Origin of the sequence: Marinobacter adhaerens HP15, assembly GCF_000166295.1 — a bacterium.
Lineage (GTDB): Bacteria > Pseudomonadota > Gammaproteobacteria > Pseudomonadales > Oleiphilaceae > Marinobacter > Marinobacter adhaerens.
On sequence record NC_017506.1, the window covers coordinates 1 to 57,671 of the forward strand.

A 57,671-nucleotide genomic window follows, 5' to 3' on the forward strand; every position below is an offset into this window, starting at 1 on the left:
GATATGGGCAAAGCCGGTGACCAGGGTCTGCCGTAATAGCGTTTGAATTCGTCAAACTCGGAACCGTCGACTGTGCGGGCGATGACGTCACGTACGTCGAACTGCTTGCGCAGGTCGGTGCCAACGATGCCGTAGATCTCCTCGGCGTCGTACAGCGGTGCCTTGGGCTTGCGGATTTCCACATCCGTTGGCTTGCGACGGTTCAGGTTGGAGACGCTGCGCCGGGCGATTTCCAGGGCGTGTGCGTCGTTCTCGGCGTAGTGGTCGGCAACACCGGAGATTTTACAGTGCACGTCGGCGCCACCCAGGTCTTCGGCAGTCACTACTTCACCGGTGGCGGCTTTCACCAGCGGCGGGCCAGCCAGGAAGATGGTGCCCTGGTTACGGACGATGATGGATTCATCGGCCATGGCGGGCACGTAGGCGCCACCGGCGGTGCACAGACCCATTACGACGGCGATCTGAGGGATGTCGTCGGCAGACATGCGGGCTTGGTTGTAGAAGATGCGGCCGAAGTGGTCACGATCCGGGAAGACTTCGTCCTGGCGGGGCAGGTTGGCGCCGCCGGAATCGACCAGGTAGATGCACGGCAGGCGGTTCTGCAGGGCGATTTCCTGGGCGCGCAGGTGTTTTTTGACGGTCAGCGGGTAGTAGCTGCCGCCTTTTACGGTGGCGTCGTTGGCGATGATCATGCATTCGGTGCCGGAGACGCGGCCCACGCCGGCGATGACGCCTGCAGCGGGGACTTCTTCATCGTAAACGTTGTAGGCGGCGAACTGGCCGATTTCCAGGAACGGGGAGCCGTCGTCCAGGAGGCGGTTGATGCGCTCTCTGGGGAGCAGCTTGCCACGGGCGATGTGGCGCTCCTGGTAGGAGGGGCCGCCGCCTTGCTGGATGGTGGACACTTTGTCGCGCAGGTCGGCTACGGCCTGGGCCATGGATTCCTGGTTGGCCTGGAACTCTTCGGACCTGGGATTAATCTTGCTTTGAAGTATTGTCATTTTTTCGGGCCTCGAGGTTCGGGGCGGCGGGACTGGCAGGGAATCTTTCCGGGAACCGCTACGAGCACATCCATGTGCGCTTGACGTCGGCCATCCATGGCCGCCGACATTCCCGGAAAGACACCCTGCCAGTCCCTCGTCGTACTTTGGGTGCAAGCCGTCCCCGGCTTAACCGGCTGAGGACGGCTACTGGCTTGAAGCTGCGCGTTATTTGTTCAGGTACAGCTCACGGCCGATCAGCATCCGACGAATCTCGGACGTTCCGGCACCGATCTCATACAGCTTGGCGTCCCGCAGCAGGCGGCCTGTCGGGTATTCGTTGATGTAACCGTTACCGCCGAGCAGCTGGATGGCATCCAGGGCGATTTTGGTGGCCATTTCGGCGGAGTAGAGGATCGCGCCGGCAGCGTCTTTACGGGTGGTTTCCGCGCCACGGTCGGCAGACATGGCAACCATGTAGACGTAGGACTTGGCGGTGTTCATCCAGGTGTACATGTCGGCAACTTTGCCCTGCACCAGTTCGAATTCACCGATGGCTTGGCCGAACTGCTTGCGCTCGCGGATGTAGGGTACGACCACGTCCATAGCGGCTTGCATGATGCCCAGCGGGCCGCCAGAGAGAACCAGGCGTTCGTAGTCGAGGCCGCTCATGAGGACTTTTGCGCCGTTACCAACACCGCCCAGCACATTTTCCTTGGGTACTTTGCAGTCCTGGAAGACCAGTTCACAGGTGTTGGAGCCGCGCATGCCGAGCTTGTCGAGTTTCTGGTGACGGCTGAAGCCCGGGGCGTCGCGCTCTACGATGAAGGCGGTCACACCCCTGGAGCCGGCGGAGGTGTCGGTCTTGGCGTAGATGACGTAGGTGTTCGCATCCGGACCGTTGGTGATCCACATTTTGTTGCCGTTGAGGAGGTAGTGGTCACCTTCATCTTTGGCGGTCAGTTTCATGGAGATGACGTCGGAGCCGGCGTTGGGCTCGGACATGGCCAGGGCGCCAATGTGCTCACCGCTGACGAGCTTCGGCAGGTATTTCTGTTTCTGTTCTTCGGTGCCGTTGCGGTGAATCTGGTTCACACACAGGTTGGAGTGGGCACCGTAGGAGAGGCCAACGGAGGCGGAAGCACGGCTGATTTCTTCCATGGCGATGACGTGCGCCAGGTAGCCCATGTCGGAGCCGCCGTATTCTTCGCTCACGGTGATACCCAGCAGGCCCATGTCGCCCATTTTCCGCCACAGGTCCATGGGGAACTCGTTGTTGCGGTCAATTTCCTCGGCGCGCGGTGCGATTTCGGAAGCAGCAAAGCCGTTGATCTGCTCGCGGAGCATATCGAGGGTTTCGCCGAGACCGAAGTTGAGCTCTGAGTATTGTGATTTCATCGTTGGCTACCTTTGATTTCTGTCATTCATTAGTTTTCAGCGGTCTGCCTGGCTTCTTCTTTCGCCGGCGCCTGCTGTTTCTTTTTCTTCTGCAGCTCGGCCAGGGCTTCTCGGCACCGGGCTTCGGCTGTATCCATTTCCATTTCTGCCTGGGCAATGTCGTTTTTCTGCTGTTCCAGCTGAGCCCGTTTGTTTTCCAGGATGGTCAGCATCTTCAGCAGCTGTTTTTCATTGCCGCTGAGGGTTTCGTCCCACAGGTCGAACAATTCTTTGGTTTCCGCCAGAGAGAAGCCCATGCGTTTATTTCGAATAATATGTTCTAGGCGGGCCCTGCATTTTGAATCGAAAATACGTGTCCTCCCGTGCCGACACGGGTTAAGCAAACCTTGATCCTCGTAGAAACGAACGCTTCTGGTGGTTATTTCAAATTCGTTCGCTAACTCGCCGATACTGAAAGTTTCTTGTTGCGACATGGGCTGATCCTTATGGGCTGTATAGGAAAACGCTAAGTTTTCTTTCCCATAAATGTTCACTCCAAAACGCTAGTGAACCGGTAGTATTGGTAACCAGGGGTGGTACAAAGTTAAAACTTGGTTAACTGGTTTAGATTCCCGTTGTTTCAACGAGTTTTCTTGCATCCTTGCTAGATTATTAACTCTGGGCGGTCGAGTGCTTGGAGAGAGCCTATAAAGCTCTCTCCGGTGTCGTGATTTGTGGGGACTACTTTATGGCCGAGTAGATTTTGGCGTGAGGCCCGGAGACTTGGGTTTCCCAGGCTTCAGATGCCTTGTCAAAATCGTATTCCAAGTAATCAACAGAGATATCTTGTTCCTCTGCGATCTTGAGCAAACGCTCCCAGATTCTTCGTCGGTCATCCGGTGCGCGCTGCCCAGTTCCGATGACTGATAGCGATCTGAAAAGCAGGAGCGCCATATCCAGATTGATTTGCCGGCCAGCGCCTGTGCCTATGGTCATGATGCGCGCGCCCCAACGTGTGGCTTTCAAGGCATTTAGCATTGGTTGGCCGCATACAAGATCGAGCACTACATCAAACCCTTCTCCAGCTGCGTCTCTAAGCGCCGCTTCGTCTTTTTCGTCGCCGTTTAAGCAGACAATGTCATCAGCAATTCCCCGTTCCTTTAGCCGAAAAAGGGATTCTTCATGTCTTGCAGCCGCAACGACCTTTCCGGCGCCAAGATATTTGGCAAGTTGAAGTGCAATCTGTCCCAAGGTGCCGGTAGCTCCAAGGATAAGTACTGTTTCACCTGGCTGTATTTTTGCTTCCTCGAGAGGAATAAGGGCACCTGTTGCGGCAATGCCCATCGTAATTGCTGTTCGGTCATCAATGTGGTCAGGCACCTCCCATACCTCCTCTTGAGGTACAAGTGTTCGCTCAGCCCATGCGCCGAAAGGCAGGACTGAACGTTCTCCGAAATAGACTCTTGTTCCATCAAGGGTTCGCCCGACTCCTTCACCCCGGATGACACAGGGGTACTCCACACCTAACCGGTATGCGCCTAAAACATCCCATCCGCCCAGTCCTGCAGTATCGACGTCAATGAGGACTGCTCCCTCTTTCTCCTGAGGCTCCGGAAAATCCTGGATGACGGGAATTGCTCCACGCTCTTTAATCACTGCTGCTTTCACGTCGATCTCCTTTTGTTGTTGGCGCTGTTATTGGCAGGGGTTGGAGGAGTGGTGGAATATTTTAATCGTACGCTGCACTAGTCTCGCTCTAATGCCATGGCAACGCCTTGTCCACCACCGATACAAAGTGTTGCTAGGCCTTTCTTGGAGTCTCGTCGAGTCATTTCATAAAGTAGCGTGACGAGGATGCGGCATCCGGACGCCCCAATCGGATGCCCGAGGGCAATTGCGCCTCCATTTACATTTACCTTCTCAGATTCCCAGCCCAGCTCTTTGCCTACGGAAAGGCACTGGGCGGCAAAAGCCTCATTAGCTTCGATGAGATCAAGGTCCCCAACAGACCAATTCACTTTGGCAAGACATTTCCGTGTGGCTGGAACGGGGCCAATACCCATTATGGAGGGATCGACGGCGGCGCTCGCGTAACTCTTAATTCGAGCGAGAACAGTAAGGCCTAGCTCCGTTGCTTTTTCGGCTGACATCAAAAGTACCGCGGCAGCTCCGTCATTTAATGAGGAAGCATTGCCTGCTGTCACGCTGCCACCTTTTGCGAAAGCTGGCCTCAGTTTTGAGAGTCCGGCGGAAGAGACGTCACCCCGAGGTTGCTCGTCAGTATCAAACTTCAGCGGCGAACCTTTGCGCTGAGGAATTTCCACTGGGGTTATCTCATCTTTAAATCGACCAGAGGCCACGGCCTCACTGCCCTTTAACTGAGAGATGACAGCAAAAGCATCCTGCTGCTCACGGGTAATTTGATATTTCTCCGCAAGGTTCTCTGCGGTGACCCCCATGTGATAATGGTTGAAGGCGTCAATCAATCCGTCTGTAAGCATGCTGTCTTCAATTTGTGAGTGCCCCATACGAAGTCCGCTTCGAGCTTTACCCAGAAGGTAAGGGGATTGACTCATGCTCTCCATACCCCCCGCTACAACAACATCTGCTTCTTTGCATTGAATCGCCTGGGCTGCCAGATTGACTGATTCGAGGCCAGATCCACAAAGCTTGTTCAATGTCATTGCTGGGGTAGTAAAGGGAAGCCCTGCCTTGATAGCGGACTGGCGCGCAGGATTCTGGCCGCAGCCGGCAGACAACACCTGGCCCATGACAACATTGTCAACTAGTTCCGGGTTGAGAGAGGTGGAGCTCAGTAAAGAGCGTATAACCGTCGCCCCGAGATCAACAGCAGAGGTATCTGACAAAGCGCCTTGAAAGCTTCCTATTGCAGTTCGCGTTGCGGCAACAATTACTACGCCTTGCATTTCCTTCTCCAAATAAAAAGGCGTGACTACCGGGGGGAGGTAGTCACGCAAATGCCCCGATAGGAGCACCTCCGCCCAAGGGGTGAAGCAACAGGTACTTCGCTCGCGAAGTTGGGTCCGTACAAGGGCAGAAAAACATTGCCAACCTAAGATAGGTCCAATAGTGACGATAATTCTACATACAGACGAATATTTTGTACAGAGAATTTTTAAGCTGCGTGCAGATTGTTCTGTAGGAGGCGAGGCGCTAGGCGTCGATGCGTTGAGACTGGATTGCCTGTATCTGCGTTCGTTGGAGTAAATCTGAAAGCGCTTCTCATCTCAGAATCATATAGGTTAGATGAGAAGCATCGCCTGCTTATCGGAAATTCACGAATCTTTCCGTTTCGCCTTGATTGATTCTGCAAAATCACTTTTGAGGGTAGGGAAGTACGCAATTTGGCCTCCCATCCCGCCGGCAATGTCGATAGATGCACCGCTGATGAAGCTTGCATAGTCGCTTGCAAGAAACAGTGCCATGCCGGCAACATCTTCGGGTTTTCCAAACCGCCCAAGTGGGACAACTTTTAATACCATTTCGTTGAACTCTTCACGGGTAACTCCGGGGCCCATTTCTTGGAAGTGTCTCTCCCATTGCCCGGTATCGATCCATCCCATATTCAACGAGTTGACGAGAATGTTGTCTTTTGGGAGTGACATGCCGAGTGATTTGGACAAGGCGACGCAAGAAGCTCGGTTGATAACCGATGGGATACCAGAGGGTGTAGGGATTGTGCCCGCCAGGGCATTTATCTCGATAATTCGCCCCCAGCGCTGTTTCCTCATGTGAGGAACGACAGCCTTAACAAACCTAAAATGCCCCATCTGGAGGACATTCGCGTGATCAAGAATGTCTTCCGGGGTCAGTGAATCCAGTGATCCCCCTTTGCCTTGTCCTGCATTATTGACCAGGACGTCTACGCCTCCCCAAGCTTCAGTGATGTCATCGACAAAGGCATTAACAGCCTCAGTGTTTGTTACATCCACTGAGCGAGCGATGATACTAGCTGCCGAGGATTGCATCTTGTCAGCTGCTGCTTCTATAGCTTTCGCATCGCGAGCACAAATGGCTACACGTGCGCCGTTCTCTGCGAATGCTGAGGCTATCGCGTAGCCGATACCCCGAGATGCGCCAGTGACGATTACTCTCCTTTTACTGAGGTCAATGTTCATAAGGTTTGTCTCCGCTTTTGTTCTTCGGTTCGTGGCTTTCGCTGGCCAAGGCGATCAGCGGCAGCGCTTGATTTGGCGGCCTGCTTGTCGGCTCTGGCTTGGCGTCATTCTCGAAGTAAAACATAAGTTGGACACAGAGGGCTAATATGTTTAATTTTGTCGAATGACAAGTTGGCTAGCGTGGCAGGCTGTTGAAAAAACGTAATTTTAAACATTTTCTTTCAAAATGTTTGATTTTTATAAAATCTCAATAGAGAATGAAGATCTAGATTTGGAATTACGGAGAGTTCGACTAGGATGGTGAGAGGATAGAAATTTTCTGTCCTAGATTTTTGGGTCGGCTGTGGGTCAGTAGTCTAAGGCAGTGAGCGCCAGTCAGCCGTAAGCTCTGAAAATAAAAACAAGGGAACAATATGAACACTATAAAAAAGCGTGATCACATTGACATGATTCAACGAAGTGCCCTGGCTGTTGCGATCATGGTCGCGACCGGCAGTGCTTCCGCAATGGAGATTGATGTAGGGAATCCTGATATTCGTCTGCGCTGGGACAATACGGCTCGCTATAACCTTGGCGTGCGCGTAGAGGATCAGGACAGCGCCATCATGAACAACCCGAACTATGATGAGTCTGATGGCAAGTTCGAGCAAGGCGACATTGTAACCAATCGTCTGGACTGGTTGACCGAGGTCGATTTGTCTTACAAGTGGCATTTCGGTGCCCGAGTCAGTGCTGCAGGTTGGTACGACGATGCCTACAAGGATCGTACTGTGGAGTCCAATCTGCCTGGCTACTCGACAAGCTACTATGGAGACAGATATAGCTCTGAGGTGGCTCGCTATGTGAACGGACCGTCCGGAGAAATTCTAGATGCGTTTGTTTGGACGAACTTCGATATTGCAGGTACACCCATCAACCTGAAAGTGGGTCAGCACACTCAGTACTGGGGTGAGGGCCTTCTTTTTGGTGCTCATGCCGTGTCGTACTCGCAGGCGCCACTTGACGCTGTTAAAGCTGTAACCAGCCCGGGAATTGAAACAAAAGAAGTGTTCTTGCCGGTAGGGCAAGTGACTGCGCAGGCTCAGTTGACCGACAGTCTCACGGTTGCCGCTCAATATTACTATGAATGGGAATACACTCGCTTTCCATTTGGCGGTACCTATTTTGGAGCGGCAGATCCATTCTTCGAGGGGCCAGATCGCTTACCAGCGGCGCCCGGCTTCGATTTGGACCGTGCGCAATCCAAGTTTGGACGTGATGACGCAAACTGGGGTGTAATGGCGATGTACACCTTCCAAAGTTCAGGATCGCGAGTAGGCGCGTTTTATCGCGAGTTTGATGACTATCAGGCTTGGTTGTCTCCCCAGGTCAATATGGCAACGGGCGAATATCGCCTCGTCTATCCCCGCGACGTCAAACTCTTTGGTTTAAGTTGGGGAGGTACAGTCGGTACACACTCTGTCGGCGCTGAAGTTTCGTATCGACAGGATGGCGCTCTCAACGCCACGGGCGTTAGTAACGTTGATGATGAAGGGCCGAGGGGTGATACCTTTCATGCCGTCATCAATACCGTGTATGGCGTGCCTCGGAACTGGTTGGCTGACAACTCGGTCTTGGTTGCCGAATTGGCATACAGTCATTTGAATAAGGTTACTGCTCACGAAGAACTGTACAAAGGTGAAGGTTATAACTGTACAGATCTCCGTACCGGTGGTCAGGGTAGCGAAGATGACGGGTGTTCAACGCGCAACTACTATGCGGTTGCTGTGAACTTTACGCCAGAATATCTTGCCGTTCTTCCCTCTTGGGATCTGAAGGTGCCCCTGACTCTTAATTACGGTCTCAGCGGCAATGCTGCAACTGCAGGTGGTGGCTCAGAAGGCTCGCTGTCCTGGTCTGTAGGAACTGAAATGACATACCAGCAGAGTCATCAGTTTACGCTGCGCTATGCAGATACAGCAGCGCAAGAGAAAAATACCCAAAATGTATTCGGCGACACGATGGTGAACGGAAACGGAGCTGTTGGTGGAACAGACCGTGGCTGGTTGTCCTTTACATACAAAACCTCCTTTTAACAAACATAAAAACGGAGATTCCATATGAAACTCAGAAAGCTCCTATGCAACCTTGCTATCAGTCTTTCAGTATTCGGTTTGGCGTCGAATGTGTCTGCTGCCGTTTCACCAGAGGCTGCCCAAAAACTTGGAAATGAGTTGACTCCTTTTGGAGCCATCAAGGCTGGTAATGATGAAGGAACCATTCCGCCATATGAGGGTGGTTTGAGGACCGCACCAGAGGGATTTGAGCCGGGTAATGGCTACTGGATCAATCCATTCAAAGATGAGGAGCCGCGCCTTAGAATCGACGCGAGCAATTATCAAGAGCATGAGGATAAACTCAGCGCAGGTCAGATTAAGCTGCTGAGCACATATCCGGATACTTATTACATTGACGTCTATCCAACCCATCGAACTGCGGCCTATCCGCAAGACGTGCTTGATGCCACTGTTCGTAATGCGACAACTTGTGAAACTCTCAAGGATGGTTTAGCGCTGGATCCCTCCTGTCGTGGCGGGCTCCCATTCCCGATTCCACAAACGGGTAATGAGATGATGTGGAATCAGCAAGTTCGCTACAACGATGGGAAATATGGAACGACTACTGCTGCTTCCAATAGTTGGATTGTTGATTCAAACGGAAGCGTAACCAAGGCTTCTGAGCAGCGGACTTTCGTAGAGCGCCCGTTCTATCAGACGGACGTAGAGGGCCGTGATCCACAAATGTTTTACCGAGTGTACTCGGTAACACAAGAACCTGCCCGTCGTGCTGGTGAGCTAACTGGGTTTATGGACTTTCTTGATCCTACCGAAAGTCCCCGCCGGGCATGGAGTTATACTCCTGGCCAGCGTCGGATCAAGCGAGCTCCAGAATTCGCCTATGACACTCCGGTTGCAAGTATGGGCGGGCTAGAGCTGTTTGATGAACTGTTCATGTTCTCGGGCATGCAAGACCGTTTCGATTTTAAGCTTGTCGGCCGAAAAGAAATGTACATTCCCTACAACACGTACGAGTTCTACTTCGATTGCGAGCAGGACAACCAGTTCATGAAGCATCACGTGAACCCTGAGTGCGAGCGTTGGGAGTTGCATCGAGTTTGGGTGGTTGAAGCGACCCTTAAAGACCAATATCGCCACGTTTACAGCAAGCGTACATACTACCTCGATGAAGATACGTATGGAGCTGGTATGTATGACGCTTGGGACCAAAGCGGCCAGCTCTATCGCTCAATGATGTTGGGTGGCGTGCAATTTTACGATCATGACATTCCTTACATCGTTAAGCATGCCATTTATGACTTCAATAAGGGCATGTACGGCATTATCAATGATGCACTCAACGGCGGTTATCGCGTGCTCGAAGAGCCTCGTTCAGAGCGAGAGCTGAGTCCACAAGTTATCGTGAACAGAGAAAGTGCTCGTTAAAATTGGCCTGTAGGTATTCCCAGGGATGGGATGCTTATTCGACAAACTGTCGCCCTTCTCCAGGAAGTTCAGAAAGACAAAGCAGTAATCTGAATTACCAAGGACAAAAACAATGAAAACTCGCCGATTCCATTTGCCAACAAATTTTGCCAGATCCGCACTTCTCAACTGCGGTGTTGCGTGGCTTTTCTGTTTGGCGCTAGTTAATCCTCAGCAGCTTTTCGCCGCGTCAACTTCAGGTACGGCTACTGCGAATGCGGCGGGCGATTTATTCAAGGAAGCGCCAGACCAACCTTATCCCTCTACCCAGCCAGTGATCGGGCTTGCGGCGGCAGGGAGTGATTTAATCGGGGTAGGTTTACGCGGTCTGATAATTAAGTCTGAAGATGATGGTACGACCTGGCAGCAAATCTCAAGCCCTGTCGACACTGACCTGGTTGATGTCTACTTCAGTGATTCCAAGAACGGTTGGGCAGTTGGTCACGATTCCGTTCTATTGCAAACGGAAGACGGCGGCAGTTCTTGGTCAGTAAATCTGGACGGAAAGAAACTAAAGACTCTGCTAGAAAATCACTATTCATCTGCGCCGTCGCTCGACGACTTTGAACGCGAGAATATGCTGGCTGAGATCGACTTTGCGACGAGTACTTCCGCAAATCCAGAAGTGATCCCAACTCCGTTTCTGAATGTCCATATCGACGAAAACGGTGAGGGCTATGTTCTGGGTGCCTTCGGGATGTTGCTTTATACCGATGACAATGGCCAGAGCTGGGTGCCATGGATCGAGCGCACAGATAACGAACGCAGAATGCACCTCTACGGTATCGCGTCAGCTGATGATGGTTCGATGTACATCAGTGGAGAGCAGGGTCTATTGATGAGATTGGATAGAGAGCTTAAAAGGTTTGTAGAGGTCAACATTCCTTACCCAGGAACGCTCTTTGGCGTCAGTGTTCATGGCGACGTTATCTTGGCCTACGGGCTCCGCGGGAACCTCTTTGTGAGCAAGGACCACGCAGGCAGTTGGAGCCATATTGAAAATGGTCAAAAGGGCGGCCTCATCGACGCCATACGTCTAGACGAGAATTATTCGTTAATTGTGAGTCAGCGAGGAGAGATGACCAGGCTCAATCACGAAACGTTGGAAGTCGATCCTGTGGATGCAGCATTTAATGGGGCCGTTAATTCTATGGTGTTGGTTAGTTCAAAAAATACCCTTGTTGCCGCTCTGTTCAACGGTACGACAACTTTAGATTCAAAACAGTTTCAGTAACTAAAGCGTTTGATGGGGGCATTAACTTAGGCGTCGGATCATTTCTGGTATCCGTAGGGCCTGCAGCTAGCGCCGACTGTCTGATCTTTTCAGGCTGCCCCAACTCCGCTCCTTGGAGAGAATAATGGTAAATCAGAAAGCACATACTGGTATGCCTGTCGTACCTAACCTTGAGGATTTTGACAAGCGCTCTGGGGGGGCTTTCGAACGCCTGATATTTAGCCATCGAAAGCTGGTTCTCTTCAGTTGTTTGTTTATGACCCTTGTAATGGGATTCTTTGCGGCGAAACTGGATGTGAATGCCAGTTTTGAAAGAATGATTCCCGTTAATAATCCCTACATTCAAAACTACCTCCAGTATAAGAGTGAACTGCCAGGTCTTGGCAATACCATTCGGGTTGTTGTTAGCAATAAGCAGGGCGATATTTACGATCCCGAATATTTGAAAACCCTAGAAGAAGTAAACGACACGCTGTATCTGATTCCTGGCATTGATCGTTCATGGATGCGCTCCCTCTGGATGCCGATAGTTCGCTGGCGTGAGGTCACCGAAAATGGAATTACTGGTGGCGCGGTTATGCCGTCGGATTACGACGGTACAGAATCCTCCATTCAATCGCTTAAGAGGAATGTCGATCGTGCTGGCTTGAGAGGGAGCCTGGTAGCGAGCGATGAGTCCTCCAGCATGATTGTCGCACCACTCTTGGACCGAAACCCCAATACTGGAGAGCCATTGGATTATGGGGAATTTTCTCAGGAGCTTGAGAATAAAATCAGGTCTTATGAAAGTGAAAAGATTGGGATTCACATCGTAGGCTTTAGCAAGCTGGTGGGAGATCTGATAGACGGACTCCAAGCCGTAATGCTGTTTTTTGCTGTGTCTGTAGTGATAGCGGCGTTGTTCGTTTACCTTTATACCCGATGCCTGCGCAGCACTATTCTATTAGTCAGTATCGCCGTGATTGGTGTGGTTTGGCTTTTGGGGTTAATGCAGATCCTGGGCTATTCCCTCGACCCCTACTCTATCCTTGTTCCATTCCTGATATTCGCCATTGGTTTGTCCCACGGCACTCAGAAGATGAACGGCGTGCTTCAGGATATTGGACGTGGCACGCATAAGTACGTTGCTGCACGGTATACCTTTCGCCGACTCTTTTTAACGGGGCTCACTGCCTTGCTTACCAATATCGTCGGTTTTGCAGTTCTGGCGATAATCGACATTCCAGTAATTCGTGATTTGGCGATCACTACGAGTATTGGGGTTTTTCTGCTGATTTTCACGAAGCTAATTCTGATACCAGTATCTCTATCCTATATCGGTGTCAGTAAAAAAGCGGCAAGAATTGCTATTGAAAAGGAGAAATCAGATTCGCAGAGCAGCACTTGGCTGGGTCGTGTATGGGCCGGCCTGGACAAGTTCACCGACCGCAAGTTCGCAATTGGCGCTATTTTCGCGTCGGTACTAATTACCGCCATCAGTTCGGTCATTATGATGGACCTAAAAATTGGTGACCTTGATCCAGGTGCACCTGAGCTACGTCCTGACTCCAGATATAACCTGGATAATGCTTATATCAATGAAAATTATGGCCTGTCCAGCGATCAATTTGCGGTAATAATGAAAACTGACCCTGACGGCTGCCGGTTTTATGAGCCTTTAAAAGCCATGGATAAATTGGCCTGGCAGCTTCGGCAAACCTCTGGCGTGCAAGCGACTGATTCGCTCGCAGAACGCGTTCGCTTGATGACCTCCGGGATGGCTGAGGGTAGCACCAAGTGGTTTACGATCAGTCGAGATCAGGCGATAACGAATGCAGCAGTTGATGCAGCGATGATTTCCTCCCCGGGAGTGACCAATCAAGACTGTTCGGTTACACCACTGATCGCCTATCTGACAGATCATAAAGCCGACACTTTGACCCGTGTTTTGAATGAAGTTCAAGGCTTCGCCGCAGAAAACAACACTAGTCAAGATGCTGAGCGACCTGTCGAATTCTTACTGGCAGCAGGGAATGCTGGCATAGAAGCCGCGACCAACATTGAAGTTCGGAAGGGTATTGTAATCATGTATTTCGCAGTATACGGAGCTACCGCCTTGCTCTGTTTACTGACCTTCCGGAGCTTTGGACGTGCGATACGAGCAACCGTCGTGGCTATGGTTCCCCTCATAATGACGACGATTATTTGTAAGGCTCTGATGGTAGGTCTCGGTATTGGCCTGAAGGTCGCCACTTTGCCTGTGATTGCCGTTGGCGTTGGGGTTGGAGTGGACTATGCGCTTTATCTCTTGGGCGTACAGGTGGCGGTACAAGCAAGAGGCGAATCGCTGACAGTGGCCTATCGAAGATCCTTGGACTTCACCGGCCGAGTGGTGGCTCTGATTGGGCTTACCATGGCCGCGGGCGTTGTGACATGGGCTTGGTCTCCAATCAAATTCCAAGCAGATATGGGAATTCTTCTGACCTTTATGTTCCTGTGGAACATGATTGGGGCTTTGATCCTGATCCCGGCCCTGTCTCACTTCCTGCTTAACGACTCGGAGAACTTGAAACCTGAAAGTGGCTCTGTAGGCGCATCTGATTCGCCGGGAGCGGCAGACACGTCCTCTCAGAGTCACCAGAAAGCTGTGACTCAGACTTCAAGAATGGTCGTTGCTGATTGACTTTTTGTTGCGGCGGGAAGTCTTGATCCAAACGATGGCTTCCCAAATTACGGAGAATTGAAATGTTTGATCTATTAATGAGCGCCGACATGATGGTTCCGGATCCTGATGGTATGACGGAGCTGTTGGTAAGCAAATTGGGAATTCATAAACACGAACGGTGGCGCCAGGCATTCGACGACCATCCTTATATCGCTCACTTCTTGCGCGTCCATAAGTCTTTGGCGGTCTCTCCAACGCGAGTCGAACCCCAGTGGCATCTGGATCGCCCAAATCCCGGGGATCCGATGTTTCATGAGTTTCTGGAAAGTCTCAAAGATTTTCAGGGGCGCCACCGTCCGATGCTAACGCATTCGATCGTGTTGTCGTTGAAAGGAGATAAGTTCAACGAGCTCGTCAGCAAGCTGATGCGTCGTAAATTGCCTTTCCGGATGGCCCAGCGAACTCCTGATATGCCTTTCGACCGATTGTGGTTGGGGGCGACTCCAGAAAAACCCCATTATGATCCAATTGTCGATGGTGGTCTGTGCATTGAAATTATGCCAATGGAACCGTTGCAGATGCCGCCTGAGACATTTGATGTTCCGCCGCAAGAGCCGAGAGATCCTAAGCCGGGTGATATGGTGCGGGTGTCTGCGCGGGGTTATTTGGTGAGGGATCTGGACGAAACCTTGCAGCGGCTGTCATCGAATCTCGACTGGGAGCCAACCAAGGCGGTGGAGGTATTGCCAGGGGAAGGATATCGACGAGCTAGGATGGGGTTCAATCTGGCCAACAGCGCGACACTAGATGTCATTGAGGCAACTCGGTGGGATAGCGATGCCGGCGTGTACCTGAATAGTTGGGGCCCGGGCCCTTACTATATCAGGATTGCTGTGAATGACCTTGCAGCGAAGGCAGAAGATCTCCGTTCTCGGGGAACCAAATTTAGCTGGATTGAGTCCAGCGATGCGGTTGAGGGTAGATCTCTGATCAGGATTGATCCTGAAGAGCTAAATGGCCAACTCTTTGAGTTTGAGGAGTGTTGATATGAGCTTGCCGGAGAAGGTTGTTGAATCGATCAATGACGCTGTCAATGTCTGCAGAGATGGCAACGTCGGCTGGGTGATTCTTAACCGGCCAAAGCAGATCAACGCTATTAATGATGAAATTCGAGTGGGCGTTCCTGAGGCGCTTGAACAATTTGAAAAGGATAAAGAGATCCGAGTAATTGTTATTCGGGGAGAGGGTGAGCGTGGTTTATGTGCCGGTGCTGATATTAAAGAACGCCGCGGTCCGGAAAATTCGCTCCAAGTAAGGAAACGAATGGAATGTGCCCGCTGGATTGAGTCGATTGATCAGACGACCAAGCCTGTCATAGTGGCCATTCACGGCTACTGCATGGGAGGCGGTCTTGAACTGGCCCTCGCCTGCGACATTCGCTACGCATCGCCGAACGCGGTTATGGCGCTTCCAGAAACTGGGCTTGGCCTCATCCCTGGAGGTGGAGGTACTCAGCGTTTGTCTCGCGTGGTCGCTCCGGGCCATGCCCTTGATATGCTGTTGAGTGGTGACCGCCTTGACGCCGCACGGGCCAGGAGTATTGGACTGGTGACTCGTGTCGCTGAAACCCAGGAAAGCCTTTTGCAAGAAGTTTCTGAGTTAGCGCAAAAAATAGCTATGAAGCCGCCATTAGCGACCACATACGTCAAAAGAGCTGCGAGAGCATCTTTGGAGTTAGAGCTGAAACGCGGACTGGATTTAGAGCTAGATCTGTTTGCCTTGCTGGCGCCAACCGAAGATGCGCGCGAAGCTGCTTCAGCTTTCAGTGAACGTCGTTCGCCAAATTTCATTGGCGAATAACCTACTCCGACTTTTTAAGGCTAACAATTCAGAGGGTATGTCATGACAAAAAAAAGCTGGAAAATTTGGTGGCGATTGTAACAGGATCTGGGGGAGGACTGGGGGCGGAATGCGCTCGGGTGTTGGCCTCCCATGGAGCTAAATTGGTTGTCGTCGACATCAACGGGAACGCAGCAAAAAGCGTAGTAGCCGAACTGGAGTCAGCTGGCCATGAGGCCATCGCCGTTCAAACCGATGTTTCCTCGGAAACTGATGTAAAGGCGATGATCGAGAAGACAGAGGCGCATTTTGGTCGTATCGATATCCTGCATAACAATGCTGCGGTTCTAAGTATTGAGCAACGACAGCGTGATCGTGATATCTGTAATTTGGACATGGACGCATGGGATCGGGCGATTGCAGTTAACCTCAGAGGCGCTGTGTTGTGCTCCAAGTATGCCATTCCTGTAATGCTCAAACATGGCAAGGGCTCTGTAATTTATGCAACCTCTGGGTTGGGTGCGCAGGGCGATCTGTCTCTGACGGGATACGCGTGCTCCAAAGCCGCATTGAACATGCTGCCGAAATCAGTTGCCGCACAGTATGGAAAGTCTGGGATTAGGGCAAATGCGGTGCAAATTGGGCTTGCGCCCTCAGAGAATGCCCATGGTTCGATGCCCTCTGAGTTGCTTGATATCCTGCGAGACAACCACCTCACGCCAGAACTTGGAACACCCCGTCAAATCGCTGATGTTGTCGCGTTTCTAGCCTCTGATGAATCTTCATTCGTGACAGGGACGACTATTGTCGCGGATGGAGGATTTGGCAGTCATACTCCCTCCCTGGTAGCTATGCGTGAGTTCTTCGCCAAGTCCGGACGAGAAGGTATGTAGGCTGGGTATTGCGACAGAAAGGCATAGCCCGTTGGCGGCTACTTGCTTGCGATGCTTGCGAGTATGAGGTCAGCCGAATGTTCACGCCAAACGCCCATGCCCTCTTCTGAGCGGGTGTCAAATCCCACTAATACTGACATTGAGTAGTGATTGGTAAAGGCACCGGACATTAAGAGGGACGAACTGGCCAGGAAAAGTCGGGCATCTATGTCCGGTCTGAACATTCCCTCAGAAATGCCACGAGTTAATATAGAAGTGAATTTTTTGACCAATGCAGGTGAACGATGAATGAAGTTGTTTGGCCTGCTATCTTGTGACTCGTGGTATCGAATGCCTTCGAGAGCCAAAGTACCTAGTAACGGATCGTTCATATACTGATCGAAACAGCAGTAAAGCAATTTACGCAGAGCGACATCTGGGCTGAGGTCATCAATTTCCAACTCAATTAGCTCGTCCATGATGCGGGTGGATACATCTTCGAGGACTGTTGTAAAAAGCGAAGCCTTGGAGCCGTAGTAGTGGTAAACAAGCTGTTTGGTAACGCCGGCTTCACGGGCAATATCTTCAATACGTGTTCCAGCAAGTCCTTTTACCGCAAAGTTCTCTCTAGCGGATTTCAAAAGGCGATCTAAAGTTTCGCTTTTACTTGAAGGTGAATGCGTAGTTTCATTTGTCATGCTTTTTGGGGCTTATTTTTTAATTTAATGTGTTCCATCTAAAAAAACAGAATAATCGCTAGTGCAGAAGCACAGTAGCAGTATATATGCAAAAGACAAGACTGATATTGTAGGGAAACGGGAGGCTATTTTGGAAACTGGAATTGCAGGACGCAGGGCCATTGTCTGTGCCTCATCCCGAGGTCTTGGCCGTGCATGCGCGGAAGCTCTTGCACGTGAGGGTTGTGAAGTTTTTATTAATGGCCGTAGCGAAGAATCTCTGATGGAGGCTGAAAACCATATTTTTCAGACAACGGGCAATCGGCCGACCTCGGTTGTGGCAGACTTAAGCACCGCGACTGGGCGAGAAATGTTGCTCAGGGCCTGCCCAGCTCCAGATATTCTGATTACCAACAACGGCGGACCTGAGCCAGGGTCAATCAAGGAATGGACTCTTGAACGTTGGGAAGAGGCTCTAAATGCAAACATGTTGGCCGCAATCATGATGATTCAGTCAGTAGTCAAAGGAATGCAGGATCGTTCATTCGGAAGGATCGTCAACATAACTTCCGCAATGGTGAAAACTCCTCGACTTCCGCTAGGTCTTTCGACAGCCGCCCGAGCTGGCTTGACTGCATTTGCAAAGGCTCTGTCAGTGGATGTAGTGCGCAACAACGTGACTATTAATAATGTGCTTCCAGAGCGAATTGAGACAGATCGGCTTGTCTATATGACTGGGCAATACGCCAAATCAAGGGGCATTGAATATACTCAAGCTCGCAAGGAAATGGTTCGGCCTATACCCGCAAGACGTTTTGGAACGCCAGAAGAGTTTGCTGCGGCGTGTACATTTTTGTGTTCGGTTCAATCAGGCTATATCACAGGACAGAATCTACAGGTCGACGGTGGTGCGTATTCAGGACTTATTTGATTGCGTATTACTTTCGGCTTCGTAGTTTCCAGTCATCGGGCGGAATCTCCGAAGCGTCGAAATCTAGCTCGACATCTACTTGGTTCGGATCTTTGAAGAAGACTTGCCAGGTACGTTCATCGCCTGGCGCGCGGATAATTCGATAGGGCACCTCGAACTGGTCCAGTCTATCCAGCACAGAGGAAAGTCCTTGTGCGGAGAAGGCCATGTGGTCCAATACTCCTCGTCGAGGGTTGGGCATCATGTCTACACCAATCAAATGCAACATCGCCTTTCGCCCCGCCGGTGGATATAGCCACGTGCCATCGACCGGGAAAGGTGGACGGGGGCCCTCTTTAAGCCCAAGTAAGTCGATGTAAAACCTTCGGGTTGTTTCGAGCTGGTTTGTAACGACCGTAAAGTGATCCATTCCAAGTATCATAAATTGATCTCTAACTTAATTTTTTTGGCTCTACAGGGTTCTCTCTTCATTCCTTGAAGTTGCGCCCCCGGCAAACACCCGACCGAAAAAGCTTTAGGCGACTCACTACGACCCCACTGCGATGGCTCTATAAGCCGGGTTCAAGCTTGGCGTAGGGGAGGGTGGCTCCGTAGTTTGTAAGCGCTTTCTCTTGTCGAACCTGTTTGCTAACTCTGCAGTGTTTCTCGTGGTTAGTGTAAACCCTCGATTTCCAGAAATAATTCTAATAAAAATATTATATTCTGTCTGCAGAATTAAGTGGTAGTCTAAGGTGTTGAAATTATTTGAAACTCGAATCCATGGGTTCCCTTTATTGGGCACGCCGTTTTACTCCAAGTAAAACTGATCTTCGATGTTGTTCGCGGAATTACTGATAGGGTCATGCTTAGCGTAAGGAGATCGTTTTGTGTGACGAACCACGAAGGCTTTTCCTCAACAATTAAACACCGAAGAGAAAGTCACCTACGCATACGACGCTCTGATCCGCAAAAATATGGAGTCGGTTTTATGAACAATAACAACTCAGAATACGACGCAATCATTGTTGGTGGTGGCAGTAACGGACTATCTGCCGGCTGTTACTTGGGCATGGCTGGGAAAAAAGTGCTCGTTCTGGAGGCGTTGGACAAAGTAGGAGGAATGGCATCATCAGGCCATTTAATACCGGAAGCTCCTGATCACCTCGTGCACCCATGTGCTCTAGATATGATGTCGATGCGCGTTCATTCGCATGTACCAAAGGAGTTGGGCTTGTCTCGGCATGGTTTCAAAATTCTCGAACTCAGCCCGGGATATGTCTATTTGCACCCGGACGGTTCCTCTCTGGTGTTCTGGCGTGATCGCCGGAAGACAGCTGACGAGATCAGGCGATTCAGCGAACGGGATGCGGAAGCCTTTCTTCGGTTCATGGATCTTATCGATCTATTCATGGATGTTGCGTTACCTATGATGCGAGTTGACCCTGCTCGCACAAATATCAGAACTAAACTGCGCGTTCTGGGGGCCATTCTTAAAAAGAGAAAACTCAAGCCAGAGTTGATGGCTCTGATGACAGGGTCGGCTCATCAGGCAGCTCGGGAGCGCTTTGAGCACCCGGTGACCATCTCGGCGATGTGCGCTCTAACTGGCCTTGCCGGAGACATTACCGCTGACGGCGGCGGAATCTACTACGCGCTTCTTGGGTTTCTTCATCGTTTTGGCGTTGGACGTGTTTCTGGTGGAATGCAGCAGTTGAGCAATGCGATGAAAACTCGCTTGGAAGAGCTTGGCGGCACGGTCATGACTTCCGCTTCTGTAAGCGAAATCCTATCTGAAAAGGGTGTGGTGCAAGGCGTTAAGCTAGCAGATGGTCAGAGTTTTAAAGCGCCCGCCGTTATTGCAGGTTGCCATCCTAAAGTCGCCTTGGAGATGGTTAGTGCCGGTGAAATCCCCTCAAACCTGTTAACGCGTATTGCGATGGCTCCCGCCAACGCGAAAGGAACAGGGCCTTTGAAAGTGGATTTGGCACTCAGTGGCCAGATTTCTGTTCCTAAGTTTGAAGCGGCGAGGGGTGATGGGCTTGATCTTCGTCGAGCATGTTTGCTCATCGGAACGGAAGAGGCTGTGCTAGAGAATTTCTCCTCCTCGTCGCGAGGCGAGGTTCCAAAGCTTCCCTACATCACGATGGCTGCGCCAAGTGCCGTAGATGCTACTCAGGCACCAGAAGGGCAGGATGTAGTCTACATATATCCGCCAGTCATGCCTGTTAATCCGAACAAGGGTTGGGACGTGATTCGGGAGCAAGTCGCAGATCAGGTTGTTGAGCAGGCTTCTCAGTATGTTGCGGGTCTGAAAGATCAGGTTATAGGACGTCGCATCGAAGCCGCGCCAGATTTTACCGCCCGTTTAAACACGGTTAATGGGTGTGTCGTGCATATCGATACGACAACGATGCGTTCCAGCACTATGCGCCCCGCCCAAGGTTTGGGCGGCGATACGCTGCCGGTAGAAGGACTTTATCTGGGTAGCGCAGGTACTCATCCCGGTGGTGGGGTGAATGGCATGGCCGGCCGTTTGGCTGCAAGTCGTGTAGAGCGCTTTCTCGGCAAAACAGGCGAAAAAAAGAGCAGAATCGGCCCCCTGCTCGGTTTGGGTATGGGGACGAGGGTTTCCACGTCCCCCGTTTTTTTAGCAAAACTCCAACAAGAAAATTGCAAAAAAAGGAATAAACATGACGCTAACAGCTAATAATTTGGATATCGAAGCAGCATACCATGCGGTTTCAGATACGTATCTCGGTTCGGAAGTGGACATCCATGAGCTTTGCCGGGAAAAACGTCACAACGAACCGGTCATGGAGGGGGATTTTGTAGATACATATCTAAAGGTGCCCACGAATGCCGGCGCAAAGGGAGGTAAGTGTGCAGTCACCCTCTTCAAATATAAGGACATTCTTTCGGTTTTGCGGGACGGCGAAACCTTTACCAATGGCTTTATCGCTGAGGGTTTGGGAGCCTTCTTTGACGGCCTAATCGTTCTCGCTATGGACGGAGAGCAGCACCGGCGGACACGAGCGTTGCTTCAGCCCATCTTCATGCCCCAAACAGTAAATACATGGAAACCGGAGATTGAACGGGTAATCCGTGATGAGTTTTTGACTCCCTTGGTGGCGACGAAGGGCACGAATCTAATGGATTTCGGGCTGTATTTCCCAATTCGCGTAATGTACGCCCTGATGGGCTTCCCCACAGATGATACGGAAAAATTCAAAAAGTATGCGAGTTGGGCTCTGGCCTTGGTGGCAGCAAATCAGATTGACCCCGAGAAAGCGAAGATCTTTGGGCCGATCGCTGGCCAGGCCGTAAAAAGTCTATACGATTCAATCAATGAGGTTGTAGTTAAGACTCGTGCGGAAGGAGCTGAAGGAAACGGTCTTATAAGCCGTCTGATTAATGCTGAGTACGAAGGAAGAGCACTTGATGACCATGAGGTGACTACTTTTGTTCGCTCACTCCTTCCCGCAGCCGGTGAGACAACGACGAGAACCTTCAGTTCGATCATGACTCTGCTCCTTGAGCGGCCGGATCTCTTGGAGCGGGTGAAAAATGACCGCAGTCTTATCAGCAAACTGATTGACGAATCAGTCCGCTTCGAACCTGTTTCAACCTTCAAGGTACGTCAGGCATCTAAGGATGTAGAAATAGGCGGGGTGAAAGTTCCCAAAGGCGCACTAGTGCAATGTATGGTGATCTCTGCGAACCGAGATGAGGACATATTTCCCGAGCCAGACACTTTTGATATTGACCGTCAGGCTCGCCCCTCTCTGGGTTTCGGTTTCGGGCCACATATGTGTATCGGGCAGTTTGTGGCCAAAGTTGAACTTAATTCGGCAATCAACGCGATTCTGGATTTATTTCCTGGTATTCGGCTGGATCCTTCGAAGCCAGCCCCGAAGATTGCAGGGGCCCAGTTGCGCGGCGCAAAGGCTATCCACGTAATCTGGGACTGAGAGTTTATTGGTTATCGCCGACCCTTGGTCGGCGTAATGAGGCATGAGCATGAGTGATTTAGAAGCTAATAACATTGAGCGCTTTCTTCATGGGCAGATTGAAGCATGGAACACGGGTAACAAAGAGGCCTTTTTCGAGCACTATCGAGAGATCTCTCCCAGTGGGCTAATCATTGAGTACGTGGGACAGCCACCACTAAACGTCGAGGGCTGGGCGGTACTGGAAGGTATGTGGGAGAAGCAGAACAGTAAGTTTTCTGTGGAAGTAGAGCTATCAGTTGTTGCGGGGCAAGAGGCTGCCTGTCATCACCGAAATGTCATGCGAGATGGTACTGGTGTGATTGAAACGATTGAGCATTATCGCTTCGTAGATGGCAAAACCTTCGTGCGATATTTCATTAAATCTTGAGCTGGGTAGTGCCCAATCTTCTATAACGCTTCAAACAGTAATCTGGTTGCTATGGACAATCCGTTCTGGCGCGGCTGGCTTTAAAACCAAATAGTTTTTTCTTACTTAATATTTACACTAATTGGTAAAGTGTTTAATAGTTGTTGCTGTATCAGTTTTCCTATTCTAAAGTGGGATACCGAGCTAATGCCGGATTCGCCCGAATCCGGCATTAGGAAAGATTAGGCGCGCGTTGCGACCCATACCGAGAATGCGTCATTAATGGCGCTTTCGACAGACCAGATCGGTTAGTCACATCTGTCTTCTGATGAAGGCAAAGAAGAGGATGAATAGAATGGAAAATGTGCTGGTTCCTTTCGATGAGTCGAAGTCTGCTAGACGTGCGATTCAGTATGTGATTGATCGGGCGCAGCTCTTTGCGGGCCAAAAGCTGCATATAATAAACGTACAGGATGAAGTGAAGGTTTTTGGAGACTGCTTGACCCAAAGTATGATCGATGAAATGCATGAAAGCGCGATTGCTTATAGCTCAGAATTTACCGCGAGCGCTGCAGCAATGTTGGAAGGCACTGGACTGCGTTTTGAAACCCATGAATTGATCGGTGATGCTCCAAGTGAGATAGCAAAGGCTGTTAAAGAGTATGATTGTCACCTGGTCGTGATGGGTACTCGTGGCATGAGCAAGCTTGGCAATTTACTCATGGGTTCGGTCGCCACCAGGGTTATTCATGAGGTTGATGTTCCCGTGTTGCTGGTCAAGTAGTCTGGCTCTAATTTTAGGGGGCCAGATTTGAGTGCGTCTACGAAATTAGCTTCTATTTGGGACCACCCCTCACACCAGAGCCCCTCCTCCTGCCATTTATGTCATAAGGCATGGTGGCGCAAAAGCTAGTATCGCAGATTCACACGGATCGGAACGCCCACGAAACTGGCTCTAAATCTGAGTATTTCCCTAATCTCCTCTCAACGACGCACTCCTGACTCTCTTTCTTTTAACGTGCCACTGGTGGCAAAACCATTCTGCAATAGTTGATTTAGGTCAGTTTTGCAGCCGTCGCTTGCGCATATACTTGAGCATAATATGAACATAAATGTGAAAAATGTTCATATCTGTCAGAGTGAAAATGGAGAGCAAGTATGACGAACAACAATAATCCGGTACTGAGCGACGGTACTAGAATCACCGACCTCGTCGATTTAGAACACCGTGAAGTCAAAATGCGCACGTTGTCTGATCCAGAACTGTATAACCTCGAAATGAAGAAGATCTTCGCCAGGACATGGGTCTTCCTTGGTCACGAAACCGAAATTCCTAACAAAGGAGATTTTATCGTTCGAGACATGGGGTCTGACTCGGTAATCATCGCCCGTTCCGGTGATGGACAGATCCATGTGTCGTTGAATGTTTGTCCGCACCGCGGCATGAAAATATCCACACTTGAGGGAGGTAATGCATCAATCCATCTATGCATATACCACGGCTGGGCCTTCAAGCCGAATGGCGATTTTGTTGGGGCACCGGTAGAAAAAGAGTGCATGCATGGCAAGACTCGTACGAAAGCTGAGCTTGGGCTGAGAAAAGCTCGAGTAGCCCTATACGGAGGCCTAATCTTCGCGACATGGAATATTGACGGCCCATCATTCGACGAGTTCCTGGGTGATGCTAAATGGTACTTTGACACCCTTTGGTGCCGCACACTGGCTGGTATGGAAGTGCTCGGACCGCCGCAGCGCTTTGTGGTGCGTGCCAATTGGAAAACAGCTGCCGAACAATCAGCTTCCGATGGCTTCCACACTCTTACCTTGCACCGTTGGCTGGGAGAGGTGGGGCCATATGCCAAGAAGCCCGACGGGGAAGGCAAGGGCGGCGACCTGACTCCAGAAATGTACGGTGCAGAGGTATGGACAGAACATGGGCACACCATGCGCTGTATTGAACTGGACCGAAAAATTCGAAGGCTCACCGGCAAAGACCCGTCCACCTTGACTCCGGAAGAGAAGCTTACGCTCCTGCCGCCGCCAGGCATTACTAAAGAGATGGTGCCCGAACTACTCAGTCGCTTTAGCGATGAGCAACTGCAGCTTATGAGTTCGAACCCCCCTCAGGTTGGTAATTTTTTCCCTAACGGTTTGTTCGAATTCATTTACCTTCCGCAGCCGGACGGCACCGTACTCGGTGCCATGGCTTTGCATGCTTATGTACCCAAGGGGCCCGACAAGCTTGAGTTCGTCAACTGGATTCTGGCCGAGAAAGATACCCCGCCTGAGATCAAAGCGAAAATGCTTCGTCAGTCAATTCAATTACTCGGTACCTCAGGCATGGTTGAGCAGGACGATTCTGACACCTGGCCTCACCAAACCATCGTTTCGAAGGGAGCCATGAGCCAGGACATCACCCTCAAATATCAGGCGCTTTATGAGACCGGTAAACCAGAAGGCTGGCCGGGTCCGGGGAATGTTGGTGCGGGTTTTACCAAGGACGATACCCAATGGCAATGGTGGCTCTACTGGCATGACCTGATGACTGCCTAAACCTGATCCGAGCTCATTGATCTAATAGTCGTCGGTCCTTGAACGGACCACATGAAAGATATTAGGGAGAATTACAATGAACGAATTGCAGCGCCTGCTGGAACCTAGTCCACTGCCGCCGACAGACCGTGCTAAGCGAATTTCGAGCGGTGATCCGCTTTATCACGAAATTGTGGATTTCTTTCACGATGAAGCTGAGTTGCTCGATAATTTGCAGCTAAAACAGTGGGGCGAGAGCCTGACCCGCGATCTTGAGTATAACTTGCCAATCCGCCAGACACATCCCGTGCGCCATCAAGATAAGACTGTGGTGCGAACCGTTCAACATATGCACGATACCTATGAATCGATGATGGTTCGGATCATGCGTATCACCGACACCAAGAGCGCCTGGGGCGAGGATCCCCCTTCGCGCACCAAGCGTTTGATCGGGAACGTACGCGTTTTTAGAACCAGCAAGCCTGATGAATATAAAGTGCTGAGTTATCTTTTGGTAACCCGAAGCCGTTTTGATTTCGATGATTTCGACCTGATCCCATGTGAGCGCCACGATATTCTGCGACGCGAGAGCGGACGTCTGAAGCTAGCTCGGCGTGAAGTAATTGTTGATCAGGCCGTGATAGGCACTCCGAATCTCGGGATTTTTTTCTGACTGGAAGTAATCTGTCTTGATTCAGGAGAAGATGAATAAGCTTCCAGACTCCTTCGGGAGCTACAGCTGTCCTCTGGCCGTCTATGAGTTAGCTAAATTGAAAGCCGAAGGGTAAAACGATTTATCGTTTAGCAGGCGGGTCTCGACGGATGTCGCGACCCGCTCAACTCCGAATTACCAGATCAAAGAATTGATTCTTCGGCCACGCCCCCAAACACCTTCAAGTTAAGTCGGGGGTTTTTAACTAAATGAGGTCTGCACCTCTTACATTTCTCTCGGAACCGTTTCTTCGATCTGACTCACCCCATGAAAGCCAGTGGTCAGGTGTGCGTGTGTCGCCTACTTGGCGCCAGCGACCTTCCTGTTGGGCAGTGATTGGAAAACCCCCAACAAAATCAATCATCTCACCCTTGGGGTCTGGCAGAAACTCCCACTCTTCTTCGCCATCAAGAACAATGCGAGCAGACTCCAGAAAGTAACTGCCATCTTTGTGGATTGCCTTGCCTTCAATGTCGTTCGTGACTCGAACCTCTCCTTTCTCATTCATAAGTATGGCGTAGCCAAGATGGTTATGTCCCACCATGAATGAGCCCGCATCCCAGGTGCCATCGGTATAAACAGTGACAAAGGACCACCAGATGACGTGCATTTTGTTGTTGACGACTAGATCCTTTTTGAAATGGATGGCGCCGCCTTCTGCCATATAGAACTGATCTAGTGCCATCGCCCCTTTTACTGGCCGACCTTCACAAACGCCATGGATGTCCCATAACTGGGAGACGTAAAAAGTTCCCCATTCCACACCAGGAAGATACCACTGCATGCCTGAGCCCAAGAGCTTCCCCTCCAGCTCAAATAGTCCTTCCTCCTTCCATGTTAAACGTTCGCTGGATGCTGTGATTTTCCAGGGATTTCCCGACTCACCTGGCTGGTTGCTCCAGGTAACGACGTCGCCATTGAGAGTCTGTAAGGGGATGGGTGTTTCAGCCTGAGCTTTCATTCGCTCATGATCCATGCGCAAGTTTTTGCCATCGATGTGATTGGTCTGATAAATGAATTTTGTCGGGTTTGGGGTTCCACCTGGGGCCAACAGCGAGCGAACAAAAGAATAGATATTGCCGTCCACATCCCGCACTGAGCCAAACGGCGAACTCTTACTGAGCTTTAGTCCAAAAAATCCGCGTTCGCCGGCCATCGCGGGTCCTGTCACCTTGTGAGGACCAACAAGCTGTTGGTAGTCGAAATCGCCGCGTTCGGGAATAGTTTTAAACCTTTTCATCTTGTTCTCCTTATTAGGCCCGGATCCTCAATCTGCTCAGCGTTGACTTTTGGGCTAGACAAAGGAATCAGGCGTCATCTGAGTTTCTTGTAGGGTTTTTGACGAAGATTGCTTGGCCGTGCCTATCAACTAACTTTGAGGATGGAACATAGAAATTATTGATTTATATCGGGGCGATCCAAGCGTTTATGGCTCAGCTGCCTGTTTTATGAAGCTAGCAAAGCCAGAGCTATTTATCCATTATAGGGAATCGGGTTCTACATATAGAAAAAATGGCAATTATGTTGACAGGTGTATGAAATAGGCTAAACGGCACGTTAATAGGGCGCTGGCGCGCTGAATTTCGATTTTTGGGGGAGAAATAAAGTTTTACCCGCAATCAAACGGTTTCTTCAATGGATACTGCAAGGGGGCCTTTCACTGAACAAAAGGAAACGCCTCTAAAGATGAAGATCGGGCGAGATAGTGAATCTCAGGTTGCCGTATAGTTAACTTGCCCAGATTGACAGAGGGCCTGGTTCAGGCGAAGAAGCAATGAGAAGCAGGAAAAGATCGAATCCGAACTCAAAAAACCGTTTGAGGCCATCAAGTTGGGAGGGTTTTTAACTCGAAGAGCACGACTTATGAATGATCGTACCTCAAGCAAATGTGCTTCGCTGCAGCAAACTTTGGACGAAGAATACGGCTTTGGTTTTGGTGGCACTCATCGATGAACCTCAGTGGCAACAAAACCAAAGGGCCGAGTTAACGCGGAAACATGTGATAGTCACTCAAGTGCTCAGGTACGGCACAATATCCTGGATCAAACTGGCACATCTGGCTTTGTTGACGGCTGCCGCTTGGGCTGCTGGCGATAAGGATGACGACAAGCTTAAAAACGATGAAAAAACCTATAACTATAAATCCAGCAGCAATATTGTTTGTTTTCATGATGCCTCCCGGACACTTTGTGTCCTTGGTCCGATCAAACTGGGCTTCCGAGGTGGAAAGCTTATTTGTTTGATCGTCTTTCTTGTTTTATTTGATGGTCATCTAGCTGTACCGCTATTCAAAGATTAGCAAAGCTCCGTTGCGAAATCCACAAATTAGAATTAAATTCTGTAACAAGAACACGAGTGATTAGTAAGCCCGCATTAAGGCAGACATTTAGCTGCCTCGGGCACCATTCGGGAGGTCTACCTATCAGGACTTCAGAAATTTACGGTGGATTAAAGAGGAACACTGATGCCAACCAACAGTTTAGATCATGCCGGGCGTGAAATTCAGGTGGAGAGTTGGCGGATTGAGGAACGGCAGGAAGGTATTGCCCAGCGAGGCCTTGATGGCTGGCCCAAGGATTTGCAAGAAGACCTTGAAGAAATTGAGAGACTTCGACTTTGTTTGCGGGATCTGCCTGAGCCTCCCGTTCTCCTGCATCCGATTCATCCGATTAAACTGCGTGTGGATGCGAACATCAGTCCGACAATGGTCTATTATTTTTTGCTCGGCGATTACGAAGAGTCGGACCTCGAGTTGATTGAAGCATTCATTCTTCCAGGAGACCGTGTGGTTGAATGTGGTGCTGGTGCAGGTATTACCGGTGCGTTCGCAGCCCAATGTTCAGGGGATAGCGTTGTTCTGGTTGAGCCAAGCGAAAGCATGCACAGTACTATTCTCGGAAACTTCGAAGCTAATGGTGAATCCTGTGAGATCATCGGCGCGGCCGTTGTACCAGACGGTTTTGAAGGCGACCATCTTAAAATTTATATCAATGAAGAGTACTGGTGGACAACGACCCGCACGAATGCTGGAGGCCGCCCTAAGCATGTGCCGGTGATCCGGATTTCTGAGCTGTTGAGGCGTGAGCAGCCCACGGTGTTATTAATGGATATTGAGGGTGCGGAGGTAGGGTTGCTACCCAAGTCCCTTCCGGCTGATTTGCGTCTTATTATCGCGGAGCTTCATACGCCTGATATCGGGGACGAAGCGACCGCTGAAATTGTTAATTCGATTGTTTCCCAAGGCTTTAAGCTAAAGCGGATAAAAGCTCAAACGTGGGTATTTGGACGCGATTGAACTCTTTTGGCTATTGCCGATATCTCATGGCTCTGTTCTAGCGTGATCTATGCCCGTGTTTTTTTGCCAAGAAGGAAAAAGAATAAGCTGCCAGCCGTTGAGATGAGCATGACCGTCATGAGTGGAACTGCGCTTGGAAGCGGCCAGAAACTGATCACCGTCGCCCCCAAAGTCCCAATTAGAAACTGAATGGCCCCCATTATCGCTGATGCTGAGCCTGCGCGATGCCCCTGGCTTGCCATAGCTAAGGCCATTGCGTTGGGGCTAAGTAAACCCATTGACGTCATGAACGCGAAAAAGCAGAGCATCAGCAGCGGAAGGGAATCAAACTGCAATACCGCGGAACTGAATCCAAGAAGGGAAGCAACAAAGGGAATCCAAATAACGTGTTTCAGTACTTTTTCTGGGCCGTATCGAGTTGCCAGGTTTGCGTTGATCTGAGACCCAGCAATCATCCCGATGGCATTAATACCAAAAAACCAGCCAAAGTGCTCGGGGGGGACTTCGAAGAGTTCAATGACAATGAAGGGTGACCCTGCGACGTAAGCAAACATCCCGCCAAACAACATGCCAGCGACGAGAACATATTTTTGAAACTGCCATTCCCTCAACAACTCCAGGTAGCGAGTAAGGACACTCCATAAGCTCAAATGAGCATTTGGCTCACGAAAATGAGTCTCACGCATCGAATAGTGCGTGCTGATGAAAAGCACTATACCCGTTACGCCAAGTACAGCGAAAATTCCTCTCCACCCCATGATGTAAAGAAGAAAGCCTCCCAGCAGGGGAGCTAATATTGGCGCAAGGCCAAGTGCCAGCATCAACATTGAGAAGGCCTTGGCACTCTGTGCTGGTTTAGTTCGGTCGCGAATAACCGCGCGGCTGATAACAACGCCTGAACTTCCGCCAAGGGCCTGGACGAAGCGAGCGATAGTCAAGGTTGTAAGATCACTGGCGAACACGCACGCAAAGGAGGCAAGAACATAGAGTGCAAGGCCAAAGTACAACGGGGGTTTTCGGCCAAAATGGTCGCTCAAAGGCCCGTAAAGCAATTGTCCAACGGCCATGCCCAAAAGGTACGCGGCCAATGTTACTTGAATCTGAGCGGAGTTGACGTTAAGGCTCTCTGCGATAGCGGGAAAGGCAGGCAGATAAAGATCGACCGATAGTGGCGACAATGCCGTGAGCATGGCAAGCAGGAATAGCCAACCTGGAAAAAACGACGCCAGTTTTTGCAACTTCATATAGCGAAACTCCAGACAGCATCAGATATTGCCGACCAATTGGTTCTGGCGGTGAGGCGTGAAGAGCAGATGGATTGCTATCTGCGAATACTTGAAAGAATTGAGGAGAGGCTGATTTGGTTCTCTGCCCACAACAACCCCAACACGCTCTTAGGTTCCCAGAGCTTTGGCGCGTCGACCCTATTCAGTTGGCCGGTATCCAATACATATTTTGTGACCATCAAGATCACGGATGTAGGCTGCATACGCGTCCTTAGCAACCGGTCGTGGCCCGGGTGCCCCCTCATCGGTTGCACCTGCTTTCAGTGAAAGCCTATGGACTTCGTCAACCGCCTGAGGGGTTGGCGCTTGGAGTCCGATGGTGACTCCATTGCCCGATGAAGCGTCTTCGCCGTCAATTGGATAGAGTACAACCAAGGCAGGCTGGTCGACTCCCCACGCGGAGGCTTTTCCCGGCACATTGATCAGCCTTTTTAACCCCAGAGGCGGCAAGATTTCGTCATAGAAAGCCGTTGCTCTATTGAGGTCTTTAGTTCCTAATGTGACGTGCGTAAAAACGCTCATAGAAAGGCCTCCTTACAGCCTTGAATCAGTCTCGATGCTGTTTTTCCCACTCTTTGAGATCGAAGCCGTCAGCATTTGCTTCAGCCGGCGTAAGTTCAGGGGGGCGAGAGAGGATTTTCTTGCCGGCCAGATGGTCGCCCGGCCGATTACAGGCTTCAACAGCGACAAAGTGACCTTTCCGAAAGCAAAGAACTGAGAATTGTCGGGAGTCCTTGGAGCCAAGGGTGACGGTTGTGTCAAATCCTGTTGATAAGCCAGCAATTTGTAGTTTCAGGTTGCCTTGGTCTGTCCAGAACCAAGGAACGCTAGAGAAAGGTGAGGGGCTTCCCAATAACCTCGCAGCCACAGCTCTGGCTTGGTCCATAGCATTTGGAACTGACTCGATCCGAGTAAACTGTCCTTCATTGTGAGTACAGGGGAAGCAAGCAACATCCCCAATGGCGGAGATATGTGGGTCGTTCGTAAGTAAGTTCGAATCTACTTTGATTCCATTTTCAATAGTAAGCCCCGCTTCGCTGGCTATCGCTATATTCGGAACAACCCCAATCCCGTAGACAACGAGGTCGGCTTTGAGGATCTCTCCGTCTTCCTTTTCCACACCCGTCACTTTTCCATTGCTTCCGATCAGCCGCTTTACGCCCTGATTGAAGTGAAAAGTGACCCCCCACTCTTGATGAGTTTCCTCAAAAACCTCGGACATTTCTTGAGAAATGGCCCGAGCCATTGCCCGCTGTCCCATGTCAATTACTTGCACATTCGCATTTTGGACGGCGATAGCGGCAAACTCTAAACCAATAAAGCCTGCGCCAATTACAACGACATCTCGTGCGGACTTAACTTCAGGTGAGAGTGCGTCTGCATCCTTCAATGTTTTGATACCAAACACGCCTTGAAGATCTTCACCGGGAAGTGCGAGGGGTCTGTTGTGGGCTCCGGTCGCCAAGACCAAGTGGTCATAATGACAAACAGTTCCACTTTGTAGCACCACTCTTCGGTTTTGGCGATCTATCTCGATGGCGGTGTCATGAATAAGATCGATATCTTGTTCTTGGAAGAAGGTTTCCGGACGAAAAGCGAGGCTTTCACGCTTAATCTTTCCAAGCATGTAGGCCTTCGATAAGGGCGGACGCTGGTATGGAAGGTCTGGTTCGTCTCCAATCAATGAGATTTTACCTTTGAAGCCCCCTTGCCGCAGAGACGCAGCTACCTGAAAACCTGCCTGCCCGGCTCCTACTATCGCGACAGAAGAAAGTGACATTTTTGACTCCAATGGCTCAGTATTGTGATTCGGGCAGACGTAGGACCATTCCGTCCATGCTCTCATCGAGCGTTATCTGGCAGGTTAGTCGACTGTTTTCTTGGCGCTCGCTAGCGAAATCCAGCATGTCCGATTCCGTGTCCTCCATCTTGGGTAGAACGCTTACCCATCGCTCATCCACAAAGGCGTGGCAGGTTGCGCAACTGCAGGCGCCGCCACAATCACCTTGAATGCCTGGAACCATTGCATTAAGGGCGATTTGCATAATTGACTGTCCGGTTTCACCGTTCAGTGTGTGCTCTGTACCATTGGATTCGATCAATGTGATGGAGGGCATGTTGTTCTCCTTTTGTTATTAGGCCTGACTGGTATTTAGGTTTGTGGCCACTGCGTATCGTGGCACTTTGCCCAAGGTCATTAGCAACGCTGGGCCGATAATTGAACAAGCTAAGCTGTATACCAGCATCGCAGAGTAGCTGCCTGTATGGCTTAGCAGGCCGGCGAATAAAAGAGGAGCCAAGGCTGATGCCACAGTCAGCAAGCCTTGGTGGAAGCCGAATAGGCGTCCGTAATCTCTGAGGCCGAAATACCGTGCAATGAGGAACGCTGCGATATCAAACTCAGCACCAGCACCAAAGCCTACGCAGATAGCTGCCAAGAAAAGCGGTAGAAGTTCAGTGCTTCCCTGTAAGTAGATCAGGCAGCCGACCGCAGGCAATGCTAGGCTGAAGGCAGCGATAGCAGGTGGCCAGAAGCGGTCGAGAAGGTAGCCGACCGCGATTCGGCCAAAAATTAAAGATACTCCGAAGAAGCTGAACACCAGGGATGCATCTTCTGCAGAAAGCCCTATATCGCGGAGCATGGGAACTGTGCTGGTTACCATCCCAACTATGGAGGAAATAACTAGTGCGAGAGCGATGTTGCACGTCCAGAATTTCCGTGAAGTTAGTCCTTCCCGGTAGCTGACACCGGGGACCGCTTCGGTATCAACATCACTTCCCGAAGCTTCTGGTAAGAACTCGGGGAGAGTAAGCCATTTAGCAGTGAAAGGAAGCAATATTGCCAGGTTCATCAGGGCCAGAATGACGAAGGCTGCTCGCCAATCCCAGGTTTCTATGCCCCAAGAAAGTATTGGAGGCACGATCGCTGCAGTAATACCTGTTCCACTCAGACCGATAGCTAACGCAAGTCCCCGGTTTTTTTCAAACCAGATATTCAAAAGCTGCGTCCAGGTAACAGCCAAGCACCCCATTCCAAGCAGAGGCAGGATTGCGAATGCCAGATACAGCATCCATATGGAACCTTGGATTTGCGTAGTTGCAAGGTAGCCCAGAGAGATCAGAACCAGAGAAATCATAGTAACGCGCTTCATCCCATAACGTAGGTTCAGCCAACCTACGACTTGAAGCGAGATTACCGCGCTAGCGAACAAGAAAGTGATGGCAGCCTGCAGTGAGCTCCGTTCCCACCCAAAAGCTTCCTCGAGAGGCACTACGAGCGTTCCGAAGCCATACAGCAGAGAGGCGTTGATGCTTATAGCTATGCCGATGACAGAGAGAGTTAGTATTCGCCAGTTCTGGCGGAACTCGGTGATGTCAACCGCTGCGATGCTGTTCTTTGGCGAAGGCATGGTACGACCTTGTTTTTTGTTTTATGCGGGACTGAATGAATGCGTCCCACCTGTCTTGATTTCTGTATTTAGAACGGTAAGCTGACACCAGAATATTTCATGTGGTGCCCAATGTCTACAGCGGGTGTCGTTTCAGAAAAACAAGAAAGGGTCAGAGATAACGTGATGTCCTTGCTCGGTCGGTTCTCTATGGGTGCGAAGCTAATGTTCGCGCCAACGTTAATAGTTGTTCTGCTCATTGGGATCTCTGTGGTTGCTTATCAGGGGTTAAATCGCCAACAAAAAATTTTGGGGCAAATTGAAGCGACTCGTTTCTCTGAGTTGCAGCGAGGGTTGGAGGTTTCCTCCGCCTCTCAGGCTGCCATGGTTAGTTCCTATGCGGCGATCGTTCAGCTGATCAGGGCCCAAGGGAGTATTTCCAAGGAAGCATTGCAGTCCTATGTTGATGAAATGCAGGCGAGCGTAAACGACATGCTTGCTGGTGTGGCCACGACTGTAAATGCTGAAACGAAAATCAGTGAACAGGAACAGGCTCTTTATGAAAAGCTTGCAGAGCAGGCCGATTACTTCGCTCAAGGTATTAACGAATTAGGGCAGGCCATTCTTGAAAATCCGGCTCTGGCCTCCTCGCAGCTTGGGTATGTCCGTGCGGATTATAACCGATTGCAAGGACTTCTAGGCCAATTGATTGAGGAACAGAAAGCGTTGGCTGGCTCTTCATTCGAAGAGGCTAATGCCACGGCTGATAAAGTCGCGCTATCCCTGGAAGTTTCCATTCTTGTGGCAATCGTTTTGTCACTTCTAACGGCGCTGCTGGTTCGGCGCCAGGTTTTACGCGCGATCAAAGCCATAGAGCTTGCTGCGATGAGGTTAAAGGAAGGTGACCTCACTCATCGAGTGGAAATTATGGGGCGTGATGAGCTGGCTCAGACAGCGAGCGCTTTCAATGAATTGATAGATAGCCTCCAATATTCCGTCATGAAGGTCGTCCAGGTGTCCAGGTCGGTGGATGACTCTGCAGAGGCATTGGTTGGTACTTCTGACCTCGTTGCCGAGGGTGCTCAAAAACAAGCAGGTGCTGCTGTCGATGCCGCCAATACAATGGACCTGATGAGCCAGGAAATAGCTTCCATTGCGTCGCATGTCGAAGATCTAAGAGCTACAGCGCAGGAGAGTCTGCAGGGGTCCGAGGCTGGTCGGGATGCCCTTGATCGGCTGCTTCAAGAAATATCCCAGGTGAAAGATGCTTTCGCTTCGATCACTGATTCGGTCGGTGATTTCGTGTCCAGTACTACAGAGATCACTAACAGCATAAATCAGGTCAAGGATTTGTCAGGGCAGACCAACCTTTTGGCGCTTAATGCTGCGATCGAGGCTGCCCGTGCAGGTGAGAACGGTCGCGGGTTCAGTGTTGTTGCCGAGGAAGTTCGCAGTTTGGCGCAAAGGTCGGCGTTGGCGGCAAATTCAATTAACGAGCTTACCGAAAATCTTGAGGCTCAGTCGCACCGAGTGAACGTTGCTCTTGAGGAAGGGTCGTCCGCTCTTGACGGAAGTCAGTCTTTGCTCGAAGAGCTAGAGCGAGTGCTGTCGGAAGCAACTCGGCTAGTGGGAAGCTCTAATGACGGAGTGGATGAGATCGCTCAGGCGGTTCATAAGCAAAATAAAGGAGGGAAGGAAATAGCGGGGAGCATAGAGAGGATTGCTGAGATGGGTAAAGACGGAAATCAGATATCCCATACCGTGCGAACTTCAGTTGCTTCTCTGCGAGAGCTCTCCAAGGAGTTGGCGCAATCAGTGTCTCACTTTGAGACATAGACCGGCCAGAGCCTTCATTCGTGAGGTCGTTAGGGAAGTATAACGCCATGTTTTAAAAAGCAAGAAAAATTAGTTTTACAAAAAACAGAAAATTGTTCATTATTTGGGTGTCGCTGAACCCGATAAGAGGAAACAAATATGAGTTCGGATAAAAAAAGCCTCCGTGCCGTCGCTGATCGTGCAGCCTGCTGCGGTTATGGGCTTTGTGCTGCAATTTGCCCAGAGGTGTTCAAATTAGATGAAGATGGGCTGGTTTACTTTGAGGATGACAAGGTGACGCCAGAGCTCGAAGAGTCGGCACGTGAGGGTGTTGAGGCCTGTCCTGCTGAAGCAATTTGGCTTGAAGAGATCGAGGATTAACGCTCTTCGTCTTCGAATCGCTAATTTTTGGTTTCTTCAGAGGTTGTAGAGCATGGGACGTCTCGAAAATAAAGTGGCACTAATCACAGGCACCGGAGGTGGTCAGGGCCGGGTGGCAGCACTGCGCTTTGCCCAAGAAGGCGCCATTGTCGTTGGTTGCGATACCAATCAGGAAGAGCATGCAGCCACAGCAGCGTTATTGGCGAATGAAGGTTTTGTGCTCTATGGGGAGGCACCAGTTGATCTGGGAGACCCTGAGCAGGCTCGAATCTGGGTTGAAGCTGCAATAGAGAGGCACGGAGGTGTAGATATTCTCTACAACAATGCGTCTGCTGCTCGTTTTGCGCCTGTGAATGAAATGTCGGTGGAAGATTGGAGGTTCACTCTGAGAAACGAAGTGGATCTGCTGTTTTTTACCACCAAGTATGCTTGGACGTCATTGGCTGAGAGGAATGGAATCATCATCAATGTGTCTTCTACCGCAGCCTGGGGTGGATCGAAGGTGGCCGGAATCTCAGCTCATGCTGCGGCTAAGGGAGCTGTCGTCTCGTTCACGCGACAGTTGGCTGTTGAAGGTGCTCCGGTAGGTATTCGGGCTGTCAGTCTGAGCCCCGGGTTCGTCGCAACTCCGGGAACAGCTGAGTTCATGGAGAATCCCGAAATTCGCGCAGCCCTGCTGGATGGCGTGCTACTTGACCGCCCAGGACAGCCGGAAGAGGTTGTCGCAATGGCGTTATTCCTGGCGTCAAGTGAGGCTTCCTTCATTACCGGTTCAGATATCGTTATCGATGGTGGCCTCCTGGCCATCTGACCCGGGCTAGCACGTCGGTTGAAGTTGCGTGATTTTTAAACAATAAAATATTGGAGAAAGAAATGGACATTATCGGTATTGGCTACCTCGGATTTGAATGCACAGACCTTGAGGCATGGCGTAGCTACGGTCCTGAAGTGATGGGGTTCGGCATCGGTAATAATCCCGATAACGACCCGGATTCTCTCTATCTCCGAATGGATGACCGTCGGTTCCGGTTGGCCTTCCATCCCGGAGAAATCGATCGTTTGGCTTACATCGGCTGGGAAGCGAAGGGGCGGCTCGAATACATGGCCGCGTTAAAAAAATTCAGGGATGAAGGTATTGAATTCCAGATCGGAGATGAGGAGCTATGCCAGAAGCGTGGTGTGAAGGAATTGATCCGTTTCTTTGATCCTGTAGGCTTTCGTCATGAGCTTTTCTATGGTCAAAAATGGACACCTCAGTCTTTTGTGCCTGGTCGTCGCCATGGTGGGTACCTGGCTGGTAAGAGGGGGCTAGGCCATATTGTCTTGATGACCCCTGAATACAATCGGGAACTCGAGCACTTTTTGATCAATATTATGGGGTTCCGCTGGTATGGCTCGGGCGCTGGGAAGGGCAAGACCGGCTTCTTCCGCTCGAAATTGAACGATTACACAAGTCACGATATCGCATACGGCCATGCTCCTGGGCGGATGGGGGTTCATCACATTGGGGTGTTTGTTAACAGCATTCGGGACGTTGGTGAAACCTATGACATCGTGAAAGAGAAAGAACTGCAGCTGTTAATGACGCTGGGGCAACACTCTCAGGATCCTCATGTCTCTTTTTATCACTACAATCCGTCAGGATTTGCCTTTGAGTGTATTGGGGAAATCGAACCCTGGCATGACGACGGCTTTGAGCTGAATCCAGAGGTTATGAGTGTCTGGGGGCATGAAATGGTGGGACCAATGTTGGGTTCCTTCATTAAAACTCCCGAGGAAGTTCGCGACCCGGATTTCAAACCATCAAATCAGTAGTCCCATGCGAATTGGTCGCATAGGGGACTTGGAGGGGAATGTAGGCTGGGCTGCTCTGAATCCTGAGACTGGTTGTGCCCGCTGGATATTAGGTGCTTTTTCGGAGTGGGCAGTGTTGGCCTCCAAAGGAAAGCTTTCTGAAAAGAATCTTTCCGCCGAGCAGCTCCAGGCAGCGAGCTTCACTCTACTCGCTCCTATTGAACCGGGTGCGCGGATATTCGGTGTCGGTCTTAATTATCTCGAACACCTAAAGAAACTTGGCTCTGAAGCGCCTCCGCATCCTCTCTCCTATCTAAAGCCTGATTCTGCAATGGTAGGCCATCGCGAGGATGTGCTTTATCCTGCGGTGACGGAACAGTTGGATTACGAAATTGAGCTAGTCGCAGTCGTTGCCCGTGAGCTCGCTAACGTTCAATTTCCTTCGTCATGCCTTTTAGGTTACACCGTTGGAAATGATGTCAGTGCTCGGGATGCCGGTCAGGCGCTAGGGCGTTTGGATCTTTTTACTCAGAAAGCAATGGATCGCACTACGCCCGTTGGTCCATGGATAGAGACTGCTGATGGGGTAGGGGGAGTTGGCCAGCCGGAGCTCCACTTGATGATGACGGTGAACGGTCAAGTGCGTCAGCAGGGAAACACAAGGGATATGATCTTCTCTGTTGACGAGATTCTTAATTATCTGGATGCGCGCTGTGTTTTGAGGCCAGGTGATTTGGTATTCACTGGCTCGACCTCTGGTGTAGGATTGGAAACCGGAACTTTTTTAAAGCCCGGTGATCTTATGGAGGCGCGCATCGAGAGGATTGGCGTATTAAGTAATTCAATCGCAGCGCGCAGACAGTTATCTTGTTACCGAAAGCAGGGAGCGCTTGGAGCGCCAGGAAGGAGCTTTGAGAGCGAAATTTAGTCATTTTTAAAATTATTGTTCACTTTTGTCGATTGCAGGCTTCCATGTTGTTCAGTCTTGGAAAAGTGATGTCAAAATCATATTCTTGATATAGAATGCTTGAGGTGACATATACTTTTCCAAAGGAATGCTTCGCAATGGCTTCAGAGATCACCAGTGAAATCACTGCAAAAACGTCCAAAACCACTCCAGTTACGGTCAAGCCCGTTGTTAATGCTATACGGATCTTAAGATTCTTGAGTGAGTCCTCGGTTCCAGAACGGGCTGTCGATATCGCTCGCAAGCTTGATATCAATCCTAGTACCTGTTTCAACATCCTCCGGACCCTGGTCAATGAGGATATGGTTGAGTTTAGTCCGATGTCGAAACGTTATTCGGCCGGCCTTGGCTTGGCAAGGTTAGTAGAGCAATTCGTAACACAAGGTCAAAAAGTTCAACTGGCGAAGCCGCTACTTGAGGCCTTTGCCTCCAGTTCAAGGGTCACTGTCACACTGTGGCGACGAATGGGGAGTGATCGGATTGTAATAGTGAGCTCTGCCGCGTGCCCTACTGATGTTCGCATTGATATGACCGAAGGGCAGAGGCTTCCTATATTGATGGGCGCTAGTGGCCGCCTTTTCGCCTCTCAGCTGAGTCTTGAGAGTGAAGAGGTCAGAACCATGTTTGAGAAGATCCGATGGGGCATGCCGCTTTCCTTTGACGAATATTGTGCCCAGGTTACAGAGGCATCGAAGCGAGGCTGGGCGGTAGATGATGGTTATTTCTCAATCGGTATTCTCGCAGTCGCTGCACCGGTTTATTCATCCTCTGGCACCATAGATTTTACCGTTTCCGCAGTTATGTTCAGGGGCCAAAAGAATGACAAGGAGATTGCAGAGCTTGGTGAGTCCCTCTGCAATTTGGCCCGTGAACTGGAGAACGTTCTGTTTTAGGCTCAATCTTTTACTAGTAGCAGGCTTCCGCCGAGCGGCCCGCCGCCTGCAGCAGTAACCGCTACGTCATGTTCTGCTGTCTGGCGTTCCCCTGCTTTCCCCCAGAGTTGCAGGCATGCCTCGTGTACATAGCCTAATCCGTGAGTTCTACCGCCGGAAAGCTGGCCGCCATTGGTATTTATGGGAAGAGCGCCGTCCAGGGCAATCCGGTGACCGCCTTCGATGAAGGAACCACTCTCTCCCTTGGGACAAAGGTTGAGTGCTTCTAACCAAATCATCGTGAGTATTGAAAACCCGTCGTATAGTTGTGCCGACCCGACATCGGATGGCTTGAGATCCGTTCGAGACCACATCATTTTGCCAACATCAAAAGCGGCTCCCTCGGTGAGTGAGACCTGGTCCCATGACCACGGTTGGTGAAGCGCTGAGCCTATTGCTTCAATGTGAATCGGCGAATTCGGCAAGTCCCGAGCTATGTCCTTCCGCGATAAAATGATTGCAGTAGAGGCGTCACAATGGACGTCGCAATCATAGAGTCGCAAAGGGCTGGAAATAACCCTGGAGCTCATGTAGTCATCCATCGTCATCGGGGTGCGATAGATTGCTTTAGGGTTGAGCTGGGCATTGCGGCGTGCATTTAATGCAATCTGTGCCATTTGTTCGGGCTTGGTCCCGTAATCGTGGAAATGTCTTTGCGCGTACATTGCCACGAGGTTGCTGGCTGATAACACATTGAATGGTGTGTACCATTGCCACGCGAAACTGTTGTCCCTTCCCTGCGTCTTGTTGCTGAGCGCAGAGGCGCCTTTATTCACGCGTCTCGCGGACGACTCAGTGATTGTTCGAAAAACAAGTACGTGGCGACACAGACCGGTGGCGATTGCCATAGCACCATTAATGATTCCTGCCAAAGGTCCTGGTCCTTCGTAACCTCCGCCGAACCAGTTCACTTTAAGGCCAAGAGCGTTCTGGAGGGCGCTAGGTCCGACGGGGGAGAAGCTGTTCCCATTATTATTGTCTCCGGGCCAGCACGCGATACCGTCAATATCCTCGCGCTGCAAACCTGCATCTGAAATAGCCTCTAGACAAGCGTCTACAGTAAGTTGCATACCAGATAAGTCGGACGGGCGAGCAACCTCTGACTGGCCGATCCCGGTGATGGCGACGTCTTTTTCGTACAGGCGATCAAACATCCTTACTCCTTAGTAAAAAGAGGCAGCCAGACGTCGTCTTCCTGCCGAAACCTTACCCTCACAGGCATGCCGATAAACACCTCATCGACGTCTACATCTTCGATGTTGGTAACAAAGCGGAGCCCTGGCTGCTCTTCCAGCTCAACGATCGCGATCACGAACGGCTCGTTCAGCTCTGGGGTCCATGGCTGCCTATTAATCGTGAAGCTGGCGATCTTGCCTCTACCGGAGACTCGCCGAGGATATACATCCTTGCTTACACAATTTGGACAGACAGAGCCAGGAGGGTGAAAAAATTGAGTGCACGAGTGGCAATAATGAATCAGCAGGGCATTGCTTTTGCCTCCTTGCCAAAACGCGCAATTATCGTCGTTTAACGCCGGAAGTTTTCTTGGCATTGCTGAGTTCCCAAAGTAGACCTCGATAGTCTGCCAAGCTTATCAATTGCACAAAAAATAAAAAAGTGTTCTAATTCAAAAAAGATTGCGATAGCCTAGGCTCAACATCCGATAACAACATCAATCAACGGAGGTTTCTCCAATGAATCGCCAACTTGACGGGAAAACAGTCATTGTTACAGGTGCTTTCGGTGTGCTTGGGCGGGCTCTTTCATCCGTGCTCAAAGATCGTGGGGCCCGCGTGGCCGGGCTGGATTTGAGTGCATGTCCCAGTGATTTGCAGGCTGAAGAAAACTTTTTGCCGATCGGTGGTGTCAATTTAACCGAGGAGTCATCCGCAAAAGATGCATTGGCCTCTGTAGCCGAAAAATTCCAGCGGATTGACTGCATTGTGAATGTCGCCGGCGGCTTCGCGTGGGAGACGTTCGAGCAGGGCTCGCTGGATACCTGGGATGTTCAATATCAAATGAATCTACGAACCGCCGTTGTGGCCACCCATTCCGCACTCCCTTATTTATTGAGCTCTGGCAATGCCCGTGTTGTAAACGTGAGTGCACTTGCTGCCCTCAAAGCGGGTTTGGGCGTGTCTGCTTATGCGGCCGCAAAGGCGGGTGTCGCGCGCTTTACCGAGTCGCTCGCAGAAGAGCTAAAGCATCGGAACGTGACTGTTAATGCGGTTATGCCAAGTATTATCGATACTCCGAATAATCGGGAGGCGATGGCCGATGCTGATTTCTCCACTTGGGTGAATCCTGAGGCCCTTGCGGGGGTTATTTCATTCCTTCTGTCGGACGAAGGAAGTGTTATTACCGGAGCCTGCCTGCCAGTACCCGGGCGTGTCTAAAAGTCTACAGAGTCACGGAGAATACAATGAGGTTGGTCACTTTTGTTGGGGAGAGCGGCATTGAAAAAGCTGGCGCGCTTATCGACGGCGGTCAGGCGGTCCTTGATCTCCAACGGGCCTACACGTTGACCAGGGGCGGAGAACTCCAAGCGCTCTCTAGCGTTCTGGCGCTTGCCGAAGCGGGCAAGCCCGAGCAAGATCTTGCACGCTCTCTCGTCGAGAAGGCTCCGTTTGATGCGGTTACAAGTCGTTCGGTAGTTCGGCTCCGAGCACCAATTCAGCCTCCGCCGCAGATGAGGGATTTTTCGTGTTTTGAATTGCACCTTCGTCAGAGCTTTGCCGCTGCTCGGCGCGCCAGGGCGCTCCGTACTCCAGATCCTGAAGCTACATTGAAAGCCATGAATACGAGCGCGGATGATCGCGTTATCGAAGTATTCAATCGCCAACCGATTTATTACAAATGCAATAGGTTTGCGGTAATCGGCGCCGACGATCATTTTGAGTGGCCCAGCTTTAGTAAAGCTCTGGATTTTGAGCTGGAGTTCGGCTGCTATATCGGTAAGCCGGGGAAAGACATTTCGAGGGACGCAGCCCGTGAACACATCTTCGGGTACACGATCTTCAACGACATTTCCGCCAGGGATATGCAGTCTAAAGAAATGGGCGGTATGTTGGGACCGGCAAAAGGCAAGGATTTTGACACCGCAAACGTTATGGGGCCTTGTCTGGTAACCGCTGATGAACTCGAAGATCCTTACAACCTTGAGATGATAGCTCGGGTAAATGGCGAAGAATGGGGGCGGGGAAATACGAGAGATATGCGGTGGAAGTTTGAAGACGTTATTACTCATGTATCTCAGTCCGAAACACTACACAGTGGCGAGTTTCTTGGATCGGGCACTGTAGGGAATGGCTGTGGATTGGAGCAACTGCGGTATTTGCAGCGCGGAGATGTTGTTGAGCTTGAAGTTGAGAAGCTTGGGATACTAAGGACCCAAGTTGGCACGGCAGACTGATTTGGGGCGAATTTGAGAGAGCTGTTGGCTGGGCTGGACAAAAGGCTGGCCGCGGTTTTGAGGGAAACCTGGCAGTGAGACGTTACTTTAGAGCTACGCAACGGGCGTTAGGTCAATGAGTGGCTCTGAAGACTAGACAAAAATGGAGGCGGATATGCTAACAAGAACTAATCCGGTGCTTTCGGACGGTACACCGGTTTCTGACCTGATCTACCCAGATACACGTGAAGTCCAAATGCGTGTTCTGTCGGACCGAGAAATCTATCAGCTCGAAATGGAGAAGGTATTTGGAAAGACTTGGCTGATGCTTGGACACGAGTCTGAGATTCCAAACCCAGGCGATTTCATGGTTCGCGACATGGGTGAGGACTCAGTGATCGTGACGCGGGACAAAAGCGGCGAAGTTCATGTTCTTCTGAACGTATGTCCTCATCGGGGCATGAGAGTGGCGCTCACTGATTGCGGTAACAGCCAGATCCACAAATGTATTTACCATGGTTGGGCGTTTCGTCCGAATGGTGACTTTATTGGTGCGCCCGTCGAAAAGGAAAAAATGCATGGTTCGATGCTTGAAAAGTCTGAGCTCGGACTGAAGCGTGCACGATGCACTCTATATGGTGGTCTCATCTTCGCTACATGGAATATCGAGGGGCCTTCTTTCGACGAATTCCTCGGCGATGCGAAGTGGTACTACGATATGCTTTTCCTTCGCAGCGATAAAGGCATGGAAGTTTTGGGGCCTCCCCAGCGGTTCATCGTTAATGCCAACTGGAAAACAGCGGGAGAGCAGTCGGCGGCCGATGGTTTTCATACGTTGACGCTCCATCGCTGGCTTGGCGAGATCGGCAACTACTCCAAGAAGGGCGAAGGTGAAGGTGACGGCGCAGATCTGAGCCCTGAGATGTATGGTGTAGAAGTTAGCTCACCCCATGGGCATGCGCTCCGTTGCATTGACCTGGCGCGAAAGATTCGCCGGATTACTGGCCTTGATCCTGAAAAACTCTCTGTCGAGGAGAAGCTCGAAGCCCTCCCGCCTGCGGGCATGACAGTAGAGATGGTCGATCAGCTGAAACGTAATCTCTCGGAGGACCAGCTTAAGGTTCTTACCTCCATGCCGCCGCAAGTTGGAGGCATGTTTCCAAACATTCTGTTTGGGTTCGTCTATATCCCGCAGCCAGACGGCTCTGTCGTGGGTTCGATGACGATGCACACCTATATTCCGCGTGGTCCCGATAAGCTCGAGTTCTGTAACTGGATTTTCGCCGAGAAAGACGCTCCGCCCGAACTTCGACAGAAAATGTTGGAACAGACTGTTCAACTGTTTGGCACCTCTGGAATGGTAGAGCAGGATGACTCTGATACGTGGCCTCATATGACGCTCTCTGCGAAAGGTGCTATGGGCAAACATATCACTATGAAGTATCAAGCGGTCTATGAAACCGGAGCGCCTGAGGGATGGCCGGGCCCCGGGATTGTCAATGAAGGGTTTACCAAAGATGACACCCAGTGGCACTGGTGGCTCTATTGGAATGAACTCATGAACGCTGATTAATACTAATTGTTGATTACAATAAACGAGGCCTGTGATGGATACAGTTCAGCAAAAACAAGCCGATTCAAACGAAAAAGCCTACATTCCGATTGGCTCAGAGGCATACAACGAGATCGTTACGTTCCTATACGAAGAGGCGATGTTGCTCGACAATCTTCGCCTTCAGGAATGGGGCGAAAGGCTCGCGACAGACTTGGTTTACACGGCACCTCTTCGTCATACTCGTTGGGGCGTAGACCACGAGAAAAGCTATATTCGAACGGTTCAACACTTTCATGATAACTACCGCTCTATACTAGGTAGGATCATGCGGTTAACGGGGAAAAGTGCTTGGGCAGAAGATCCCCCCAGCAGGACGCGCCGGCTAATAACGAATGTTCTTGTTCAGCAGGGCGCTTCAGAGAATGAGTATACTGTAACTAGCTATCTAATGATGACCCGGAGTCGTTTTAGCGACGAACACGTTGATGTGATCAGCTGTGAACGTAGGGATGTTATTCGACGTGAAGATAGCGGTGAGCTTAAGCTGGCTCGTCGTGAGGCGCTTCTTGATCAATCCGTTTTAGGAACACCCAACCTGGCGGTTTTCCTCTAATTCACAATCTTGTTTGTACCCTTTTTAGCCTGCCCTCGCGGCGGGCTTTTTTCGTCGACTCTCCTGGGAATGTGAGTCAGAGTACTGAGGGTAGATATCTCAAGTTTCCCAGGAGCCAAATTGTACGATATCGGCTTAGCTCCAATTCTGTGGAGATCAATTACCTTGCAGCCAATCTTGATCCTGAAGACAAAGCTTCTCTGGTGAGTTCGTAAAATCCAGTGTTGACCCTTTGACTCTGATTGCTTGCGCGGCCCTTACCGGTTGTTGGCTGAAGCAGACTCCCGTCGGTCTTGCGTGGTCTTGTAAGTCCAGGTCATGCTCACGGCCACGAGAAATAATCACACTTCGACGAAGTATCAGGGCTGCTTCAGACATTTCCGGATTCAGGTTTTTGATCGCCCAGCTCGCCATGCCATGGGTCAGGTCGACGCCTTCAAAGAGAGAAGGTTTCAGGATTATCGTTCCTTCAACTTCCCATTCCAGATACGGCTTACCGTTCCGCATTAGTGTAGCGGTTGTTCTTCCGGCGTTGCGCATAGGAACGGTGATATCGTAAATGAGCCTTGAGTCTCGTCGACTCGCTGCAGCTATTGCCAGGCCAGCAAGATCCAGCATGTGAGTGCATTGATGGCGAGGGTCAGTATGGCGAGTTACGCTATGAGCAATCTCTGTTAACGACATTCCTTCAAGCGATTTGAGTGGATCGGCAGCAGCAGGACACGCTGAATATGGGTAGCGATCTCCAAAACCCTGCACCCGGGTAACTGTCCCGTTGAGATAGTTCAGTCCTACCCGGAAATGATGGAAATCATCTTCGAGAGAGGCCCTGATCTCATTTCCACTGACTGAGTTAATCTCTATTCTGCGTCTGAAAATCATTGAACATCCCCTGCCTAACGAAATGGGTTTGGGCTGGATGGCAACCCAAATATATAATAACATGAACACTAACAAAAAAAGTGTTCACAAATAGGCGGAAATTATGAATCTTCTTGAGAATAAAGTGGCTCTGATTACTGGAGCAGGTGGTGGTATTGGAGAAGGTGTAGCGCGTTACTTCGTTAAACAAGGTGCTGCCGTCATTATTGCGGAGTTGAGCGAGCAGCTTGGAGAGGCTGTTGCAGCTGATCTGAGGGCCCAAGGAGGCAAAGCACTCTTTTGCCATACCGACGTTTCGAACAAATCGTCTATTGAAAATGCAGTGGCGACGGCAGTTGATCACTTTGGCTCGATCGATGTTTTGGTAAACAATGCGTTTGCTCCGACTCCAAACGTTAAGTTGGAAGAGAAAACCGATGAAATGTTGACTCAAACGCTGAACACAACGGTTTGGGCTGCTTGGTGGGCGATGAAGGCTGCTTTTCCTCACATGTGTGAAAGAGGTGGAGGGTCTATCGTTAATTTTTACTCAATAGATACGGAGATTGGGGCTTGGTTGCATGGCGACTACAATACGGCCAAATCAGCGATCCTAGGTTTAACCCGCAGTGCCGCCGCCGAGTGGGGGCGCTTCAATATCCGGGCAAACGCAATTGCGCCAACCGCAATGGGAGCTACGTTCCATAAGTTGGCTGCCGAGAATCCTGGATTCGAGGAGCGATCTGCAGCTATGCGTCCATTGGGGCGGTGTGGAGAGCCAGAAGCAGATATTGGACCGGTTGTTGCGTTTCTTGCGTCTGAGATGTCCCGCTTTGTAACCGGAGAGTCAATTCACGTAGATGGAGGGTTGCACTTGCCTGGTTACAATTCCCGGCCAGCGGAAGTTCCAGTTAGAGAGTATTGATAGTCGCTTCGTCCAATCGCAGCTTTCAGCCGACAATAATTGAAAGTTTACGAACGCATGCCATCAACTTAAGGCATGCGTTCGTGCAGTTGTTTAGCTTTTGCTTACTTTGATTTCGGTGTCTTCTAAATCCCACGTAGAGGCTGTTTTCCCCTCATCTCTCAGCTGATATTTCAGAATCCGTCCCTGAGGATTCTTCGGAAATTCCTTCCGAAATTCGATGTAGCGTGGCAGTGCATAGTAAGGAACGGCTTCTGTTGCCCAGAAGAAAAGCTCCTCCTCGGTAAGCTCGGTACCCTCGTGAAGGATAGCAGTAACTTTTACGTCATCTTCACCTTTGTCGGAGAGCACCGCGTGGACAGCAACTTCTGCGATCGCAGGATGATTGCTAAACGCAGACTCCACTTCAAAGCTAGAAATATTCTCGCCTCGGCGGCGGAGATAGTCTTTCTTTCGGTCTACAAAGTAGAAAAAGCCATCCTCGTCGAACTTTCCAATATCGCCCGTGTGGAACCACATGTTTTTCATGGCGTTGAGTGTAGCCTCTGGGCGTCTCCAATAGCCCTGAAACATGATATCTGGTCTTAGTGGACGAACTACGATTTCCCCTGCTTGGTTTGCTGGAAGCTCGTTGTCGTTCTCATCAACGATCCGAACGTCGAAATCCGGAATGCGTTTTCCGGAAGACCCTGGTTTCGCGTATTCTCCAGCAGGTAAAGAAGTGATGACGCATGCTTCCGTGAGCCCGTATCCGTTTCCACCAACAAGCCGGGCGCCAAAACGTTTCCGCCAGATTTCTTTGGTTTCCTCTGTATAGGGGTTTCCACGAGCGGTATGAATCTGACCGTAGCACCGCTTCATGGAGCTATTGTCGGGGGCTTGTGCAAGCAGTCCGCCCATACCGCCCAGAATTGACGCGATCGTGGCGCCGCTTCTCTCCACTTCCGGCCAGAAATTGGACACGGAAAACCGCGGAAGAATCGCTACCCGCGCTCCAACCAATAGTGTAGCGATGACGCCGACGCAGAGCGCATTCATGTGAAAGAGTGGCAGTGGAGTTATCGTGACATCCTTTTCTGTCGCCGGTCCCGCCATAAGTTGAAGCCGCGCCAAGTTACACATGAAATTGTAACTAACCATGCATCCTTTAGACGGCCCGGTGGTTCCGGATGTATAAATTAGGCAGGCCAAATCCGCCGGGTCAGGCTTCTCAGTAATGGGAGTCTCGTTGGTGCCTCGATGGTCTTCTAATGACTCAACTTTAATAGTGCAATCAAGCGTGTCTTCGAGAGACTCGCGATGGAGTATCAGCTCTAATTTTTCGAGCTGGTCACTAATTTGGGCAACTCGATCAAGATACTTCGATTCACAGATCATTAGCGCGGAGTCAGCATCGGCGATCTGGTGGCGCAAAAATTCTCCGCGTAAAGCTGTATTAAGAGGCACGCTGACAGCGCTCAGCTTATTGATGGCCAGCCAACAGACTACGGCGTCAATATTGTTGTCGAGCATGGAAACGACCGTATCGCCTCGACTTACCCCAAGATCTGATAGTGAGTTGGCAAGTTTGGTTGATAGCGAATCAACTTCTCGATAAGTGTAAAAAGTCCCGCTAAAATCTAGAAAAATTCGGTCAGGATGGCTTGCTACTGCTCTATCCAGCGCTGCGACAACGGTGTCACGTTCTCCGACTGACCAGGTTTCTGGGTTTCCGGTACCACTCATAGTGATTCTCCTTCAGGTGCAGCTCTATCAAAGAGCGTCCGAGTTTTATTTTAAATGGAGAATTCAATTCTATATTTTATTTTACGCCTTGTCTCTAGAGAAGTTGAACAGAAAATGCTGAATATGCCTAGTTTAAGTGTTAACATAGCGTCCATCTTATTGTGCTGGAGTGATTCGTGATGGACCAAGAGCGTCAAAACTCGGAATCTCTGCAATCGAGAGAAAGTGCTGAGCAACAGAGTGTAAGGGCCCGAAAGGGCAGTAGTAAGCCTAGAGGCGGTCGTTCAGTGAAGCCGAATCGACGCTCCGAGGAAACCATAAGCAGCATTCTAGACGCAACAGAGCAAGTCGTTCTTCGTTCTGGTGCAGATCGGATTTCGATTTTAGATGTGTGCAAGTTAGCGGGGATATCTCGGGGAACCTTTTACCGATACTTCTCCTCCCAAGAAGATTTGCTTGATACCTTTTCTCGGCACAAGCGCGATAATTTCCATCGTGTACTCATGGAAACAGTTGGTACAGTAGAAGATCCCGAGGCTCGTCTCGAAGGCCTGATTGCGTTTATTGATGACTACCTGACGGAAAGTCGGGCGAGGCGTTTGTTGGTAGTGGCGCCCGACTACGCACTGAGCTTTTTCCGGCGGATTTTTCACGATTCTATATTGCGGTTCCAGGACGCCCTAGAGATTGTCTTTGATGATTGGGATGAGCGCTTGGGTGTGAAGTTGGATCGTGAGTTGGTGTGCGAGCTGATTATCCGCTACGTTCTGAGCGAGATTCTTGTTCCGGAAGATGGCGGTCGGCGCCTTCTGCCAGCAAGAGTAAAGCGCCTGGTGGCGTCTTTGACGATGGGGTCGACAGCCCGAACTCGGCGGTAAGAGAGTGGTCAACCGAGTGGTTGCCATGGTTTAAGTTAGTCTTTTTTTCAATTTCTGTTTTTTCCTTTCTTATGATGATCGCCCCGAAATTCGGGGCGAGCTATCCTTCTGATTTATCAAGAAATAAATTTTTCCTGCTTTTGGCCTTCGTGCACATTTATATGCCTGTTCTGGGCTAAATCTCTCCTCTCGCCAATAACCGCCCTGTTTTTTTCTTCCTTAAAGTGGCTTATTAACAGTTAGTTACGTGATTTTTGAGGGGAGGACTGTATGTCCTGGTTTCCACAGTGCTTCTGGCAAACAAAAAATTGAACAGATTTTGTGTTTGTGGTTAACTTTGGTTTAAGCTATTAACGAACGAAGCGAAAACACGAGTTAACTAGAACAACATAGAGGCCTTGACCATGCTTATTGATCTCCATGCGCACGCACCACATCCCGACTATTACGACCAACACCCCCATTGGGGGCCCGCTTTTGAGCTGCAGTCTGATGGCGATATCAAGCTGCGTGTGGGTCACTGGGTTCTGAGCTTGGGTGCTCCCGAGCGGAAACAGGCACTGCGCGAGGCGCACGCCCGAGGAGAGACTTTGGATGTTCAGGAGTACATGGCCAAATGGCGTGATCCAGAGCATCGTTTGGCGTCTATGGATGCTGCTGGCCAGAATGCTCAGGTTTTATCCGTGCCGAGCCACTGCTATATGTACTGGGCCGAACCGGAATTCGGTGTTCCTTTCGCAAAAAAAGTGAATGATTCCCTCGCCGAATATTGTTCTGCAGCGCCAGATCGACTGATGTTTTGGGCCCATGCACCTCTCAATGTTCCCAAGGAAGCGGCCAAAGAGATTAGGCGAGCCTGCACCGAATTGGGTGCTAAGGGGCTTGTTGCCGGCGGTTCCAATTTTGGAGGTCTGGAATTTGACTCGCCCGAGATGGATCCGGTCTGGGAGGCGTTGTGTGATCTGGATTTGCCCATGTTTGTGCACGGCTACAATCAGTCTGTTACCTGGGGTGAAGAGGCAAATACAGACCGTTATGAAACTACCGCTATTGTTGGTATGAATTACGATGAGTCGAAGTGTTTTTGGTACATGATTAACGGGGGCGTATTCGACCGATTCCCGAATCTAAAGGTATACATCACCCACGGTGGTGGTTTCGTTCCATATCAGCTTGGCCGGATGGCACAGACCAACCCCAACTTGGACACCTACCATAACAAGAAGCCTTTTCTTGAATACCTGAAGAACTTCTATTTTGACGTTGAGCTTCATGAAGTACCGATGAGGCAGGCAATGGTCGAAGTGATTGGGGCTGATAGGGTTCTCTACGGATCCAACTTCGGTGGCAGCGATGCCGTTCGTCATGATTTGACTGATGATTTAAAGCTCTCACAGGAAGATCTGGACAAAATTCGCTGGAAAAACGCTTGTGATCTACTGCATCTGGACCCCAACAAGTTGGGTAAGGTTAGGGGCTAATGAAGCTTGCGCGATTTTCTTATAAGGGTTCGGTTCCCGCGTGGGGTGTGGTTGATCTCGAGCATCAGGAGATCAATCCCATCAAAGAGCGATTCGAGGACTGGGCGCCCCTGGTGACGGCAGGAGCGGGGATCAGTGCGGTGTCTTTTTCGTCAGGCCCTTTGGCTATTAAAGAGGTCACCCTTTTGCCTCCAATTGAGCCGGTCAATCGGGTCGTAGTGGCGGGCGCCAATTACCTGAAACACCTGAAGGACGACTTTTCACTGGAGCCGCCGAAGCAACCAATCGCATTCTTGAAAGCATACGGGGCTTTGATTGGCGCGGATGATCCGATCCGGTTTCCACCTCTGACCGAGGAGCTGGACTATGAGGTTGAGCTAGTCGTGGTTATCGGAAGCAAAGAGGTCGATACCACGAAGCCGTACGATTCGGTTTTGGGGTATACCGTTGGAAATGATGTGAGCGCCAGAGACCTTCAACGCAGTGGCCCTAAGGGCATTGGCATGGATCTTTTTGCTGCCAAGAGTCAGGACAAAACTACTGGTTTAGGGCCGTGGATCGTAACTCGTGATGAGTTCCCGGAAGGTATGCCTGCCTTACGCTTGACCCTGTCAGTCAATGGTGAGGTTCGTCAGGACGGCAATACGTCAGAAATGACCTGGACGGTAGCTGAGCTGATTACTTTCGTGCATGAGAGGTCCAGTTTTGCCTGTGGCGATGTTCTGTTTACAGGATCGCCGGCAGGAGTCGGAATGGCGACAGGGCGGTTCTTGAATCCGGGAGACGTCGTTGAGGCTTCCGTTGAAGGAGTTGGAACCTTACGAAATGTTGTTGGTGAAAGATCTAATAAGAGGCTTGGAAAATGAACGGCAACAATAAAGTTAAAGTCGTTATCGTGGGTGCAGGTCTTATGGGAACCGGTATTGCACATGCTTTTGCAATCGCAGGGTTTCAAACCGTACTTGTAGACATCAGTGCGGAATCACTTGATAAAGCGTATAGCAATGTTTCAGAAATACTGAAAACCGGTGTAAAGCTCGGAAAAATCAGTGAGCTGGAAGCAGAGAACGCATTGGGTTCGTTGAACTTGGAAAGGAACCTTTCTGTCGGGGCTAAGAACGCAGACTGGGTGATCGAGACGGTTTCAGAAAACCTGGAAGCAAAAAAAGCCGTTGTTCGTACGGCAAAGGAAGTTATGGCCGAAGGCGGCATTATCGCAACCAATACATCTGCGTTGAGTGTGACTGAGATAGGTGCCGCTCTTCCGGATCCCGATCGATTTGTTGGCATGCATTTCTTTAACCCGGTTCACAAGATGAAGCTGGTGGAACTGGTGCGTGGACATGCGACGACAGACGAAACCATCGCCAGAACACGAGATCTGTGTGAGGCCATCGGAAAGACTTCGATTGTTGTCAACGAATCGCCTGGACTAACAACGAGTCGTATGTCCGCTCTTCTTGGTAACGAAGCCATGTACATGCTTCAGGAAGGTACCGCTTCTGCGGAAGACATCGACACGGCATTGCGAATGGGGTTCAACCATCCGATGGGACCGCTGGAGTTGGGGGACCTTACGGGGTGGGATACCAGGCTGTCGGTTTTAAAATACCTTCACTCTACGCTTGGTGAAAAATTCCGGCCATGTCCCCTCATCATAAAGATGGTTGCTGCGGGACACTTCGGTCGCAAGGCCGGGCAAGGTGTATATAAGTATGAAGATGGAAAGCGTGTTCCCGGCTCTGGTCTTGAGGTGAAGGTGTCATGAAAGACGTTGTGATCGTTGATGCTGTCCGGACTCCGGTCGGCCGTTTTAGAGGTAGCCTGGCAGGTGTTCGTGCAGACCATCTCGGAGCTCTAGTCTTGAATGAGCTTTTGTATCGAAATGGCTTGGCTGCGGAATCCATTGACGACGTGGTATTTGGTTGCGTCACCCAAATAGGCGAGCAATCCGCAAATATTGCGCGCACTTCACTCCTGGGCGCCGGCTGGCCAACCTCTGTGCCGGGACTAACTATCGATCGAAAGTGTGGGTCAGGAGAGGCGGCCGTGCACTGTGCGTTTGGTGCAATTGCCGCAGGTTCGGCTGAAATCGTGGTGGCCGGCGGTGCGGAAAATATGAGCAGAGTGCCCATGGGGAGTAATCGAGATCTCCATGGTGAAGCGTTCGGTCACCTGGTTTCAGATCGCTATGAAATGACTTCGCAAGGTGAGGCAGCTGAGCGGGTTGCCGAAAAATGGAATCTTGATCGAGAGCAGCTGGACGCATTTGCACTAGAAAGTCATCGGCGTGCGGCGGTTGCTGCAGATTCGGGCTATTTCAAAAGCGAAATTGTACCAGTGCCTGTTGCGGACTATCGCGAAAATGGGGCCGAAAAAGTCGAGGGTAAATTTGCGGCGGATGAGACCATACGGAGAGACACTTCTCTCGAAAAGCTAGCAACATTGAAAACTAGTTTCAGAAAAGAGAATGGTCGAATCACCGCCGGGAACTCGTCACAGATTTCTGATGGTTGTTCGGCCTTGCTGCTCATGTCATCAGATGTTGCGCGAAATCTTGGTCTCAAGCCGAAAGCCAGAATTCGGGCGGTGACCACAGTGGGAGCAGATCCTACGTTAATGTTAACCGGCCCTATTGGTGCCACTCGTAAAGTCCTCGCGAAAGCGGGGCTTGAGTTAGATGAGATTGATTTGTTCGAAATCAACGAAGCATTCGCTTCAGTACCGCTGGCCTGGATGAAAGAGGTTGGCGCCGACCCCGAACGATTGAATGTTAATGGCGGTGCTATTGCATTGGGCCATCCCTTGGGTGCTAGCGGCGCTCGCATCATGACGTCGATGCTGAATGAGTTGGAGCGACGTCGTGGCCGTTATGCGCTGCAGGCAATCTGCTGCGCCGGTGGAATGGGAACGGCGACTATTATCGAGCGTATAGACTGAACTTTGGGTTGCCAGGTCAAGGAGCTTGCATGAGTCATATTCCGCCAGTGTCTGTTGCTGATATGCCAGAAAGCCTGAGCAACCTAGTGGAGAAAGGATTGAATTCCGGGATGCTGAGCTCGTCGATACCCGTTCAAGTCTGGGCTCATCGTCCTGCTATTGCTCTATGTTGGCTTGAATTGCTGGAGCAGTTCCATGCGAATAGCCTGTTAGGGGATCGATTGAAGGAACTGGTTCGACTCAAGATCGCAAGCATCACGCAATGCCAGGCTTGTCAGTTAGCGAGAAAATCAGATGCGGTTACCGAACGGGATATAGCTTGTCTTGATAATGGCAGTGATCAATTCACGTTGCCGGAACAGGCTGCTCTGAATTTTGCAGAACTTTTTGCCTCGGATTACCTAGAAATTGATGCGGGAGTTTTCGAGGCATTGAGTGCCCATTTCAGCACTGAAGAAATTGTGGAGTTGAATATGTTCTGTGCATTGATGCTTGCGGGCGGCCGAATGACATATGTTCAGAAGGCTTATTGAGGTGCTTTGATGTCTGCTTTGCTAGGAACTATCCCGCTATATCGAATTGATGGGAGTGAATCGCGGCTTTTCGATCATGGGGCCAAGGCCTACCTCGTGGTGAATGTTGCGTCGAAATGCGGGTTGACTCCGCAATATAGGGCTCTGGAGGCACTTTACCGTGAATGGGCAGCAAAGGGGCTGATCGTCTTAGGGTTTCCCTCTAATGACTTCCATGGCCAGGAGCCGGGGAGCAATGAGGGTATTGCCAAATTCTGCTCAACACAATACGACGTTACTTTTCCCCTTTTTTCAAAGATCAAGGTGAGCGGTGCGCTCAAGCATCCTCTGTACAGTGCTTTGGTTGAGGCCGCCCCAGAAGTAATAGGTGATGGTCCCTTTAGAGAAAAGCTTCGCAGTTTTGGAGTCGAACCTAATTCGCCTCCAGAGGTGCAGTGGAACTTTGAAAAGTTCCTTGTTAGTGGCAAAGGGGAAGTGGTTGCCCGCTTTGCTCCAGATGTTGAGGTAGGTGATGAAAGGTTCTTAAGCGCCTTGAGAACATGCTTGCTATGACCTTTATTTGAGCATAAGTTTAGAAAAGGTCTAAATTTTATGGCACCTCATCGCCGAGGCTTTATGGCAGCGGTTTTATACGGAAAACAATAACGGGAGTTGAACATGTCTGAATTGTCCAAGAATGAACTTGAAAACGTCTTCGAAGACGTGGCGAGCAACTACCGTGGAGCTGATATCGATCTGCATGCGGCCTATGCTCAGATGCGCAAAGAGAGCCCGGTTCTTCCTGAAAACTTTATGGAAAAGCTCGGTGTGCCGTCTATCGCAGGCGTCGATCCTGATCGGCCGTGTTACACGCTCTTCAAATATGATGATGTCATGCGCGTCATGCGCGATAGCACTCTGTTCACCAGCGGTTTTATCGCGGAGGGGCTCGGCGCATTCTTTGATGGTTTGATACTCACGGCCATGGATGGTGAAGAGCACAAGAAAATGAGAAATTTGCTTCAGCCAGTCTTTATGCCAGATACGGTAAATCGCTGGAAAGCGGATCGCATAGATCGGGTTATCCGCGAAGAATTTCTGGAGCCAATGGTAGCCGATAAACAAGCAGACCTTATGGACTTTGCCTTGTATTTTCCAATCCGCGTCATCTACTCGCTTATTGGTTTTCCAGAGGATAGGCCCGAAGAAATCAAGCAGTATGCCGCTTGGGCTCTAGCGATTCTTAAAGGCCCGCAGGTGGATCCCGCTAAGGCGGAAGCCGCCAAGAAGGAGGCTATGGAGGCGGTGCAGGCGCTGTATGGTGCCATAAGAGAAGTGGTTGAACAGCGGCGAGCTGAAGGCGGGGAGGGCGACGATCTTATCAGTCGTCTTATTGTCGCCGAATATGAAGGAGAGTCGCTGGATGACCATCAGATTACGACGTTTGTTCGTTCGCTCCTGCCCGCAGCGGGAGAGACCACTACGCGGACCTTCGGCACTTTAATGACCCTGCTGCTCGAAAGGCCTGAATTACTGGCCAGAATCCGTGAGGATAGAAGTCTCGTCAATAAGGCAATTGACGAGGCAGTGCGGTTTGAGCCTGTTGCGACGTTCAAAGTTCGCCAGGCAGCGCAAGACACCGAGATTCGTGGTGTACAGGTGCCAAAAGGTGCGATGGTTTCTTGCATCGTGAGTTCGGCCAACAGGGACGAAGATGCATTCGAAGATGCTGACACTTTCAACATTGATCGGCGACAAAAGCCATCCTTCGGCTTCGGATTCGGTCCTCATATGTGTATTGGTCAATTTGTAGCAAAAACAGAGATCAATTGCGCCGTCAACGCTATTCTAGACCTCATGCCTAACATACGATTGGATCCCTCCAAGCCGGCACCAGAAATCACTGGAGCTCAACTAAGGGGGCCGCACAGTCTGCCTGTCGTTTGGGATTAACTGGTTTGGTAAGAGCCGCTGTTCCGTTATACCGGGCGCCTACCGGTGAAGCGGTAACTATTCAAATTTTGCTCTAAGCTTTGCTGGTAAGCGGAAAGTCGGGCCTCTCGTCCGGCTTTCCGTTCCCGCCCCCACCCCCGAGATTCCAGATTTCTTCCCCATTCTAGTGCGCCGCCCCTTAACACGGCGTTGTCCTATCGATCTCAGCATTGCCCAGGTTTGCCTGATCACAGGCATCTTGACGCCTGAGAAATTTCTTATTTGATGATCTATCGTGAGTCTTAAGTCGTAATAGTTGCACAGAAACAAAAAAACTGTTTAATTTGCTTTGTGTGTGACCTATACTGGAAAGACAATCACAAATCGCGAAAAGCGAAGGGGACCCATCATGAAACTTGAAGATCTGATTCTCGTTAGTGTGGACGACCATGCGATCGAGCCACCCAATGCCTTCAAACACCACATGCCCGAGAAGTTCAAAGGACGCGAGCCGCATGTTGAGAAGCGTGGAGATCGAGACGTTTGGGTGTTCGAGGAAGAAGCGACGGGCTATATGGGGCTCAATTCAGTTGTGGGCCGCCCGAAGGAAGAGTACGGCATGGAGCCGCTTGGTTACGATCAGATGCGTCGCGGTACCTGGGATGTTAAAGCCCGAGTCGATGATATGAACGCGAATGGTGTCGTTGGATCTCTTTGCTTCCCGACCTTTCCGGGATTTGCCGGCCAACGTTTTCAGAATCATCCAAATCGCGAAATCGCGTTGGCTGCTATCCAAGCATACAACGACTGGCATCTGTATGACTGGTGCAATGCGGCCCCGGGGCGTTTTATTCCCCTGATGCTGGTTCCATTTTGGGATATGAAGGCTGCAGTAGCAGAAGTGAAAAGGCTTGCCAAGCAGGGTGTGCATGCGTTGTCGTTTTCTGACAATCCCGCTCGCCTTGGTTATCCGTCGATTCACGATGAATATTGGGACCCGCTTTGGAAAGCCTGTGAGGACAACAATGTCGTAATTTGTTGTCACATTGGTTCTGGCGGGAAAGCCGAGCATGCGTCCGACCTTTCTCCCATTGATGCGTGGATTACTACGATGCCGATTTCCATTGCCAACGCTGCAGCGGATTGGATTTGGGCGCCCATGTGGAAGAAGTACCCGAATCTTCGGATGGCTTTGTCAGAGGGAAG

General features: G+C 50.6%; 53 protein-coding genes and 1 pseudogene (1 of these 54 running past the window's edge). 36 read left to right on the forward strand and 18 right to left on the reverse strand.

Going from position 1 to position 57,671, the window contains the following annotated elements:
* The 6 genes and pseudogenes from HP15_RS22170 to HP15_RS00030 form a co-directional block, all read right to left on the reverse strand.
* Positions 1–1,001: pseudogene (locus tag HP15_RS22170) on the reverse strand (carboxyl transferase domain-containing protein); the annotation flags it as partial.
* Positions 1,002–1,208: 207 nt separating this feature from the next.
* The gene (locus HP15_RS00010) at positions 1,209–2,378 is read right to left on the reverse strand and encodes an isovaleryl-CoA dehydrogenase (RefSeq protein ID WP_008170605.1); all 1,170 of its coding nucleotides are present in this window, start codon (positions 2,376–2,378) and stop codon (positions 1,209–1,211) included.
* 29 nt (positions 2,379–2,407) lie between these two features.
* A complete protein-coding gene (locus HP15_RS00015) occupies positions 2,408–2,851 on the reverse strand; it encodes a MerR family transcriptional regulator (protein ID WP_041644814.1) in 444 nt (147 codons plus the stop codon).
* Positions 2,852–3,098: 247 nt separating this feature from the next.
* Positions 3,099–4,025 carry a quinone oxidoreductase family protein gene (locus HP15_RS00020; RefSeq protein ID WP_014575635.1) on the reverse strand — a complete coding sequence of 309 codons (927 nt, stop codon included), beginning with the start codon at positions 4,023–4,025 and terminating at the stop codon, positions 3,099–3,101.
* Positions 4,026–4,102: 77 nt separating this feature from the next.
* Entirely contained in the window at positions 4,103–5,284 is a 1,182-nt protein-coding gene (locus HP15_RS00025; RefSeq protein WP_041644815.1) for an acetyl-CoA C-acetyltransferase, read from the reverse strand.
* A 369-nt stretch (positions 5,285–5,653) separates the two neighbouring features.
* Positions 5,654–6,496 (reverse strand): SDR family oxidoreductase, encoded by an 843-nt coding sequence (locus HP15_RS00030; protein WP_041644816.1) that lies wholly within the window; start codon positions 6,494–6,496, stop codon positions 5,654–5,656.
* Between the two features lie 413 nt (positions 6,497–6,909).
* On the opposite strand from HP15_RS00030, the gene HP15_RS00035 reads away from it, so the two are divergent.
* From HP15_RS00035 to HP15_RS00065, 7 genes are all read left to right on the forward strand, one after another.
* On the forward strand, positions 6,910–8,571 hold the full coding sequence (locus tag HP15_RS00035; protein ID WP_014575638.1) for a DUF1302 domain-containing protein: 1,662 nt from the start codon (positions 6,910–6,912) through the stop codon (positions 8,569–8,571).
* 24 nt (positions 8,572–8,595) lie between these two features.
* Entirely contained in the window at positions 8,596–9,978 is a 1,383-nt protein-coding gene (locus HP15_RS00040; protein WP_014575639.1) for a DUF1329 domain-containing protein, read from the forward strand.
* 112 nt (positions 9,979–10,090) lie between these two features.
* The gene (locus HP15_RS00045) at positions 10,091–11,251 is read left to right on the forward strand and encodes a WD40/YVTN/BNR-like repeat-containing protein (RefSeq protein ID WP_014575640.1); all 1,161 of its coding nucleotides are present in this window, start codon (positions 10,091–10,093) and stop codon (positions 11,249–11,251) included.
* Between the two features lie 124 nt (positions 11,252–11,375).
* The gene (locus HP15_RS00050; protein ID WP_014575641.1) at positions 11,376–13,913 is read left to right on the forward strand and encodes an efflux RND transporter permease subunit; all 2,538 of its coding nucleotides are present in this window, start codon (positions 11,376–11,378) and stop codon (positions 13,911–13,913) included.
* Positions 13,914–13,975: 62 nt separating this feature from the next.
* Positions 13,976–14,941, forward strand: a complete 966-nt coding sequence (locus tag HP15_RS00055) for a VOC family protein (RefSeq protein WP_014575642.1) — start codon at positions 13,976–13,978, stop codon at positions 14,939–14,941.
* Between the two features lies 1 nt (position 14,942).
* Entirely contained in the window at positions 14,943–15,755 is an 813-nt protein-coding gene (locus tag HP15_RS00060) for an enoyl-CoA hydratase/isomerase family protein (RefSeq protein WP_014575643.1), read from the forward strand.
* A 68-nt stretch (positions 15,756–15,823) separates the two neighbouring features.
* Positions 15,824–16,627: an SDR family NAD(P)-dependent oxidoreductase gene (locus tag HP15_RS00065; RefSeq protein WP_041644817.1), complete on the forward strand. Its 804-nt coding sequence runs from the start codon at positions 15,824–15,826 to the stop codon at positions 16,625–16,627.
* 38 nt (positions 16,628–16,665) lie between these two features.
* Here the strand turns inward: HP15_RS00065 and HP15_RS00070 are convergent, their stop codons facing one another.
* Complete coding sequence (locus HP15_RS00070) at positions 16,666–17,304, reverse strand: TetR/AcrR family transcriptional regulator (protein ID WP_049784446.1); 639 nt, start codon at positions 17,302–17,304, stop codon at positions 16,666–16,668.
* A 61-nt stretch (positions 17,305–17,365) separates the two neighbouring features.
* Between HP15_RS00070 and HP15_RS00075 the strand changes: the two genes are divergently transcribed.
* Entirely contained in the window at positions 17,366–18,214 is an 849-nt protein-coding gene (locus HP15_RS00075) for an SDR family oxidoreductase (RefSeq protein WP_206076540.1), read from the forward strand.
* Between the two features lie 7 nt (positions 18,215–18,221).
* Here the strand turns inward: HP15_RS00075 and HP15_RS00080 are convergent, their stop codons facing one another.
* A complete protein-coding gene (locus HP15_RS00080; protein ID WP_041644818.1) occupies positions 18,222–18,635 on the reverse strand; it encodes a VOC family protein in 414 nt (137 codons plus the stop codon).
* A gap of 546 nt (positions 18,636–19,181) precedes the next feature.
* Here HP15_RS00080 and HP15_RS00085 point away from each other — a divergent pair.
* From HP15_RS00085 to HP15_RS00110, 6 genes are all read left to right on the forward strand, one after another.
* Positions 19,182–20,900 (forward strand): phytoene desaturase family protein, encoded by a 1,719-nt coding sequence (locus tag HP15_RS00085; protein WP_081449803.1) that lies wholly within the window; start codon positions 19,182–19,184, stop codon positions 20,898–20,900.
* Positions 20,884–22,161, forward strand: a complete 1,278-nt coding sequence (locus HP15_RS00090) for a cytochrome P450 (protein ID WP_014575649.1) — start codon at positions 20,884–20,886, stop codon at positions 22,159–22,161. The genes HP15_RS00085 and HP15_RS00090 overlap by 17 nt, the downstream gene beginning before the upstream one ends.
* A gap of 49 nt (positions 22,162–22,210) precedes the next feature.
* Positions 22,211–22,570, forward strand: a complete 360-nt coding sequence (locus tag HP15_RS00095; RefSeq protein WP_206076542.1) for a nuclear transport factor 2 family protein — start codon at positions 22,211–22,213, stop codon at positions 22,568–22,570.
* A 334-nt stretch (positions 22,571–22,904) separates the two neighbouring features.
* Entirely contained in the window at positions 22,905–23,333 is a 429-nt protein-coding gene (locus HP15_RS00100; protein ID WP_041646023.1) for a universal stress protein, read from the forward strand.
* 374 nt (positions 23,334–23,707) lie between these two features.
* The gene (locus HP15_RS00105; protein ID WP_014575652.1) at positions 23,708–25,102 is read left to right on the forward strand and encodes an aromatic ring-hydroxylating dioxygenase subunit alpha; all 1,395 of its coding nucleotides are present in this window, start codon (positions 23,708–23,710) and stop codon (positions 25,100–25,102) included.
* Positions 25,103–25,178: 76 nt separating this feature from the next.
* Positions 25,179–25,754 (forward strand): aromatic-ring-hydroxylating dioxygenase subunit beta, encoded by a 576-nt coding sequence (locus tag HP15_RS00110; protein ID WP_014575653.1) that lies wholly within the window; start codon positions 25,179–25,181, stop codon positions 25,752–25,754.
* A gap of 244 nt (positions 25,755–25,998) precedes the next feature.
* Here HP15_RS00110 and HP15_RS00115 read toward each other — a convergent pair whose 3' ends face one another.
* A complete protein-coding gene (locus HP15_RS00115) occupies positions 25,999–27,033 on the reverse strand; it encodes a hypothetical protein (protein WP_014575654.1) in 1,035 nt (344 codons plus the stop codon).
* A 627-nt stretch (positions 27,034–27,660) separates the two neighbouring features.
* Here HP15_RS00115 and HP15_RS00120 point away from each other — a divergent pair.
* Both HP15_RS00120 and HP15_RS00125 read left to right on the forward strand, forming a co-directional pair.
* Positions 27,661–28,092, forward strand: coding sequence for a hypothetical protein (locus tag HP15_RS00120; protein ID WP_041644820.1), 432 nt, complete (start codon positions 27,661–27,663; stop codon positions 28,090–28,092).
* A gap of 165 nt (positions 28,093–28,257) precedes the next feature.
* On the forward strand, positions 28,258–29,088 hold the full coding sequence (locus tag HP15_RS00125; protein ID WP_014575656.1) for an FkbM family methyltransferase: 831 nt from the start codon (positions 28,258–28,260) through the stop codon (positions 29,086–29,088).
* A 47-nt stretch (positions 29,089–29,135) separates the two neighbouring features.
* On the opposite strand, the gene HP15_RS00130 is transcribed toward HP15_RS00125, so the two are convergent.
* The 5 genes from HP15_RS00130 to HP15_RS00150 form a co-directional block, all read right to left on the reverse strand.
* Complete coding sequence (locus tag HP15_RS00130; protein WP_014575657.1) at positions 29,136–30,332, reverse strand: Bcr/CflA family multidrug efflux MFS transporter; 1,197 nt, start codon at positions 30,330–30,332, stop codon at positions 29,136–29,138.
* 180 nt (positions 30,333–30,512) lie between these two features.
* Positions 30,513–30,896 (reverse strand): VOC family protein, encoded by a 384-nt coding sequence (locus tag HP15_RS00135; protein WP_041644821.1) that lies wholly within the window; start codon positions 30,894–30,896, stop codon positions 30,513–30,515.
* 25 nt (positions 30,897–30,921) lie between these two features.
* On the reverse strand, positions 30,922–32,154 hold the full coding sequence (locus tag HP15_RS00140) for an NAD(P)/FAD-dependent oxidoreductase (RefSeq protein WP_041644823.1): 1,233 nt from the start codon (positions 32,152–32,154) through the stop codon (positions 30,922–30,924).
* Between the two features lie 16 nt (positions 32,155–32,170).
* Entirely contained in the window at positions 32,171–32,491 is a 321-nt protein-coding gene (locus HP15_RS00145) for a 2Fe-2S iron-sulfur cluster-binding protein (protein WP_041644824.1), read from the reverse strand.
* 18 nt (positions 32,492–32,509) lie between these two features.
* Entirely contained in the window at positions 32,510–33,784 is a 1,275-nt protein-coding gene (locus HP15_RS00150) for an MFS transporter (protein WP_014575659.1), read from the reverse strand.
* A gap of 111 nt (positions 33,785–33,895) precedes the next feature.
* On the opposite strand from HP15_RS00150, the gene HP15_RS00155 reads away from it, so the two are divergent.
* The 6 genes from HP15_RS00155 to HP15_RS00180 all read left to right on the forward strand — a co-directional run bounded on the left by HP15_RS00155 (position 33,896) and on the right by HP15_RS00180 (position 39,613).
* Positions 33,896–35,599, forward strand: coding sequence for a methyl-accepting chemotaxis protein (locus tag HP15_RS00155; RefSeq protein ID WP_206076543.1), 1,704 nt, complete (start codon positions 33,896–33,898; stop codon positions 35,597–35,599).
* A 138-nt stretch (positions 35,600–35,737) separates the two neighbouring features.
* Positions 35,738–35,959: a ferredoxin gene (locus HP15_RS00160; protein WP_041644825.1), complete on the forward strand. Its 222-nt coding sequence runs from the start codon at positions 35,738–35,740 to the stop codon at positions 35,957–35,959.
* Positions 35,960–36,011: 52 nt separating this feature from the next.
* The gene (locus HP15_RS00165; RefSeq protein WP_014575662.1) at positions 36,012–36,770 is read left to right on the forward strand and encodes an SDR family NAD(P)-dependent oxidoreductase; all 759 of its coding nucleotides are present in this window, start codon (positions 36,012–36,014) and stop codon (positions 36,768–36,770) included.
* A gap of 62 nt (positions 36,771–36,832) precedes the next feature.
* A complete protein-coding gene (locus HP15_RS00170) occupies positions 36,833–37,774 on the forward strand; it encodes a VOC family protein (RefSeq protein ID WP_041644826.1) in 942 nt (313 codons plus the stop codon).
* 4 nt (positions 37,775–37,778) lie between these two features.
* Entirely contained in the window at positions 37,779–38,681 is a 903-nt protein-coding gene (locus HP15_RS00175) for a fumarylacetoacetate hydrolase family protein (protein ID WP_014575664.1), read from the forward strand.
* Positions 38,682–38,818: 137 nt separating this feature from the next.
* A complete protein-coding gene (locus tag HP15_RS00180; protein ID WP_014575665.1) occupies positions 38,819–39,613 on the forward strand; it encodes an IclR family transcriptional regulator in 795 nt (264 codons plus the stop codon).
* Positions 39,614–39,615: 2 nt separating this feature from the next.
* Here HP15_RS00180 and HP15_RS00185 read toward each other — a convergent pair whose 3' ends face one another.
* Together HP15_RS00185 and HP15_RS00190 are read right to left on the reverse strand one after the other, a co-directional pair.
* Positions 39,616–40,806 (reverse strand): thiolase family protein, encoded by a 1,191-nt coding sequence (locus HP15_RS00185; RefSeq protein ID WP_014575666.1) that lies wholly within the window; start codon positions 40,804–40,806, stop codon positions 39,616–39,618.
* Positions 40,807–40,808: 2 nt separating this feature from the next.
* Positions 40,809–41,204, reverse strand: coding sequence for a Zn-ribbon domain-containing OB-fold protein (locus tag HP15_RS00190; protein ID WP_041644827.1), 396 nt, complete (start codon positions 41,202–41,204; stop codon positions 40,809–40,811).
* Positions 41,205–41,346: 142 nt separating this feature from the next.
* On the opposite strand from HP15_RS00190, the gene HP15_RS00195 reads away from it, so the two are divergent.
* The 4 genes from HP15_RS00195 to HP15_RS00210 all read left to right on the forward strand — a co-directional run bounded on the left by HP15_RS00195 (position 41,347) and on the right by HP15_RS00210 (position 45,211).
* Positions 41,347–42,048 carry an SDR family NAD(P)-dependent oxidoreductase gene (locus HP15_RS00195; protein WP_014575668.1) on the forward strand — a complete coding sequence of 234 codons (702 nt, stop codon included), beginning with the start codon at positions 41,347–41,349 and terminating at the stop codon, positions 42,046–42,048.
* A gap of 26 nt (positions 42,049–42,074) precedes the next feature.
* Complete coding sequence (locus HP15_RS00200; RefSeq protein WP_014575669.1) at positions 42,075–43,064, forward strand: fumarylacetoacetate hydrolase family protein; 990 nt, start codon at positions 42,075–42,077, stop codon at positions 43,062–43,064.
* A gap of 154 nt (positions 43,065–43,218) precedes the next feature.
* A complete protein-coding gene (locus tag HP15_RS00205) occupies positions 43,219–44,616 on the forward strand; it encodes an aromatic ring-hydroxylating dioxygenase subunit alpha (RefSeq protein WP_041644829.1) in 1,398 nt (465 codons plus the stop codon).
* A gap of 34 nt (positions 44,617–44,650) precedes the next feature.
* A complete protein-coding gene (locus tag HP15_RS00210) occupies positions 44,651–45,211 on the forward strand; it encodes an aromatic-ring-hydroxylating dioxygenase subunit beta (protein ID WP_041644831.1) in 561 nt (186 codons plus the stop codon).
* A gap of 156 nt (positions 45,212–45,367) precedes the next feature.
* Here the strand turns inward: HP15_RS00210 and HP15_RS00215 are convergent, their stop codons facing one another.
* Positions 45,368–46,093, reverse strand: coding sequence for a DUF2889 domain-containing protein (locus HP15_RS00215; protein ID WP_041644832.1), 726 nt, complete (start codon positions 46,091–46,093; stop codon positions 45,368–45,370).
* Positions 46,094–46,196: 103 nt separating this feature from the next.
* On the opposite strand from HP15_RS00215, the gene HP15_RS00220 reads away from it, so the two are divergent.
* Positions 46,197–46,997 carry an SDR family NAD(P)-dependent oxidoreductase gene (locus HP15_RS00220; protein ID WP_014575673.1) on the forward strand — a complete coding sequence of 267 codons (801 nt, stop codon included), beginning with the start codon at positions 46,197–46,199 and terminating at the stop codon, positions 46,995–46,997.
* A 93-nt stretch (positions 46,998–47,090) separates the two neighbouring features.
* Here HP15_RS00220 and HP15_RS00225 read toward each other — a convergent pair whose 3' ends face one another.
* Positions 47,091–48,722 carry an ATP-dependent acyl-CoA ligase gene (locus HP15_RS00225; RefSeq protein ID WP_014575674.1) on the reverse strand — a complete coding sequence of 544 codons (1,632 nt, stop codon included), beginning with the start codon at positions 48,720–48,722 and terminating at the stop codon, positions 47,091–47,093.
* A 179-nt stretch (positions 48,723–48,901) separates the two neighbouring features.
* Here HP15_RS00225 and HP15_RS22970 point away from each other — a divergent pair, with 179 nt between their 5' ends.
* The 9 genes from HP15_RS22970 to HP15_RS00270 form a co-directional block, all read left to right on the forward strand.
* Positions 48,902–49,600 (forward strand): TetR/AcrR family transcriptional regulator, encoded by a 699-nt coding sequence (locus HP15_RS22970; protein WP_014575675.1) that lies wholly within the window; start codon positions 48,902–48,904, stop codon positions 49,598–49,600.
* A 404-nt stretch (positions 49,601–50,004) separates the two neighbouring features.
* Positions 50,005–51,081 carry an amidohydrolase family protein gene (locus HP15_RS00235; RefSeq protein ID WP_014575677.1) on the forward strand — a complete coding sequence of 359 codons (1,077 nt, stop codon included), beginning with the start codon at positions 50,005–50,007 and terminating at the stop codon, positions 51,079–51,081.
* Complete coding sequence (locus HP15_RS00240; RefSeq protein ID WP_014575678.1) at positions 51,081–51,947, forward strand: fumarylacetoacetate hydrolase family protein; 867 nt, start codon at positions 51,081–51,083, stop codon at positions 51,945–51,947. Before HP15_RS00235 ends, HP15_RS00240 begins: the two co-directional genes overlap by 1 nt.
* On the forward strand, positions 51,944–52,849 hold the full coding sequence (locus HP15_RS00245) for a 3-hydroxyacyl-CoA dehydrogenase (protein WP_014575679.1): 906 nt from the start codon (positions 51,944–51,946) through the stop codon (positions 52,847–52,849). Before HP15_RS00240 ends, HP15_RS00245 begins: the two co-directional genes overlap by 4 nt.
* Positions 52,846–54,021, forward strand: coding sequence for a thiolase family protein (locus tag HP15_RS00250; RefSeq protein ID WP_014575680.1), 1,176 nt, complete (start codon positions 52,846–52,848; stop codon positions 54,019–54,021). Before HP15_RS00245 ends, HP15_RS00250 begins: the two co-directional genes overlap by 4 nt.
* A gap of 29 nt (positions 54,022–54,050) precedes the next feature.
* Positions 54,051–54,554: a carboxymuconolactone decarboxylase family protein gene (locus HP15_RS22175; RefSeq protein ID WP_041644834.1), complete on the forward strand. Its 504-nt coding sequence runs from the start codon at positions 54,051–54,053 to the stop codon at positions 54,552–54,554.
* A 9-nt stretch (positions 54,555–54,563) separates the two neighbouring features.
* On the forward strand, positions 54,564–55,106 hold the full coding sequence (locus HP15_RS22180) for a glutathione peroxidase (RefSeq protein WP_041644836.1): 543 nt from the start codon (positions 54,564–54,566) through the stop codon (positions 55,104–55,106).
* 105 nt (positions 55,107–55,211) lie between these two features.
* Complete coding sequence (locus HP15_RS00265; protein ID WP_014575682.1) at positions 55,212–56,486, forward strand: cytochrome P450; 1,275 nt, start codon at positions 55,212–55,214, stop codon at positions 56,484–56,486.
* A gap of 388 nt (positions 56,487–56,874) precedes the next feature.
* Positions 56,875–57,671: the 5' portion of an amidohydrolase family protein gene (locus tag HP15_RS00270; protein WP_014575683.1), read on the forward strand. Its footprint extends 511 nt past the window's final position; only the first 797 of its 1,308 coding nucleotides appear in the window; the start codon lies at positions 56,875–56,877; its stop codon lies beyond the right edge, outside the window.

Bases quoted from the DNA above. Each gene is read 5' to 3' on its own strand.
- HP15_RS00010 (WP_008170605.1), bottom strand. From the start codon at position 2,378: ATGAAATCACAATACTCAGAGCTCAACTTCGGTCTCGGCGAAACCCTC.
- HP15_RS00015 (WP_041644814.1), bottom strand. From the start codon at position 2,851: ATGTCGCAACAAGAAACTTTCAGTATCGGCGAGTTAGCGAACGAATTT.
- HP15_RS00025 (WP_041644815.1), bottom strand. From the start codon at position 5,284: ATGCAAGGCGTAGTAATTGTTGCCGCAACGCGAACTGCAATAGGAAGC.
- HP15_RS00030 (WP_041644816.1), bottom strand. From the start codon at position 6,496: ATGAACATTGACCTCAGTAAAAGGAGAGTAATCGTCACTGGCGCATCT.
- HP15_RS00035 (WP_014575638.1), top strand. From the start codon at position 6,910: ATGAACACTATAAAAAAGCGTGATCACATTGACATGATTCAACGAAGT.
- HP15_RS00040 (WP_014575639.1), top strand. From the start codon at position 8,596: ATGAAACTCAGAAAGCTCCTATGCAACCTTGCTATCAGTCTTTCAGTA.
- HP15_RS00045 (WP_014575640.1), top strand. From the start codon at position 10,091: ATGAAAACTCGCCGATTCCATTTGCCAACAAATTTTGCCAGATCCGCA.
- HP15_RS00050 (WP_014575641.1), top strand. From the start codon at position 11,376: ATGGTAAATCAGAAAGCACATACTGGTATGCCTGTCGTACCTAACCTT.
- HP15_RS00055 (WP_014575642.1), top strand. From the start codon at position 13,976: ATGTTTGATCTATTAATGAGCGCCGACATGATGGTTCCGGATCCTGAT.
- HP15_RS00060 (WP_014575643.1), top strand. From the start codon at position 14,943: ATGAGCTTGCCGGAGAAGGTTGTTGAATCGATCAATGACGCTGTCAAT.
- HP15_RS00070 (WP_049784446.1), bottom strand. From the start codon at position 17,304: ATGACAAATGAAACTACGCATTCACCTTCAAGTAAAAGCGAAACTTTA.
- HP15_RS00080 (WP_041644818.1), bottom strand. From the start codon at position 18,635: ATGATACTTGGAATGGATCACTTTACGGTCGTTACAAACCAGCTCGAA.
- HP15_RS00085 (WP_081449803.1), top strand. From the start codon at position 19,182: ATGAACAATAACAACTCAGAATACGACGCAATCATTGTTGGTGGTGGC.
- HP15_RS00090 (WP_014575649.1), top strand. From the start codon at position 20,884: ATGACGCTAACAGCTAATAATTTGGATATCGAAGCAGCATACCATGCG.
- HP15_RS00095 (WP_206076542.1), top strand. From the start codon at position 22,211: ATGAGTGATTTAGAAGCTAATAACATTGAGCGCTTTCTTCATGGGCAG.
- HP15_RS00100 (WP_041646023.1), top strand. From the start codon at position 22,905: ATGGAAAATGTGCTGGTTCCTTTCGATGAGTCGAAGTCTGCTAGACGT.
- HP15_RS00105 (WP_014575652.1), top strand. From the start codon at position 23,708: ATGACGAACAACAATAATCCGGTACTGAGCGACGGTACTAGAATCACC.
- HP15_RS00110 (WP_014575653.1), top strand. From the start codon at position 25,179: ATGAACGAATTGCAGCGCCTGCTGGAACCTAGTCCACTGCCGCCGACA.
- HP15_RS00115 (WP_014575654.1), bottom strand. From the start codon at position 27,033: ATGAAAAGGTTTAAAACTATTCCCGAACGCGGCGATTTCGACTACCAA.
- HP15_RS00120 (WP_041644820.1), top strand. From the start codon at position 27,661: ATGATCGTACCTCAAGCAAATGTGCTTCGCTGCAGCAAACTTTGGACG.
- HP15_RS00125 (WP_014575656.1), top strand. From the start codon at position 28,258: ATGCCAACCAACAGTTTAGATCATGCCGGGCGTGAAATTCAGGTGGAG.
- HP15_RS00130 (WP_014575657.1), bottom strand. From the start codon at position 30,332: ATGAAGTTGCAAAAACTGGCGTCGTTTTTTCCAGGTTGGCTATTCCTG.
- HP15_RS00135 (WP_041644821.1), bottom strand. From the start codon at position 30,896: ATGAGCGTTTTTACGCACGTCACATTAGGAACTAAAGACCTCAATAGA.
- HP15_RS00140 (WP_041644823.1), bottom strand. From the start codon at position 32,154: ATGTCACTTTCTTCTGTCGCGATAGTAGGAGCCGGGCAGGCAGGTTTT.
- HP15_RS00145 (WP_041644824.1), bottom strand. From the start codon at position 32,491: ATGCCCTCCATCACATTGATCGAATCCAATGGTACAGAGCACACACTG.
- HP15_RS00150 (WP_014575659.1), bottom strand. From the start codon at position 33,784: ATGCCTTCGCCAAAGAACAGCATCGCAGCGGTTGACATCACCGAGTTC.
- HP15_RS00155 (WP_206076543.1), top strand. From the start codon at position 33,896: ATGTCTACAGCGGGTGTCGTTTCAGAAAAACAAGAAAGGGTCAGAGAT.
- HP15_RS00160 (WP_041644825.1), top strand. From the start codon at position 35,738: ATGAGTTCGGATAAAAAAAGCCTCCGTGCCGTCGCTGATCGTGCAGCC.
- HP15_RS00165 (WP_014575662.1), top strand. From the start codon at position 36,012: ATGGGACGTCTCGAAAATAAAGTGGCACTAATCACAGGCACCGGAGGT.
- HP15_RS00170 (WP_041644826.1), top strand. From the start codon at position 36,833: ATGGACATTATCGGTATTGGCTACCTCGGATTTGAATGCACAGACCTT.
- HP15_RS00175 (WP_014575664.1), top strand. From the start codon at position 37,779: ATGCGAATTGGTCGCATAGGGGACTTGGAGGGGAATGTAGGCTGGGCT.
- HP15_RS00180 (WP_014575665.1), top strand. From the start codon at position 38,819: ATGGCTTCAGAGATCACCAGTGAAATCACTGCAAAAACGTCCAAAACC.
- HP15_RS00185 (WP_014575666.1), bottom strand. From the start codon at position 40,806: ATGTTTGATCGCCTGTACGAAAAAGACGTCGCCATCACCGGGATCGGC.
- HP15_RS00190 (WP_041644827.1), bottom strand. From the start codon at position 41,204: ATGCCAAGAAAACTTCCGGCGTTAAACGACGATAATTGCGCGTTTTGG.
- HP15_RS00195 (WP_014575668.1), top strand. From the start codon at position 41,347: ATGAATCGCCAACTTGACGGGAAAACAGTCATTGTTACAGGTGCTTTC.
- HP15_RS00200 (WP_014575669.1), top strand. From the start codon at position 42,075: ATGAGGTTGGTCACTTTTGTTGGGGAGAGCGGCATTGAAAAAGCTGGC.
- HP15_RS00205 (WP_041644829.1), top strand. From the start codon at position 43,219: ATGCTAACAAGAACTAATCCGGTGCTTTCGGACGGTACACCGGTTTCT.
- HP15_RS00210 (WP_041644831.1), top strand. From the start codon at position 44,651: ATGGATACAGTTCAGCAAAAACAAGCCGATTCAAACGAAAAAGCCTAC.
- HP15_RS00215 (WP_041644832.1), bottom strand. From the start codon at position 46,093: ATGATTTTCAGACGCAGAATAGAGATTAACTCAGTCAGTGGAAATGAG.
- HP15_RS00220 (WP_014575673.1), top strand. From the start codon at position 46,197: ATGAATCTTCTTGAGAATAAAGTGGCTCTGATTACTGGAGCAGGTGGT.
- HP15_RS00225 (WP_014575674.1), bottom strand. From the start codon at position 48,722: ATGAGTGGTACCGGAAACCCAGAAACCTGGTCAGTCGGAGAACGTGAC.
- HP15_RS22970 (WP_014575675.1), top strand. From the start codon at position 48,902: ATGGACCAAGAGCGTCAAAACTCGGAATCTCTGCAATCGAGAGAAAGT.
- HP15_RS00235 (WP_014575677.1), top strand. From the start codon at position 50,005: ATGCTTATTGATCTCCATGCGCACGCACCACATCCCGACTATTACGAC.
- HP15_RS00240 (WP_014575678.1), top strand. From the start codon at position 51,081: ATGAAGCTTGCGCGATTTTCTTATAAGGGTTCGGTTCCCGCGTGGGGT.
- HP15_RS00245 (WP_014575679.1), top strand. From the start codon at position 51,944: ATGAACGGCAACAATAAAGTTAAAGTCGTTATCGTGGGTGCAGGTCTT.
- HP15_RS00250 (WP_014575680.1), top strand. From the start codon at position 52,846: ATGAAAGACGTTGTGATCGTTGATGCTGTCCGGACTCCGGTCGGCCGT.
- HP15_RS22175 (WP_041644834.1), top strand. From the start codon at position 54,051: ATGAGTCATATTCCGCCAGTGTCTGTTGCTGATATGCCAGAAAGCCTG.
- HP15_RS22180 (WP_041644836.1), top strand. From the start codon at position 54,564: ATGTCTGCTTTGCTAGGAACTATCCCGCTATATCGAATTGATGGGAGT.
- HP15_RS00265 (WP_014575682.1), top strand. From the start codon at position 55,212: ATGTCTGAATTGTCCAAGAATGAACTTGAAAACGTCTTCGAAGACGTG.